Source organism: Halomonas korlensis (assembly GCF_900116705.1).
Classification (GTDB): domain Bacteria; phylum Pseudomonadota; class Gammaproteobacteria; order Pseudomonadales; family Halomonadaceae; genus Halomonas; species Halomonas korlensis.
On record NZ_FPBP01000002.1, the window covers coordinates 348279 to 405949 of the forward strand.

Sequence of the window (57671 nt, forward strand, 5' to 3'; positions counted from 1 at the left end):
CTCTGGTGGCAGGCTTCATGCGTTTCTCGGGCAGTGATCATCCCAATGAATCGACGACTTCGGCGATGACAGCGATGGTATCGCCCATATTGACCTGCGCCGGGAAACGACGTGCCGCGAGCAGGCCACTGCGCTGCGCGCGATATTCCACCGGCGGCGTGCCGCTGCGGGTCATGTCGTAGATCCGAGCGATGACCTCGCCCTTCTCCACAGGCTCGCCCAGCGCCAGCGTCAGCTCCAGCAGGCCGGTATGCTCGCTCTGCACATAGCAACTGGCGTCGGGCATGTCGAGGTAGACCTGCGGCTCGGTGGGCATTGTCACCTCACCTCGGGTGAGGCCGAACTGGATCAGGAAATTGCGGATGCCGCGCTCGGTGATCGCCAGGCTCTGTGGCGTGGAGGTGCCGCCGCCGCCGAGCTCGGTGGCGACGAACACCTTGCCCTGGGATTCCACCACGGTATCGAAAAGCGCTGCGGCGTCGAGCTCGAACATCATCATGGCGTAAGGGGCGCCGAAGGCCTTGGCGCCCTCCAGGGCTTGGCGCTGCTGGTCAGCGTTGTCGAGCACGTGGGAGGCGCCGAAGGGGATGATGTCCAGGGTGCGTCCGCCGGAGTGAAGATCGAGCACCACATCGCACAGCGGCACCATTACCCGCGTGAAGTAATCGGCGATCTTCTGAGTCACCGTGCCATCGGGGTTGCCGGGGAAGCTGCGATTGAGGTTGCCGCCATCCATGGGTGAGGTGCGCTTGCCGGCCATCGCCGCGGGGACGTTCATCATCGGCACGATGATCACCCGACCGGTCACGTCCTCGGCCTTGAGGTCGCTGGCGAGTTTCATCAGCGCGGTAATGCCTTCGTACTCGTCGCCATGGTTGCCACCGGTCAGCAGCGCCGTGGGCCCGGGGCCATTCTTGACCATGGTAACCGGGATCATCACCGCGCCCCAGGCCGACTCATCGACGGAGATGGGCAGCTTGAGAAAGCCGTGCTGGACGCCATCCGCGTCGAAGTCCACGGTGGCGCTGATCGGGCTGGGCCGCATTGGGCCGGATCGGTTGGTCATGACAGATTCCTTCTTGGCAAACCGCTTGAGTGCGCTAACACGGGCAAGTGAGCGTTACTTCACGAACAGCTGGCGTGGGAAGTCGGCCAGGGTCTCGCATCCCGTCTCGGTGATCAGGATGCTCTCGGTGATCTCAAGGCCCCAATCGTCTTCCCACAGGCCGGGCATGAAATGAAAGGTCATGCCCGGTTGCAGGATCGTCTCATCCGAGGGACGCAGACTCATGGTGCGCTCGCCCCAGTCCGGGGGATAGCTGATACCGATAGGATAGCCGCAACGCGCACCTCCCCGGTCGAAGCCGTACTTGTCCATCGCCGCCCCCAGGGCCATGGCGATATCGGCGGTACGATTGCCGGGCTTGGCCACCGCCAGGCCGTTCTCGATACCCTCGAGCAGCGCCGATTCGGCGCGCACGAACTCGGCCGGCGGCCGGCCCAGGAACACCGTGCGCGACATCGGTGCATGGTAGCGCTTGAACACCCCGGCGATCTCGAAGAAGGTCCCCTCGCCCTTGCGAAAGGGGGTGTCGTCCCAGGTCAGGTGGGGGGCGGCAGCGTCCTTGCCGGTGGGCAGCATCGGCACGATGGCCGGATAGTCGCCGCCATGCACCTTGCCGTTGTCGTCGACCCAGCCCTCGATCCCCACCCGGTAGATCTCGGACACAAGCTTGCTCTTGGGCAGACCTGGCTCGATGACCTCGAGGATACGCGTATGCATGCCTTCGACGATCCTGGCCGCCACCCGCATGTAGGCGACCTCCTGAGGCGACTTGATGGCGCGACACCAGTTAACCAGGGCGTTGGCATCCATGAAGCGCGCATGCGGCAGTTCACGCTGCAGGCTCAGGTAGGCCTTGGCCGAAAAATAGTAGTTATCCATTTCCATGCCCACCATGCCCTGATGCCAGCCGCGGTCGGGCATGATCGACTGGGCCAGGTAATCCATGGGGTGCATATCCGGATTCTGCACATAATAATCCGGGTAATAGGTAATGTTGTCAGGATGGATCCAGCAGGTACGCAGCGCCCCGTTGGCGTCCATGCGCCGGCCGTACCAGACAGGCTCGCCCTCCAGCCCCACCAGGACGCACTGGTGCACATAGAACGACCAGCCATCGTAGCCGGTCAGCCAGGCCATGTTGGAAGGATCGCTGATGATCAGCACGTCGATGCCACGACTGGCCATCTCGGCGCGTACCTTCCACAGTCGACCGGCATACTCCTCACGCGTGAAAGGCAGGGAAACCTCAGTCATGGCACCACTCACCGTCGCATCATCAAGAAAACCGGCCTTCTCCCTGGCGAGAAGGCCGGACCGGGGTGTCATGGCGTTGCTCAATTAGCACCCGCATCAGAGGGGAGGTTAATCCCTAGGTACGGTAGCCGGTCAAGCATTTCCTTTCCACCGTCGCGCCTTGCAGCCACGCCGCGCGACTCCCATCATGACAGGGAGTTACCAGGAGGAGACTTCATGAAGGTTATGGTGCATATCGATGATGCCGATCAGTGGCGCCACGCCCTGGCCGAGCGCCTGCCCGAGGCCGAGATCATCACCAGCGGGGCACCGGTTGCCGAGCGACGCGACGTCGACTACCTGGCGGTGTGGAAACCCTCCGAGGCGATGCTGCGCGAGCCGACCCGCCTCAAGGGCATCGTCAACCTCGGCGCCGGGGTCGACGCCCTGCTGAGCAACCCCGGGCTCCCCGCGGATGTGCCGATCGTCAAGCTGCGCGACGCCGGCATGGCCGAGCTGATCGGCGACTACGTGCGCTACGGCGTGCTGCACTTTCAGCGCGACTTCGACCGCTACGCGCGCCAGCAGGCCCGCGGCGAATGGCACGAGCATGCCGTGGTCGACAAGGCCGACTGGGCGGTGGGCGTCCTCGGGCTCGGTGCCATCGGCGCCAAGGTGGCTCGCATGGTCGCCGACGACGGTTTTACTGTGCATGGCTGGAGCCGCTCGCCAAAGTCGCTCGAGGGCATCACCTGCCATCACGGCGACGACGGTCTCGCCGACCTGCTCGGCCGGGTATCGACGCTGGTGCTGCTGTTGCCCGACACCCCGGCGACGCGCCATATCATCAATGCCGAGACGCTCTCGGCGCTGCCGCCGGGCGCCAGCCTGATCAATCCGGGCCGTGGCACGCTGATCGACGAAGCCGCCCTGCTCGATGCCTTGGGGGATGGAGCGACAGAGGGCCGGCTGCGTGGCACCATCCTCGACGCCTTTCCCCGCGAACCACTGCCCGCCGACAGCCCCTTGTGGACGCACCCGCGTGTCTGGGTCACCCCCCATATGGCCGGCCCCACCCCCCTCAAGGCGGCGCTGGATCAGGTAGCTGACGCCCTGCGTGCCTTCGAAGCGGGCAAGGCGCTTGACACCGTCGACCGCGACGCCGGCTATTGAATCGCCCTACACTTCGGTCCGGTCAGGTCCTAGGTTGAAAAGGTCTGAGGCTGAACAGGGCTTATGCTGAACAGGGCTTATGCTGAAAGTGTCGATGGTTGTGACGACACCCAACGACCATCAAGGAGGGACGTAATGGCGATGAAAGTGGACTACACCCCCCGCGACGCCCTGCTGGTCGTGGACATGCAGAACGACTTCTGTGAGGGCGGCGCCCTGGCGGTGCAAGGCGGCAGCGCGCTGGTGCCGGCTATCAACGCCCAGATCCGGGCAGCCCATGCCGCCGGAGCGCTGATCGTCGCCTCCCGCGACTGGCATCCTATCGATCACGTCAGCTTCACTCACCGTGGAGGCCCCTGGCCGGTGCACTGCGTGCAGGACACCGTCGGTGCTGCCTATCATCCCGACCTGGCGCTTCCCGACAGCGCCATTCGACTCAGCAAGGCCACGGCCTTCGATGCCGACGCCTATTCCGCCTTCGACGGCACCGGGCTTGGCGGCTACTTGCACAAGAAGGGCATCGAGCGGGTAATTGTCTGCGGCCTGGCACTCGATGTCTGCGTCAGGGCCACAGTGCTGGAAGCGCGGCGAGAGGGCTTCGAGACGCGATTGCTGGAGGAGCTCAGTGCGGCAGTGGACCCCGCGGCCGTGGCCGAGTGCCGTCGCGAGTTCATGGACGCCGGTGCCGAGGTCCTTACATGAACACGCCCATACCCGTACAGGTAGCGGATGCGGACCTGGCCCTGCTCACCGACCTCTACCAACTGACCATGATCCAGGCCTACTGGAAGGAGGCGATGCATGAGCGGGCCACCTTCAGCCTGTACTTTCGCCGGCTGCCGCCCTCGCGCCGCTTCATGCTCGCCTGCGGCCAGCAGCACGCCGCTGAGCTGGCCAGTCGGCTGCACTTTACCCCGTCGCACCTGGCAAGCCTGGCCGACACGGGACTGTTCGAGGACGGCTTTCTCGAATGGCTGGCAGACTGGCGTTTCGAGGGTGATATCTGGACCCTTCGCGAAGGCACGCCGGTATTCGCCAACGAGCCGCTGCTCGAGGTGGACGCCCCCATCGCCCAGGCCCAACTGCTCGAGAGCCTGATCATGAACCTGGTGCAGCTGGAAACCGTGCTGGCCTCCAAGGCCGTGCGTATTGTCATGGCGGCACGCGGGCGACCGGTGATCGACTTTGGCATGCGCCGCATGCATGGCGTGGACGCCGCGGTGCGCGGGGTGCGAGCCTACCGTACCGCGGGGCTGGCCGGCACCAGCAACGTGCTCGGCGGGCTGCGACATGACCTGGCGATCAACGGCACCATGGCCCACAGCTATATCCTTGCCCACGACAACGAGCGGGACGCCTTCCGTGCCTTCGCCCGCCACTACCCCGGCACTACCCTGCTGGTGGATACCCACGACACCCTGGAAGGGGTCCGCAAGGTCATCGAGATCATGCGCGAGGAACCCGGGGTCGGCGTGAAGGCGATCCGACTCGACTCCGGCGACCTGGGCGAACTGGCGAAGGGCGCACGACGCCTGCTCGACGATGCCGGGCATGGCGACATCAAGATCGTCGCCAGCAGTGGCCTCGATGAGCACAAGATCGACGCCCTGCTCACCGACGGTGCCCCTATCGACGCCTTCGGTGTCGGTACCGAGATGGGCGCGCCGTCAGATGCCCCGGTGATCGACCTGTCCTACAAGCTGGTGGAATACGCCGGCACGCCACGCGTCAAGCACTCGCCGAACAAGATCAACCTGCCCTGCCGCAAGCAGCTCTTCCGACGCCTGGATGACCAGGGCCGCTACGCCGGTGACCTCATCGCGCTGCGTGACGAGCCGATCGCCGAGGGCGAGCCGCTGTTGCGACCGCTCGTCCGGGCCGGTCGAGTCGACGAGACGGAGATGGCCGAGGCCGATCGCGCCCGGGAGCGCGTGCAGGACGCCCTGACGCGGCTTCCGGACGAACTGCACTCGCTGACGCACGGCACATCCGACTATGCGGTCGAGCTGAGCCCCGATCTCAAGCGTCACCAATCGCATAGCTGACTCCCCGCCTAGACACGACACCGCCGCGACCATTGTCCGGTCGCGGCGGTGTCATCGAGCGGCTGCCTGGTTAGAGGGGCTGCTTGGTCGGGCGAATGATCAGTTCGTTGACGTCAACGTCCGCCGGCTGCTCGATAGCGAAGGCAATCGCTCGGGCAATCGCATCGGCGTCGATAGCCATCTCGTAGAGCTCACCCACGCCCTTGGCGGTTTCAGGATCGCTGATGGTGGTCGTCAGCTCGGTTGCCACGGCGCCCGGTGAGATATTGGTGGAACGAATTTCCTCGCCGCCTTCCTGACGAATGCCCTCGGACAGCGCCTTGACCGCATATTTGGTGGCGCAGTAGACGGCGGCGGACGGAAAGACCACATGCCCGGCCACCGACGACAGGTTGATGATGTGGCCGGCATGCTGCTCGCGCATGGTCGGCAGCACTGCGGCGAGGCCGTAGAGCACGCCCTTGATGTTGACGTCGACCATCTTCTCCCACTCGTCGACCTTGAGCTGATCGAGCGGCGACAGCGGCATCAGGCCAGCGTTGTTGATCAGCACGTCGATGCGGCCATAGGCCTCCTTCGCGGCCTGGGCCAGCGCCTCGACCTGACTGCGGTCGGTGACGTCGGTCACCCGGTAGATGGCCTCACCGCCCTGCTCGACGATGGCGTCACGCAGTGCCTTGAGACGATCCTCACGGCGAGCGCCAAGTACCAGCTTGGCCCCGCCCTTGGCCAGACGGTGGGCGGTGGCTTCGCCGAGGCCACTGCTGGCACCGGTAATGATGACGACCTTGCCATTGATTTCTGACATCGATGCTTCTCCTGTGGACGTGAATCGGGGTGTTGCGATTCAGAGATATTGCGAATGGGGCGAAAGCGCCCCGACCAACGGCCGGGGCGGGAAAGCCGGATGTTACGCCGGCTGTTCGGCGAGACTCGGATAATCGATGTAGCCGCGCTCATCGCCGCCGTAGAAGGTGCTGTCATCCCACTCGTTGAGCGACGCGTCCCGGCGAAAGCGCTCCGAAAGGTCGGGATTGGCGATGAAGGGACGGCCGAAGGTCACAAGATCCGTCTTGCCGGCGGCAATACGTTCGCATGCCTCCTCGGCAGTGTAGGCACCGTTGCCGATGTAGGCACGCGTAAACGCTTTCTGGATGGCCTCGATTACCGTATCCGGGCGACCCGTGGCATGGTTGCCCTGGAAGGAATCCTCGACCACTTCGATAAAGGCGATACCCAGGGCGTCGAGCCTGCCGGCGAAGGCACCGAAGGTCGCGACCGGATCGGCATCTTCCATGGCATTGAAGCTACCGGTGGGGCTGACCCGCACGCCAACGCGATCCGCGCCCCACACGTCCACCACCGCCTCGACCACCTCCAGCGGCAGGCGCAGGCGATTATCCAGCGAGCCGCCATAGGCGTCATCACGATGATTGCTGCCACTCTTCAGGAACTGGTCCAGCAGGTAACCGTTGGCCGCGTGAACCTCGACCCCATCGAAGCCAGCGCGCTTGGCGTTCGCAGCACCTTCGCGGAACTGCGCGACGATGTCGGGCATCTCCTCGAGCGCCAGCGCCCTGGGCGTCGGGATTTCGACCATGCCGGAGTCGGCGCTGATGTAGGTCTTGGCACCTTCCGGCTTGATGGCCGAGGGCGCCACCGGCGCATTGCCGTTGGGCTGCAGCTCGGGGTGCGAGATGCGCCCGACGTGCCACAGTTGCAGGATGATGCGGCCGCCTTCCTCGTGCACCGCATCGGTCACGCGGCGCCAACCCTCGATCTGCGCCTCGGAATGGATGCCGGGGGTGAAGGCGTACCCCTTGCCCTGGGGCGAGACCTGAGTCGCCTCGGCGATGATCAGTCCGGCGCCGGCACGCTGGCGGTAGTATTCCACGTTCATGTCATTGGGCACGTCGCCGGGCTGAGTTGCTCGCGAGCGGGTCAGCGGGGACATCAATACCCGGTTGGGGAGCTTCATGTCGCCGAGAAAGAAAGGGTCGAACAGGATGTCGGTATGCCGTGTCATGGGAGTCTCCTTGACGATTGGTAATGGCTTGACGATCGATAGAGCGACGAACTGACGCTGCGATGAAGCATAAGCGGCGCTTTAGTCTAGACCAGTCTACTAATATCCATTGACAGTTTTATCCCTGTCGATAGGTGGGCTCGGGTAGCTGGGGGTGGCGACCTCAGGGGGTAGACAATGCCTGGGGCGCCAACACTCGACTGAAGAGAATATCTTCGAAACACTCCATCGGCTGGAGCGACTTGACGGTCTTGGCGCGCAGTATGGCACCTTCCCATCCCGCCATGATGAAGCTCGCCTGGGCATGTGAATCGAGAATGGCGTCGATTTCACCATCTTCGCGTGCCTCGTCAAGGCAACCAACGAGACGACACTCCCAGGCGCGGAAGACCTGATCCAGACGTGCCCGGAACACCTCGCTCTGCGCCGAGAGTTCCTGGCCCAGGTTGCCGATCAGGCAACCTCGCGCATGGTCACAGGACAGCATGTCCTGCTTGCCCACCGCAAAATAGCGACGCAACCTGCCCAGTGGCGAGGTGCGTGTATCGGTAAAGATTGCCGCCAATCTTGCATCGTATTCCTCGGCGAAGGCATCGATCACGGCCAGGCCAAAATCTTCCTTGCTCGAGAAATAGTGATAGAAGGACCCCTTGGGCACTTCGGCGCGTTTCAATACCGCATTGATGCCGGTAGCATTGAAGCCATGTTCGGCGATCAATTCGGCACCGACGCTGATCAACTTGTCACGGGTAGCTTGCGTCTTCATGCCCTATAAATTAGACCAGTCGTCTAGTTTCGTCAAGCGATGCCCGGTGTGCCATGCCCGCAGGGCCGCTCGGCGTTCGACCAACCGACCCTACCAGGCACTCATTCGAGCAGCGCGTTGAACTGTTTGAGCCATTCCGGGTGGGCCGGCCACGCCGGGGCGGACACCATCTTGCCGGAGGTGATGGCCTGGTCGACGCCGATCGCCGCGAAGTCGCCGCCGGCCAGCCGCACGTCCGGCTCACAGGCGGGATAGGCCGACACTCGCCACCCTTCCAGCGACACTGCTGCAGCCAGCAGTTGGGCGCCATGGCAGATGACGGCGATCGGTTTCTCGTGATCGACGAAGTGGCGCACCATGTCCAGCACTCGCTCGTCGAGGCGCAGATACTCGGGCGCGCGACCGCCGGGAATTACCAGGCCGTCATAGTCGGCGGGATCGGTTTCGGAAAACGTCGCATTCAGGGTGAAATGGTGCCCCGGTTTTTCCGTATAGGTCTGGTCGCCCTCGAAGTCATGGATGGCCGTCTTGACGCTGTCGCCCTCGCGCTTCTCGGGGCATACCGCATCGACGCCATGCCCCAAGGCCTGTAGAGCCTGGTAGGGCACCATGATCTCGTAATCCTCGACAAAATCACCGGCAATCAAGAGCAATCTGGCCATGGGAATCTCCTCGTAGGGCTGACGGGAAGCCGGCACGACAAGCGCGTCGCGCCAGGCACTCGGAAGCCTAGCTGAGATCGCTGATAGCGCAACTGTTAGCACAACGGGTAGCGTAAAACAGGGTGCACTCTGGAACCTGACGGCGGCTGGGCGTTCTCACCCCTGTCGCTCCCGCAACCAATGGATCACCATGCTCGGATTTTCCTGGCGCCAGCTCGTCGCCCTTGTACTGGCCATGCTCGTCTCGAGCATCGCTGCCGGCGATGTCGGACCCACACGCCCATTCATCGCCCATTACCAACTCAGCGTCAGCGGCTGGCCCGACGCCACCATCGAGCACCACCTGAGCCGCGAAGGCGACACCTGGCAGAGCCGGATGCAGACCAGCATCGCCGTGGCCACGGGCAGCGAGCGCAGCCGCTTCATCGTTGAGCCCGACGGCATCCGCGCGATGGACTACGCCAGCGACTATACGCTGCTGGGTATCGGCAAGGAGTATCGACTCGGTTCCGATGAACTGGCCACACTGCCGGATCGACAAGCGGCACTCTTCGAGCTCTCGCGGCAGGCCGTCCGGGGCGATTGCCAGCCACACTGTCGTCTGCGCTACCAGAATCACCAGGGCGAGGAGGAAACGCTGCGGGTGCGTCATCTCGGCCCTCGGCAAGTGGCCCTGCCTGCCGGTGACTTCGAGGCGATAGCCGTAGAGGTCACCGAGCCCGACGAACCCGACCGCCGCTTGGTCTTTGGCTTTCATCCAACATTTCCTGGGCTGCTGCTGACCATGGAGTATCATCGCGACGGCGAGCGGCGCAGCCGGTTGTCGTTGTCTTCGCTGAGCCAGCCTGAATCGCCATGAACTTGCCTGAACAGCCGTAAACCAGCCTAGTGCTCGACGCCGCCAAGCGCTTGTGCCGCTGCCTCTCTACGACGCATGCCATCGCCCGCACCATTCCGTCTGGATCATGAGTGGGCTAGAGTGAGCCGCTTTTTCCGCCCAGGGAGGCGGTTCGTCCAGCGAGGCACAGGCGGGGAAGAACATGCTGTCCGGTTTGTTGATTGTGTTATTGCCCCTGATGCTGGGGTATCTGGTGCCGGTGGCAAGTCCCGGGCTGATGGCCCTGATCAATCGCGGGGTAAATGCCTCGGTCTATCTGATCCTGCTGCTGATGGGTGTCAGCCTGGCCGGACTCGAGAACCTGGGTACGGAGCTGGCGCGCATGGGCGGCCAGGCGCTGATTCTCTTAACGGTGATCTCGACGCTCAACCTCGCCGGTCTCTGGTGGCTATCCAGGCGACTCGCGCTACGCGGCGGCATCTCGCGGGTGGTCGAGGGAGCACCCACCAGCAAGCTTGCCGCCATGGCCGGGTCGCTGTCGCTGGTCGGCGTCGTGGTGGCCGGGGTGCTGGTCGGTCTCGGTGCGAATGCCTTGCTGGCGGGCTATCTCTCCTCTGCCGATACCCTGTTTACGCTAGCCGATAGCCTGGCCGAAGGGATTCTATATACCCTGCTGGCCCTGATCGGCTGCCAGCTGCGTAATTCCGGCATGCCGCTGAGGCAGATCCTGCTCAACCGCCACGGGCTTGCCATCGCCACAATGCTGGCCGCTACCTCACTCGTCGGCGGTCTGCTTGCCGCCCCATGGCTGGGGCTCGCCTGGAACGAGGGCCTGGCCATGGCTGCCGGCTTCGGCTGGTACTCGCTTTCCGGCATCCTTATCGGCGACCAGCTCGGTCCCTTGCTGGGCGGCATTGCCTTCTTCAACGACCTGGCCCGCGAACTGATCGCCTTCGTGTTGATCCCTCTGGTAATCCATCGTCATGCGGCCCTGGCCATCGGCTATGGCGGAGCCACATCGATGGATTTCACCCTGCCGGTCATCCAGCAGCATGGTGGCGTGGCCTGCGTGCCCGTGGCGGTAGTCAGCGGCTTCATTCTCTCGCTGCTGTCGCCGCCGTTGATCCTGTTGTTTCTATCGTTCTAGCCCAGCAACCCCTTGGACCTGATAGTCCGCGGGGCCAGAGCCGCTTGCACGCTGCTTGCACACTTCATGCGCAATAATGGCATGGCCTCCCGCTATGCTCGGCCGACGTCCCATGCCAATCCCGCCCTACCCGGTGACCGGCGTGATCCCGCTCAGGAGCCCTTGATGCACCCTCGCCTGCCTCGCCTTGCCCTGTCTCGTCTGGGCGTCAAATTGTTCGTGATCATCCTGGCAGTGAATGTGGCCATTTCGGGCCTGGTGTTTCTCGCCGTGTCGCGCAGCCTCGACAGCGGTTTCGTCGACTACCTGGATACCACCCAGACGCAACGTGCCGAGACCCTGGCCGAGGGGCTCGGTGAAGAATGGGCGCAGCGTGGCGACTGGCAGTGGCTGCGTGACTCGCCCGACGACTGGGAACGCGTGGTTCGTCGCCAGCTCTGGCCCGGCGACACATCGCCACCACCGGGCATCGAGCGACGGCTGGGCCGTGCCCAGGACTTCGTGCTGCACGACGCCAACGGCATGCCAGTGATTGGCCTGCCGCCGGCCCCGGCGGACGAGGAGCAGGACCCGCCCGAGCTGCGCTGGCTGTCCATCGACTACGCCGGCGAGTCGGTGGGCACGCTGGGCTATCGGCCGCCCGAGCAGCTGATGGCGCGCATGGACCACATCTTCCTGGCCCGCCAGCAACGTAACCTGACGATCATAGTCAGCTCGCTGGGCGTTGCCTCGCTGCTGCTGGCTGGCGGCCTGTCCTGGTGGCTGGGCCGACGCACGCGCAGCATGGCGCTTGCCACTCGGCGTCTCACCGAGGGCGACTACAGCATCCGCCTGCATGAAAAGGGCCGCGATGAGCTGTCGCGCCTCGCCCAGGACTTCAATGTGCTGGCCGCCACCCTGGAAGCCAGCCGCGCGGCCCGCTCGCGCTGGGTGTCCGACATCGCCCACGAGCTGCGCACCCCGCTGGCTGTGCTGCGTGGTGAGATCGAGGCAATGCAGGACGGCATCCGCCACCTCAACCAGGACAATCTGCATTCGCTGGCCCAGGAAGTCGGCCAGCTGGAACGGCTGGTCGCTGACCTGCGGTTGCTCTCCCAGAGCGACGCCGGGGCGCTCGATGTGCAGCTCGCACCGTTGAACCTGGCGGACAGCCTGACCGCTCGCCTGGAAGAAGCCTGCGGCTGGCTCGCCGACAGTGGCATCACGCTCGACACCCAGATCGCGGGCGACGCCTGGATTCGCGGCGACCTTCAGCGTCTGCGCCAGCTGTGGAGCAACCTGATCGACAATACCTGCGCCTATACCCAGCCTCCGGGGCGACTGCGCGTGAGCCTGGCGCACCGTGGCGATTACGTCGAAGTCGTCTGGGAAGACAGCGCGCCGGGCGTCCCCGACGAGCAACTACCGCGGCTGACCGATCGGCTCTACCGGGTCGAGGGCTCGCGCAATCGTGCCAGCGGGGGCAGCGGCCTGGGTTTGTCGATCGCCACGGCGCTGGTCAAGGCTCATGGCGGCCGGATGACCGCCTCGGCTTCCTCCATCGGTGGGTTATGCTGGACACTGCGTTTTCCCACTCTCACGGCTACCGGCACCCTGGAGGGACCTGCATGACACGCCAAGACCGCATTCTCATCGTCGAGGACGAGCCCAAGATCGCTCGCCTGGTGGCCGACTATCTGGAAGGCAGCCGCTTCGCCAGCCACCACCTTGGCCATGGTGACGAGGTGCTGCCCTGGTTAGCCGAGGCCGACGAAGGCACCATGCCCGACCTGGTGCTCCTCGATCTGATGCTGCCCGGTACCGACGGTCTGACGCTGTGCCGGGAAATCCGTCAGCGCTGGCCGCGGGTTCCCATCATCATGCTCACCGCACGCGTGGAAGAAGTGGACCGTCTGCTGGGCCTCGAGCTCGGGGCCGATGATTACATCTGCAAGCCCTTCAGCCCGCGGGAAGTCGTCGCCCGCGTCAAGGCGGTGCTGCGGCGCAGTCGCGCGGCCCAGGAGCCCAGTGTCGCCGCCAGCGACCTGATCCTCGACGACGACGGCTGGCGAGCGCTGGCCGACGGCCAGGATCTCGGGCTTACCGCGGTGGAATTTCAGCTGCTGCGCGTGATGATGCACGCCCCGGGGCGGATATTCTCGCGGGATCAACTGATGGATCACATGTACCGCGACCATCGCATTGTTTCCGAACGCACGGTAGACAGTCATATCAAGAAGCTGCGCCGCAAGGTCGCCGATATCTGGCCCGACCGCGAGATCATCCGTTCGGTCTACGGCGTGGGTTACAAATACCAGCCCGAGGAATAACGACCCGCCGATCCAACCGGTGAGGTAATCAAGACGCCTGCATTGGCTTTACACAGTTACTGCATGACGTGTGCACGGCTGGCGACGACACTAACAAGGTCAACCCGAGGCCTGGCCGACCCATGGCCAGCCTCGCATCCCTCCCTCACACAGGAACGCCGTCATGACGATACCTTTTTCTCGTAAGCTGCTGATGCCCGCCCTGCTGGCTGTCGCGATTGCTCCCATGTCCCTGGCTGCCCTTGCCGGTCAGCAAGGTGAGAGCAGCAACAAGGACGAGAACCACGCCCGCCCTCATGCCCACCATCAGCAAGTGCGCCAGGCGCTCTATGAACGTGCCGGTATCGATGAGGCTACCCGCGAGGCGCTCAATCAGGCCCAGCAGGAACACTACCAGGCCCTGAAAGACCTGCAACGCGAGCATCGCGAGCGCATGGACGAGCTACTCGATGACGAACAGCGTGCGGCACTTGAAGCGGCACGTCGCGACATGCGTAACGAATGGCGTGAAGAACGCCGTGCAGCCATGCAAGAGCGTTTCGAGTCCATCGTCGATGGCTGGGACCTCAGCGAAGAAGATCGCGAGGCCCTGCGCAAGACTCGCGAAGCGCTCTACGCCGACATGCAGGCCCTGCGCGAGCAGGATTTCGAGTCCCGCGAGGAGCGTCGCGAGGCCTGGCAGACCGTGCGCAACTCACACTATGAAGCGCTTTCCGAACTACTGACCGACGAACAGATCGCCGAGCTGAAACAGGCCGCTCGCCCCGATGGTGGCAACTGGCACGGCCACGGCCACCGGGGGGATAAAAAGTCGGGGAAGCAGGGAAAACAGGGAAAGCAACACGGCCAAGACCAGGACCGCAACGATGCGCGTGGCGACACTGAATAGGCGTCCTGCCTGCCACGATAGGGTCCTCTGATATCCGCTGCTTCATAAGGCCCGGCCTTCGTGTCGGGCCTTCCCGTGTGATGCTCCGTCAGTTGTACAGCACCCCCGGCAGCCAGAACACGATGCCCGGCACTATGTAGAGAATGAACATGGCCACGAAGACCAGCAGCAGGAAGGGCATGATCCCCAGAAAGATATCGCCCAGCTCTATTCCCTTGGGCGCGATTCCCTTGAGATAAAAGGCCGACATCGCCATGGGTGGCGTGAGGAAGGAAGTCTGGATGTTGAGTGCCACCAGCACGCCGAAGAACAGCGGATCGATGCCGAACATATGCAACAGCGGCAGGAAGATCGGCACGAAGATGATGATGATCTCGGTCCACTCCAGCGGCCAGCCGAGAATGAAGATCATCAGCTGGGCCAGCAGCAGGAACTGCAAGGGGCTCAGCGAGAGCCCACTGATCCAGTGCTCGATCAACGAATGGCCATCCAGCAGCGAGAACACCGAAGAGAAGATCCAGGAGCCGACAAACAGCCAGCACACCATGGCGCTGGTCCGCGCGGTGAGGAACACGGCCTCGCGCAGCCGGACGAAGGTCAGCTGCCGATACGCCGCTGCCAGCAGAATAGCGCCGAGTGCCCCGATGCCGGCCGCCTCGTGAGGGGTGGCCAGGCCGAACAGGATCGCGCCGAGCACCGACATGATTAGCACGAACAGCGGCACGAAGGAGGTCAACAACCCCCAGTAGACCTGCCCCAGGGGGACGTCGAGCCGCTCTGCCGAGAGCTTTGGTGCCAGCTTGGGATTGATGATGGCGCGACCCATGACATAGAGAATATAGAGCCCCGCCAGCAGCAGCCCGGGCAGCAGGGCCGCCGCATACAGGCGCACCACCGAGACACCGGCCATGGCTCCATAGAGGATCAACATGATGCTGGGCGGTATCAGGATACCCAGACATCCCCCGGCACAGATCACCCCGCTCGACAGACGCTTGTCGTAGCCGGCATTGAGCATGGCCGGCAGGGCCAGCAGGCCCATCAGGGTCACCACCGCACCGACGATGCCGGTGGCGGTGGCGAACAGCGCGCAGGTGATCAGGCTGGCCACCGCCAGGGAGGCCGGCATACCCCGCGCCGCCAGTTGCAGGCTCGAGAACAACCGGTCAAGGATACTTGCGCGCTCGACCATGTAGCCCATGAAGAGGAAAAGCGGCACGGCGATCAGCACATCATTGGACATGACTCCGTAGGCGCGTTGCACCAGCAGCGAGAAGATGATGTCGCCGATGGCAAAGTAGCCGAAGGCGACCCCCATGGCGATCAGGGTGAAGGCGATGGGAAAGCCGAGCATGATCAGGAAGACCAGCATGCCCAGCATCATGATGCCGATCTGCGGTTCGGTCATTGAGGCCTCTCCCCTGAATCGGTTTCGGCGGCCTCGATCTCGTCCTGCTTGTTCAACGGAATCGCGATCTCCTCGACGTCGCCCAGTCGGCGGGGCCACTGTCCCTGCCGAAGGCAGACCAGACAACGGCCCACCTCGGCAACGCCCTGCACCGCCAGCAGCGCAGCACAGGCGGGAATGACGAACTTGTACGGATAGATAGGCGGCCCTCCGGGAGTGAAGGAGCTGTGCTCGTTCTGGCGAAAGGAAAGCGCAAAGAAGTCCCAGCCAAACCAGACCAGGGCCAGGATCCCGGGATAGAAGAACAAGAGGTAAAGCGCCAGATCCAGGCCGGCCTGGACTCTGGGAGGGAAATAGCGCGATACCACGTCGGCCCGCACATGAGCGTTGTGGGCCAGGGCATAGGCCCCGCTCATCATGAACAGGGTGCCGTAGAGCATGTAGCTGGTGTCGTAGGCCCAGGCCGTCGGGGCGCCCATGACATAGCGCATGAAGACCTCATAGCTGACCACAAAGGTCAATATCAGGATCGCCCAGGCGAAGACCTTGCCCACCCAGGTACTCAGATGGTCGATAAAGAGGATGAAACGCATGGCAAACTCTCATCGGCAGCGGCACCACCTTCCGGAATTCAGGATGCCTACACGAACGGGCCCGATGCCGACCTGGCACCGGGATGGCTGGACACTGCGGGCTCCGCGAGGAGCTAGCGGCGGTTACAGGATGGTAGAGGTATCGGTGGGAGCCTTGCCGTAGAAGTGTCGGTAGGCCGGTTCCTTGGGCGTATTGCCTTCGAGATGCCAGCCCACTACTCGCTCGCAGTAATTGCGCTGGCTGTCGATGACCTTCTTGAAAAAAGCATCGTTGCTGGACTCACGTTCGATGACCGTGTCCCAGGCCTGTAGCTGCTCATCAAGGATCGAGTCCGGGGTGATGTAGGTCTCGACTCCCTGCTCCTCGCGCATGGCTTGCAGGTCCCTGGGGTAGCGCTCCATGGCCTTCCAGTACATCTCCGACGAGGCTGCCTTGGCGGCATACTGCAGGATGGCCTGAAACTCCTCGGGCAGGCTGTCGTGCTTGGACTTGTTGAGGATGATTTCGAAGGATTCGCAATCCTGATGGTAGCTGCGCAACATCCAGGTCTTGCTGACATCGGGGAAGCCCAACAGGCGATCCGAGGAGGGGTTGTTGAACTCGGCGCCATCGAGCAGGCCGCGATCCATGGCCGGGACGATGTCGCCACCGCCCATGATAGTCACCGCCGCACCGAATTCGCGCATCAAATCGGCGGCCAGGCCTACGGTGCGGTACTTGAGATTCTGCATATCCTCGACGCTACGAATCGGCTCCTTGAACCAGCCGAGGGCCTGGGTCGGCATGGGCCCGGTGAGATATCCGACCAGTGGCAGCTCCATGTCCTCGAGCAATTCGTTGTAGAGCTCTCTACCGCCGCTCTGCCAGAACCAGGCGAGGAACTGGTGGGCATCCCAGCCGAAGGGCGGTGGGGTGCCGAACAGCGAGAAGGCCTTGTGCTTGCCGTACCAGTAGGCGGACACACCGTGACCACCATCCAGGGCGCCGGAGATTACGGCATCCTGCATCTGCAGTGCCCCCACCACGGCACCGGCCGGCAGCAGGTTCAGCTGCAGGCGACCGCCGGACATATCATTGACGATACGCACATAGTCAGCCGCGAACTCGTGAAAGATATCCTGGTTGGGCCAGGTACTCTGGAAACGCAGGGTCGTGGTCTGCGCCACGGCGATGCTGGGAAAGCCAACCGCCGCCGCAGCCCCGGCCCCCACGGCAACGGCCGAGCCGGTCAGAAAGCGGCGGCGCGAGGTACTGGCGGGCGCGGCCCCGGTAGATACGGCGGGTGAATCGGCCTGCTGCGTGGCAGGCGTCTTGTAATGAGTCATCAGACACTCCGGCATGCTTCTTTGAGATGTTTCCCGACGGACGCAACGTCCCTCGGGATGCTTGATCCCGAACAATCGCGGTCATCTCTTGCAGCCAATGTACCGGCTTGGTGATCGTCATGTTTCCGGTCGGTTACATTAGGTATAGCTCTGACAAGAGAATACGCAAGTCCGCTTTCCAGCAAGGACAGCGACAACACCCATTTGCGAGACTCCTGCGTGCCGGCGTAACGTAAAGCGCCCTCGCGCCATCGAGAAACCATCATGTCCCGACGACCCGCTCCGCAGCAGACCTATCGCCTCCCCCTGCCCGGCCATGCCCTGATAACCGCCTGGCGAGAGGGATACGGCCTTGCCGAGTTTCGTCGTGACCTGATGGCCGGGCTGACCATCGGTATCGTCGCGGTACCCCTCTCCATGGCCTTGGCCATCGCGACCGGTGTGCCGCCCCAGCACGGTCTGTATACCGCCATCATCGCCGGCGCCATCATCGCCCTGACCGGCGGGTCGCGCTTCAATGTCTCCGGGCCCACCGCTGCCTTCGTGGTGATCCTCTTTCCCATCGTCGCCAGCCACGGCATCGGCGGACTGCTGATCGCCACCCTGATGGCGGGGCTGATTCTGGTCGCCCTGGGACTGGCGCGATTCGGTAGCCTCATCCAGTTCGTGCCCTACCCGGTGGTGCTGGGTTTCACCGCCGGTATCGCGGTGGTGATCGCCCTGCTGCAAATCCCCGACTTCCTGGGGTTGGCCGGGGTCGAACTGGGCGACAGCACCCTGCATAACGTGAGTAAAATCGCACTTGCCCTGCCGACCCTGGCCCCGGCCGAACTCGGCATCGGTCTGACGACCCTGGCCACCTTGATCTTCTGGCCGCGGCTCAAGCTACCCGTGCCGGCACCGCTGGCCGGGCTGGTGGTCGGCACGCTGGTCGCGCTCGCAATCCTGCCGCTGGGCATCGAGGTCGATACCATCGCCTCGCGTTTTCGCTGGGAATTCCAGGGCCAGAGCGGCGACGGTATTCCGCCCTTCGCGCCCGGCCTGGTCGTGCCCTGGCACTTGCCGGGACCCGATGGGGTACCGCTGACGGTGAACTTCGCCCTGATTCGCGAGCTACTGGGACCGGCGCTGGCCATTGCCATGCTGGCCGCCATTGAATCGCTGCTCTGCGCGGTGGTCGCCGATGGCCTGACGCGCACTCGCCACGACCCCAACGCCGAGTTGGTTGGCCAAGGGCTCGGCAACATCGTCGCGCCCTTCTTCGGCGGCATCACCGCCACGGCGGCGCTGGCGCGCACGGCCACCAACATCCGCAGCGGTGCCGCAACGCCGATCGCCGCCGTGGTCCATGCGCTAGTAGTGTTGCTTGCCGTGGTCGCGCTCGCCGGCATCCTGGGGCTGGTGCCCATGGCGGCGCTTGCCGCCCTGCTGTTCGTGATCGCCTGGAACATGAGCGAGGCTCGCCATTTCGTTCATACGCTGAAAAGCGCACCACTCAGCGACGTGGCCATCCTGGTCATCTGCTTTCTGCTCACGGTGATCTTCGACATGGTTCTGGCGGTCGCCGTCGGGATCGGTTTGGCGGCGGCGCTGTTCATTCGCCGCATGGCCGAGCTGACCCACACGCGCCGGCTGGACACCCTCAACGGTGACCTCGCCCACCGGCTGCCACGTGAGGTCGCGCTCTACGCCGTCAATGGCCCGCTGTTCTTCGGGGCAGCCGAGAAGGCGGTCGCGTCGCTACGGGTGGTCGACCCCGAGATCAAGGTGGTGCTGCTTGACATGCATGACGTACCAAGCCTCGATGCCACGGCCATCGTCGCCCTGCAGTCGCTGGTCGAGGAGCTGCGCTCGCAGCAGGTGGGGTTGATCTTCATCGGCATGCCGGCGCGGATGGTGATGAAACTTCGCCGCGCCGGGCTCTATCGCGAGAGCGGCAGGGTCGCCGCTGTGCGCCATCTCGACCACGCCGCCCGGCTGGCCAGGCACTGGCTGGTGGCACGAGGCCATTGAAGGCTATTCGCCGTGCAGGGTGGCCATCAATCGCCGGGTGCCGCCATGGTCGCGATGCTCGCCGAGCCATAAGCCTTGCCAAGTGCCCAGCGCCAGCCCGCCGTCGCGAACCGCCAGGCTCAGCTGGGTACCGAGCAGGCTGGCACAGACGTGCGCCGGCATGTCGTCGGGGCCTTCCAGCGTATGGCGAAAGTAGGGCAAATCACCGGGGATGCGCTCACGCAGGAAAGCGTCCAGGTCATGGCGCACATTCGGGTCGGCATTCTCGTTGACCGTCAACGAGGCCGAGGTGTGGAGAAGCTGCAGATGCAGCAGGCCCGTGGTCACCTCCCGCAGCCAGGGCAGGCCATCAACTACGTCCCTGGTGATCAGATGAAAGCCGCGCGAGCGTGGCGCAAGCGCCAGTTCCTGCTGTTGCCACATGACGTCACTCCTGCAAATTTTCGGATTAGCGAGAATATTACCTTCAGCCAACGACAAGGAAGAAGACGCCGAGCGATCCAGACCGCTCGGCGTCTTTTCGTAGCGCATCCTTGCCTCTCGGCAGGGGTGGCGTGACCAACGCCATCGTGACCAACGCTATCGTCAGTTGCGTGGATCATCGGCGGGATCGATGTACTCGATGCCCCAGGGCCCCTCGCCATGCAGCTGGAAGACGGTCTCGCCCTCGGCGTAGCCGAACATCGGCTCGCCCGGGGCCATGATCGCATACCCCCCTTCCGACAACGCCTGGGTGGCATCTTCGTCGTATTCCTCGCCGTGGGCGAAATGCAGGGTGCCGGAAAGTACCGTAACGCGCTCGTAGGCGGGGTGGATATGCGGCTTGATCTCGTAGCCATCCTCGAGTCTGAGACGCATCGTGAAAGGCGCCTCCTCGCTCAGGTCGCCCTCGATGATGGCCATCTCGGCTCCTTCTCCCATGGAGCCCACCGGTCCCCACGACAGGTCGTCCGGGGAGCCGATCAGGTGGCCCTCGCCGTGATAGGGCTCGGCCTGCAAGCCCGTGGCGGCGGTCAACGCCCCGGCCAGCGTGGCAAACGTCAGAAAGCGTAGCGTGGTATTCATGAGCCGTGTCTCCTCTGTTGTCGTTTCATCACGACACCGAGGTGCCGTGTGCTCCAAGGACGCGGCGCCTGCCAATGTTGTTCCCGCCTTGCGGGCCGCCAGACAAGGGAACCCAAATCGGGGTCGGTGCGTCCTTGCGGACAACACTCGACTCGTCAACGCGACTTGCCAGCACGACTTGCTAGACATCGGCCATCGACCCAAGCTGAAGAGGGACTCATGCCACTCGCTCACCCAGACGTCCAGGCCCCGATGCCGCGACCCGAAATGGCGTATCGGGGCGACTCGGGGGTAGGCATGTCAGATCGCGATATCGAGACTCGCCAGCAATGGTTCGAGCAGCGCCTGGCGCCGTTGCTGGACCGGCTCTACGGTTGCGCCCTGCGCCTGACCCGCGACCCCGACGACGCCGAGGATATCGTCGCCGAGGCGGTGGGCAAGGCCTGGACGCGCCTCGGCGAGCTTCGCGACCCGCAGTGTTTCGACGGCTGGCTGCTGCACATTCTCAACAACGTCTTCATCAGCGAATGGCGGCGCCGCCAATGTCGCCCCCAGCGCCCCACGAGTCGGGATGCCCCGGCACCGGACGAGCTCGACACCAGCACCTTCACCCTCTTCCAGCAGCTGCATCAGCCCTTCCTGCTCTGGTGGGGCAGCCTCGAGGAGCAATTCTTCAACTCGCTGCTCCAGGAGGACATCCAGCGGGCGATCGACGCCCTGCCCGACCCCTTCCGGGTTACGATGGTGCTGGTGGAGGTCCAGGGCTATTCCTACGCCGAAGCCGCCCATCTGCTGGGTATCCCGCTGGGCACCGTGCGTTCGCGGCTGAGCCGGGCACGCGCCCTGCTGCAGAAGACCCTTTGGGAGCAGGCCGGCGACGCCGGCGTCAGGCCCGACGGCGACGGAACCGGGAGACAGCGGCCATGAGCGCACGCCCGCTTGACTGCGAAGAGGTCATCGAGCAGCTCTTCGAGTATCTCGACCGCGAGCTCGATGAACGCCGTGCCGCCGACATCGAGCATCACCTGGCACGATGCCGCGACTGTTTCTCCCGCGCCCAGTTCGAAACGCGGCTACGCTCCCGGGTCGCGGCCGCAGGCACGGTAAAGGCCCCGCCCCGTCTGCACCTACGTATCCGGCAACTGCTCGACCGCTTCGACGACGGCGCGGCGAATACCCACCACTAAAGGTCAGGGAGGCGGTGTGCATGGTCGCCATACTCGGTTACTCACCAAAGCAGATCACCCAGGCCGTTCAAGGCATGTACCGCGCGGTGGCCGACTCGCCCGACGCCGGCTTTCACTTCCCGGTCGGCGTTGAGGTCTGTCGACGCCTCGGCTATCCCCACGAGCGGATCGCTGAGTTGCCGGCGGCGCTGCTGGCATCCTTCGCCGGTGTCGGCTACCCCTTTCGTGCCGACGCCATTCGCGCCGGCGACCGAGTGCTCGATATCGGCGCCGGCGCGGGCGTCGACTCGCTGATTGCCAGCCAGCGCGTCGGCGCGAAGGGACGCGTCATCGCGCTTGACCTGACCGATGCCATGACGCGCAAGTTATACCGCAACGCCCGCCAGGTCGGCGCCGACAATCTCAGTGTCATTCAGGCCTCGGCCGAGCGGCTGCCCCTGGCCGATGCGAGTATCGACAGCATCACCAGCAACGGCGCCCTCAACCTAGTGCCGGACAAGCGACGCGCGGTGAACGAGATGTTTCGCGTCCTGACGCCGGGAGGCCGCCTGCAGCTCGCCGATGTGGTAATCCACCGGCCGGTCTCGGTGGACTGCCACGACGACCCGCGCCTCTGGGTCGAGTGTGTGGTGGGCGCCACCATAAAGGAGAACCTGCTGGCGCTGTTCGCCGATGCAGGTTTTCGCAACATCGAAGTGGTGGGTCAGCACGATTACTTCGCCCTGAGCCCCAGCGCCCAGACCCGCGAGGTCGCCGCCAGCTTCGGCGCCCACGCCATCGAGGTCGCCATGCGGCGCGGCGACAAGGCGCCCTCAACGGCACGCCAGTGGCTGCACCGGCTCGACCCGCGACGCTGGCTGCTTACGTGGCGACGCCGCGGGCTGCTGGGTCTCGTGACGCTCGTCCTGGCATTGCTGAGCTGCTATGGCACCCTGGCGCTGGTCGGCCTGCTGCCGCTGCTGGGCCTAGGGCTTGCGCTGAACGAAGGCGTTTGGGCCATGACCATTGGCGCCTTGGTGATTATGACCTTGGCTATTCTAGCTGCCGGCGTGCGTCGCCATCGGCATGTCGGCCCGACGCTGCTGGCCGCACTGGGCAGCGCCGCCATCCTCTACGCGCTCTTCGTCGATTATCGGCTAGGGTGGGAACTCGGTGGCTTTATCGCGCTCACCGCCGCCGTGCTCTGGGATCTGCGACGACGGCGACGCCGGGAAGCCGACCTGCTCGGGCTGGACTAGGCGCCTGCCGGACTCGGCTCTTCCGCCAGCGCGAACGTCGCCACCTGGGTGGGCTGGCCGAGGTGGGAGTGCATCTCGCCGACACCTGATAAACGCACCCGGTAGCCGTTGCGGCGCGCCACGCCCTGGGCCCAGTCGCGAAAGCGCGCGCGGTCCCATTCGAACTTGTGGTCGGGGTCGCGCAACTCGCCGGGCCCCATGTCGTAGAGGGGGTTGTACTCGCGATTGGGGGTCGTCATGACCAGCAGCGCAGGGCGCAAACCGGCGAAGATCGCGCGCTCGACCTTCGACAGCCCCTCGGGCGGCACATGCTCGATGGTCTCGACCATGGCGGCCGCCTCGAAGCCGACCAGCGAGGGGTGGGGGTCGGCATAGGAGCCGCAGATCAACTCCAGGCGCCCCGCCGTCACGGCGGGCAGGTCCTCCAGGCGCAGCTTGGCCTGGGCCAGCAGCTCCCCGGAGAGTTCGAGCCCGACCACCCGCTCGAAGTGGGGGTCGCGCAGCAGATACTGGAGCAGGCCGCCGGAGCCGCAGCCAAGGTCGAGCACGCGGCTGGCGCCGCCGGCCTTGATCAGCTGCACCACGCGCGTAAGGCGCTGCTGGTGAAGGTCGGGAGCCTCTAGATGCATACGAGCAGCGCTCTACCTAGTGCCGCAGTCGTGTCGAAACCGCGTATCGAGCGCAACGGTTCAGGGTTGGTCCAACACGACCAGGTGATTGGGCAGCTCGTTGCGCTCGTGCGTCGCCGGCACATGCTGCTTGAGGTGCTCGCCGCAGGACTCGATGCAATGCAGAAACCCTTGCAGCGTCTGCCCCGCCTTCACCTCGCGGGTGAAGTTCGCCACGATCGACTCCCAGGTGTCATCGGCCAGGCGGCGGGAGATGCCGCGGTCGACGAGAATCTCCACGTAGCGCTCGGCCTCGGAGACGAAGATCAGCATCCCCGTGCCGCCGTCGGTATGGTGCAGGTTCTGCTCCAGGAACTGCCGCCGGGCGAGGTTGGAGGCCCGCCAATGGCGCACCGAGCGTGGAATCAGCCGGGTGGTGATGCGCGGCAGGCGGAACACCAGTCCCAGTACGATGAAGGTGGCCCACTGCGCCAGGGTCAGTTCGTAGGCATTCAGCCAGCCGGGGAAATAATTCACCGCACCGGGCACCACCAGGGCCAGCAGGCCGGCCCAGAGCAGGGGAATGTAGGCGTAATTGTCCGCCTGGGGGGCAAGCACGGTGACCAGCTCGGCATCGGTTTCCCGCTCGACCCGATGGATCGCCTCCGATACCTGCCGTTGCTCGCTGTCGCTCAATAATGCCATGGGGTTCGTGTGCTCCGAAGCCTGATTGTCGTACCCGCGGTGCGTTCACCGCCGGGAAGGACGAGGGGTTACCAGCCGCCCGACGCGCCGCCGCCGCCGAAGCCGCCGCCGCCACCGCCGAAACCACCGCCGCCGCCGAAGCCGCCGCCCGAACCGCCGCGGCCGAGGCCGGCCCCCAGCAGCGCACCGGCCAGCAGACCACCGCGACCGCCCCTGCCGCCGCGCACCAGGGTCATGACGATGATGAACAGCACGAAGAAGATGATCGATGCCGGCCCCTGCGGCTTGTCCTGCTGAGCCGTCGTGGTCGGCGTGGTCTCGGCCAGCGGGTCGCCACCCAGTACCTGGATCATCGCCTCCACGCCCTGGCTGATCCCCTGGGCATAGTTGCCTTCGCGGAAGGCCGGCGTGATGACCTGGTTGATGATCGCCGAGGACTGGGCATCGGTCAGGCGACCCTCGAGCCCGTAGCCGACCTCGATTCGCACTTCGCGCTCGTTCGGCGCGACGATCAGCAGTGCCCCGTTATCTTCACCTTCCTGGCCGATCCCCCAGTGGCGGCCCAGCTGATAGCCGTACTCCTCGATGGCGTTACCCTGCAGGTCCGGCACCGTCACCACGACGACCTGCTCGGTGGTGGCTTCTTCGTGAGCCTCGAGCATCCCGCTCAGACGCGTCTCGACGGATGCCTCGAGCAACTCGGCCTGATCCACCACGCGCCCCGTCAGTTCGGGAAATTCGGGCGCCTGGGCCTGAACGTTGAACGCGGCTAACAGCAGCAGCGCCAGCAGCGAAAGGCGTAAATGGCTGATCATTCGAACTCCACCTGCGGGGCCTGGTCAGCGTTCTCGGTGGTGGCCTCGAAGTTCTCGCGCACCGGCATGTCGCTGTAGAGAATGCTGTGCCACAACCGTCCGGGGAAGGTGCGAATCTCGGTGTTGTAGCGCTCGACCGCGGTAATGAAATCGCGTCGCGCCACGGCGATCCGGTTCTCGGTGCCTTCCAGCTGCGACTGCAGGGTCAGGAAATTCTGGTTCGACTTCAGGTCGGGATAGCGCTCAGACACCGCCATCAGGCGGCTCAGCGCCCCCGTCAGCTGCTGCTGGGCCTGCTCGAACTGCTGCATCTTCTCCGGGTCGTCCAGCGACTCGGCATCGATCTGGATGGAGGTGGCCCTGGCTCGCGCTTCCACGACCTCGGTCAGCGTTTCCTGTTCCTGCCGGGCGAAGCCCTTGACCGTTTCCACCAGATTGGGGACCAGATCGGCGCGCCGCTGGTACTGGTTTTCCACCTGCGACCACGCGGCCTTCACCTGCTCGTCATAGGTGGGAATGTTATTGACGCCACAGCCGGTCAACAGCGTGACCACGAACAGCGCGAAAGCCAACCGCCAGACGTGACGGTCGGAAAACAAGGTCGGTCTCGTCAGCATGGGGGAACTCATTCCTGTCGTTACGCGTTCGATGAAAGGTCTCGAGGCCGCTGTCGATCAGCCAGCCCGAGGATGGACCAAGGTACAGGCCCCGCTCTCCCAAGGGAAGCGATGCCCGGGCTCAGCGGCGTGACAGCAGGTCGCTGTAGCTTCTTTCTCACAAGCACCAGAGGACCGACGATCGACCGGACCTCTGACGCTCATGCCTGGGGCGATCACGCGTAGACGCTCAGCCGCCCCCGATGCCTTCGATCACGTAACCGGTGCCGCCGCACTCAGGGCATGCCTCGCCTTCCACGCGGCCACTGCCCTTGCAGTTACGGCAGATATCCTCACCGGTGCCCGGCGTGCCGGGTGGCGCATCGTCTCCGGGCTGTTCCGGCCGGGTATCGTCGTTGTCAGGGGTCATGTTCACCTCCTATGTGAGTCGATGGCCCGCCTGGAATTGTCAGGCGGCCCTTGCATCATCCTTGCCCATTAAAATTAAGCAGCCCCGGGGGAATCTGGCAAGCCGGGAATGACCTGGCTTTAGGAAAGGCCTCGATCCAGGCGCTTGTCCCAGGCGCCTGGTTCAGGCCCTGTCCCAGTCAGGCGAGCTCAACACGGCTGCAGTATGACCGCCGCCAGCCCCGGCAGGGTCAGCGACAGGCTGGCGGACTGGCCGTGCAGCGGCGCGTCGCGCGTCGTCAGTTCACCCGGATTGCCGATGTTGGCCCCACCATAACGCTCGGCGTCGCTGTTGAAGACCTCCTGCCAGGTACCCGGCAAGGGGACGCCAACGCCATAGTCGTAACGAGTGATCGGCGTCATGTTGGCCATGACCAGCAAGGGCGCGCCCTCGGCGCTCCAGCGCAGCCAGGCAAAGACACTGTTGGCCTTGTCATCGCCTACCACCCAGGTGAATCCGCTACTGTCGGTATCACGCTCGTGCAGGGCCGGCAGCTCGCAATACAACCGGTTGAGATCGCGCACCAGATCGTGAAGGCCGGCATGGCGAGGCTCGCCAAGCAGCGACCAGTCGAGTTCGCGGTCGTGGCTCCACTCGCGCCACTGGCCGAACTCGCAGCCCATGAACAACAGCTTCTTGCCGGGCTGGGTCCACATGACCGAGAGATACGCCCGCAGGTTGGCGAAACGCTGCCACTCGTCGCCGGGCATCTTGTTGATTAATGAGCCCTTGCCGTGCACGACTTCGTCGTGAGAAATCGGCAGCACGAAGCGCTCGGAAAAGGCGTAGACGAGCGGAAAGGTCATGTTGTGATGATCATAGGAGCGGTAAAGCGGGTCCGTGGCGATGTACTGCAGGGTGTCGTGCATCCACCCCATGTTCCACTTGTAGGCAAAGCCCAGCCCGCCCTCCGCGGTGGGCTGGGTGACGCCGGGCCAGGCGGTGGACTCCTCGGCGATCACTACCGCCCCGGGCACCTCCTCGGCGACCACGTCATTCAAGTGACGCAGGAAGTCGATCGCCTCGAGGTTCTCCTGGCCGCCGTACTGGTTGGGAATCCATTCACCTTCGTTGCGCGAGTAGTTGCGGTAGAGCATCGAGGCCACGGCATCGACCCGCAACGCATCGACATGGAAATGACGCAACCAGTGCAGCGCCGAGGCCAGCATGAAACCATGCACCTCGCGGCGTCCCAGGTTGTAGATATAGGTGTCCCAGTCCTGATGGAAGCCCTCGAAGGGGTGCTCGTATTCATAAAGCGCCGTGCCATCGAAGCGTGCCAGGCCATGCGCGTCGGTGGGAAAATGCGCCGGCACCCAGTCGAGGATCACCCCGAGCCCTGCCAGGTGGCAGGCATCGACGAAGGCGGCAAAATCCTCGGGATTGCCGAAGCGTCCGCTCGGCGCAAACTGGCTCAGTGGCTGGTAGCCCCAGGAACCACCGAAGGGGTGCTCCATGATCGGCAGCAGCTCGACATGCGTGAAACCCATCTCGACCACATAGGGGATCAGGTGCTCGATCAGGTCGTGCCAGTGATAGAGCTCGCCGTGATCCCCGCCGTGCTTGCGCCACGAGGCGGCATGCACTTCGTACACCGTCATCGGCCGGGTCGGCTCGTGCAACTCGCCACGCCGGGCGAGCCAGTCGTCGTCATGCCAGCTGAACGGCGTGGGGTCGGCCACCACCGAGGCGGTATGCGGCGGCATCTGGGTGGCCAGGGCGACCGGGTCGGCCTTGAGCGCCAGCGCCCCGTGGGCATCGAGAATCTCGTACTTGTAGGCCTCCCCCGGGCCGAGTCGCGGCACGAACAGCTCCCATACGCCGGCCGGATGGCGCAGGCGCATGAGATGGCGTCGCCCATCCCAGCCGTTGAAGTATCCCACCACCGAGACGCGCCGGGCATTGGGTGCCCACACCGCGAAGCGCACCCCGCTGATCCCATCGATCTCCATCGCCTGGGCGCCCAGGCAGTGCCCCAGCTGGCGGTGGTTACCCTCCCCGATCAAGTAGAGATCCATCTCCCCAAGCAGCAGCCCGAAGCTGTAAGGGTCCTCGGTGTCCTGCTCGCCGCTCGGCCAGCGGATGTGCAGGCGATAAGGCGCGGTATGCGGCAGCCGTGCGGCAAACAGGCCCGGGATCTGAATCGGCGACAGATGACAGCGCAACGTGCCGCTATCGCGTTCCACCACATCGACGCCCAACGCGCCCGGCAGGTAGACACGCAGCAGGCTGCCGTCATCGAAGTCATGAATGCCGAGCAGCGCGAAGGGGTCGGCATGCGTCCCTCTCGCCAGCGCTTCGGCATCGTCAGCGGAGACCCACAAGGCGCGGTCAACCACGTGTTTGGCGATCCGTTCAGTCATGCGATCCTCCCGCGTTCAATTGATCGACGATGGCCGCCAGGTAACGCAACGGCACCCCCAGCCAGGCAGGTCGATTGGCGGCCTCGTAGGCAATTTCGTAGGCGGTCTTCTCCAATACGAAAAGATCCACCGCTGCGGCCGGTCCACTCACCGCCTTCCACTGATGCGCCATGTCGTCGGTGGCCAGCCAGTAGGCATTAAGGAACGCCTCGCGCCCCCGGGTCAGAAAGTGTTCGGCGACGTTGTGTCCGGTGGCGAGATTGGCCTCGTCGGTCTCCCTGCCGGGGCGGGCCTCCTCGACCTTGGCACAGGCATAATCGAAGGAGCGCAGCATGCCGGCGACGTCGCGCAACGGGCTGTCCTTGGCACGACGCTCCTCGAGGGGCCGGGCCGGTTCACCCTCGAAGTCGATGATGTAGGCGTCATCATGCGCGACGAGGACCTGACCGAGATGCAGGTCGCCATGAATCCGCGTCAAGAGACTGCCCTCGGCGAGTTGTGCCAGGGAGCCGGCGGCCTCCAGGAGGGTGTCGCGTGCGGCGAGAACGCGCTCGGCGAGCTGCTGCTCGGCATCGCTGGCCGCGCCCTTGTGCCGTTCGAGCAGCACCAGGGCCTCCTCGATGCGCTCGCGTACACGCTGGGTCCATAGCGTCACATGGTCACCACCCGCCAGCCCTGGGGCGAAGGCCGGGTCATCGCTTGGCGAGGCCAGCACCCCATGCAACTCGCCCACCCGGCGTCCAAGGGTGGTGGCGAAGGCGACCAGCTCATCCAGCGCACCATAGCCGCCGTCTTCGCGGCCAGGTTCAAGCTCGCTGTCACTGACTGCCTCGCGAATCGCCCGCTCCAGGGTATTGCGCGTCCATGACCAGGCATCCCCCTGGTTGTCGATGAAGCCCTGCAGGATCATCAGCGTCTGCGGCATGCCCTGTTCATCAAAGCGCGTTACCTCGCCGTGCAATGGCGCGACATGGCTAAAGCCCCGCTCGCTGAGGTAGCGGCCGATCTCGGCCTCGGGATGCAGGCCCGGCTCGAGCCGGCGGAACAGCTTGAGCACCAGTTGCTGGTCGATGATGATCGAGCTGTTGGACTGCTCGGCCGACTGCTGCACCACCTCGGGCTGTTCGGGCAGCTCCATCTCGGCCAGGGCAGCGGTGGGGTCGAAGCGTATCTCACCGGAAGACGACTGCAGCGTGGCCCTTTCGCGCAGCGCCTTGAGCACCGCGATGGCAAAGGTGTCCAGGGTCGAGGCATCGGTGAGCAGCCCCACCTCGCGCCCGCGGCGCACGCGGGCCATGGCCAGCTGGAGCGGCAAGGCACGGGGCGACTCGTCCTCACCGAGGAAGGCCAGCGGCAACTGATAGCGCTCGGTCCCGTGGGTGTGCTGCACTTCCAGCTCGCTGAGCAGCAGCGCATGGTTAGCAGCATCCAGACGCGTCACATACAACAGACTGACACGGGCAATCTGCGCCTGCTTGCCCGCGAACCAGCGCCGCTTGGGGAGGTAGCTGGGCAGCGTCTCGCTTTCCAGCAATTGCCGCGGTCGCGCCTCGCCGATCTCCTCCAAGCGACGCTTGATGATCAGCGTAACGTAGTCGGGCATCGGCTCGGGCACCGGCACATGCCATTCCGGCATCGCGGTAGCCGGTGCCAGCATGAACCAGTAGAAGCCGTAGGGAGGCAGCGTCAGCTGGTAAGGCAATTGCCCTACAGGCGGAAAGGCGCTGCCGCCAACCATCTCCACCGGCACCTTGCCCGCGAACGCCGACAGCTCGAGTTCCACCGCCTGGGCGGTGCGGGCGACATTGGCCACGCAAAGCAGCACCTCGGTCTCGTCGTTGTTAAGCGTCATTTCCCGCAGGTAGGCCAGTATGTGGCGATTGGCCGGGTAAAGAAGACGCATAGCGCCACGGCTGAAGGCACGATGCTGGCTGCGCACCGCCAGCAGCCGGCGCATGCTGTTGAGCAGCGAATGCGGGTCGCGTACCTGCGACTCGACGTTGATCGCCTGGTAGCCGTAGAGCGGGTCCATGATCGGTGGCAACACCAGGCTCGCCGGATCGGCCCGCGAAAACCCGCCGTTGCGATCGACCGACCACTGCATCGGCGTGCGCACGCCGTCACGGTCGCCGAGATAGATGTTGTCGCCCATGCCGATCTCGTCGCCGTAGTAGAGCACCGGCGTGCCCGGCATCGACAGCAGCAGGCTGTTGAGCAATTCGACCCGCCTACGATCGCGCTCCAGCAGCGGCGCCAGGCGACGCCGGATGCCCAGATTGATACGCGCGCGACGATCGGCGGCATAATGGTTCCAGAGGTAGTCACGCTCCTTGTCGGTCACCATCTCGAGGGTGAGTTCGTCGTGGTTGCGAAGGAAGATCGCCCACTGACAGACGGACGGTATCTCCGGGGTCTGGCGCAGAATATCGGTGATCGGAAAGCGGTCCTCCTGAGCCAGCGCCATGTACATGCGCGGCATCAGCGGGAAATGAAACGCCATGTGGCACTCGTCGCCGTCCCCGAAGTAGGGCCGGGTATCCTCCGGCCACTGGTTGGCCTCGGCCAGCAGCATGCGGTCGGGGTAGCGCTCGTCGATCACCGCGCGAATCTTCTTGAGCACCACGTGGGTCTCGGGCAGGTTCTCGTTATTGGTGCCCTCCCGCTCGACCAGATACGGGATCGCATCGAGGCGCAGACCGTCCACCCCCAGGTCCAGCCAGTACTCCATGACCCGGATGACCTCGTCGAGCACCTGCGGGTTGTCGAAGTTGAGATCCGGCTGATGGGAATAGAACCGGTGCCAGAAGAACGCCTCCGCCACCGGGTCCCAGGTCCAGTTGGACGTTTCGGTATCAATGAAGATGATGCGCGTTTCCGGATACTTCTGATTGTTGTCCGACCACACGTAGAAGTCGCGCTCGGCCGAGCCTGGCGGTGCGCGGCGCGCCCGCTGGAACCATTCGTGTTGATCGGAGGTGTGGTTGATGACCAGCTCCGTCAGCACGCGCAGGCCGCGGCGGTGGGCCTCGGCGATAAACCGCCGGACATCCTCGAGCGTGCCGTAGTCGGGGCTGACATTGCAGTATTCCCCGATGTCGTAGCCGTCGTCGCGCCGGGGAGATGGGTAGAACGGCAGTATCCACAGCGTGTTGACACCCAGACTGACGATATAGTCCAGCTTCTCGATCAGGCCGTTGAAATCGCCGATGCCGTCATCGTTGGCGTCGAAGAATGACTTGACGTGCACCTGATAGATCACCGCGTCCTTGTACCATAGCGGATCATCGAGGAAATCCTGACTCTCGATGGCTTGCGTCTCGCTACTGGCCTCCATCATTGGGTTTCCCTCCCTGCAATATATTCAGCGCACCGGATGGATACGCCAGATGGCAAACGGCAAATGCCAGGGCTCAAGCCGCACCGACTGCCACTTGCCCTGCCATGTCCAGCGCTGTCCGGTCATTAGATCCTCGACGTGCAGCACCCCATCGTCAGGCAACTCAAGCTCCCAGAGTGGCAATTCGAAATCCCCCGCCTGCGCCTCGAACGGGTCGAGACACACGACCACCAGAACGAAGTTGTCGCGCGCCTCGGTACGCTTGCCGAACAGCAGCAACCGCTCGTTATGAATGGGGTAGAAGGCAATGCCCAGATGCGTCTGCAGGGCTGGGTTCTCGCGTCGGATGCGGTTGAGCTGGGCAATCTCGTAGCGGATATTGCCGGGAGCGGTGTAGTCCCGCGGGCGGATCTCATACTTTTCCGAATCGAGATACTCCTCCTTGCCCGGCACCGGCGCGCCCTCGCAGAGCTCGAAGCCGGAATACATGCCCCAAAGCCCCGAGCCCATCGTTGCCAGCGCCGCGCGCAGCAAAAAGCCCGGCCGGCCGCACGACTGCAGAAAGTAGGGATTGATATCCGGCGTATTGACGAAGAAGTTGGGGCGAAAGCCCTCGCGTAGCGGTGAGGCATTCAGCTGGGTGAAATAGGTCGTCAATTCCTGCTTGGTGTGGCGCCAGGTGAAGTAGGTATAACCCTGGTTGAAGCCCAGCTTGCCCAGACGTGACATCATCGCCGGGCGGGTGAAGGCTTCGGCGAGGAACAGCACCGACGGGTCACGCCCGCGGATATCGGCGATCAGCCACTCCCAGAACGGCAGTGGTTTGGTGTGCGGGTTGTCGACGCGAAAGGTCTTGACGCCCTCGTCGACCCAGCCCTGCACTATATCGCGCAGCTCGATCCACAGCGAAGGGATCGCGTCCTCGGCATAGAAATCGACGTTGACGATGTCCTGATATTTCTTGGGCGGATTCTCCGCGTAGCGGATAGACCCGTCGGGACGCCACGAGAACCAGCCGGGGTGTTCCTTGAGCCAGGGGTGGTCCGGTGAGCACTGAATGGCGAAATCCAAGGCGATTTCCAGGCCGTGCTCGGCAGCAGCGCGCACCAGACGGCGAAAATCCTCTCGCGTGCCCAGTTGGGGATGAATCGCTTCATGTCCGCCCTCCTCGCTTCCGATCGCATAGGGGCTGCCGGGATCATCCGGGCCGGCGACGAGGGCGTTGTTGGGTCCCTTGCGGTGCGTCTTGCCGACCGGATGGATGGGGGGAAAGTAGAGTACGTCGAAGCCCATGTCGCGGATCATCGGCAGCCGCTTGTGTACGTCGTTGAAGGTGCCGTGCCGGTTGGGGTCGTTGGTTTCCGAGCGGGGAAAGAGCTCGTACCAGCTGGCAAACTGCGCCTCGAGCCGCTCCACTTCCACGGGATAGCGCGCATCGCTGCGGGTCAGGTGGGGGCGCGTATCCGCCTCGTGCATCAGCTGCGCCGTCTCGCTCGACAGCAGCACGGCGACACGCTCGGCCTCCTGCTCAGCCTGGCTGAGTCGCGCAAGGACAGCCCCCAGCCCCTTGGCGAGCGCGCCTTCGCTGTTTTCGGCGGCCCGTTCCACCAGCCGGCGGCCCTCCTCGAGTTCGAGCGTGACCGACACGCCGGCCTGATGCTTCTTGGTCAGTTCGGAGCGGTAGGTGGCGTAGAGATCCCACCAGGCCTCGATGATGAAGGCATGACGCCCGACTCGGCGCGGGGTGAAACGCGTCTCCCAGATATCCAGGCCCAGCGGGCGAATCAGCTGCATCGCCTCGCGCTGCATATTGCCTTGATCATCGAACCAACAGACGGCGGCGGCCAGCACGTCATGCCCGTCGGCAAAGATCACTGCCCTGACGATCACCGGCTCGTCGACGATGGCCTTGGTGGCGAAACGCCCGTGATCGAGTGAAGGCTGCACGGATTCGATGGCGATACGTGGCGCCTTGACGGCGGCCAGCACATCGTCCGGGCCAGGCGCCTGTGTCACGACGCTGTCGATATCGGTATCGGTCGCGGGTTGCGGCGAGTAACTCATCGGCATGCTCCTCTTGCTCCCGCATTTCTTCCTGAAAGGCGGGCAGGTGAACGACCAGCCTGGGTCAACGCGTCGGGGTGACGGCCCCCGGGATGTCCTGTACCAGCTCCAGCAGGGTCAGCGAACGCCCCTCCATGTCATGCACGTCGCCAAAGGATCGATAGACGGGCGCCTCGTCCTGCGCATGGCTGGTGTCGAGACGGCACAGCCAATGGCTGCCGCGAGCGACCGCCGGCAGTGAGAACGTCACGCCTTCGTGATGGGCGTTGAACAGCAGCAGCAGCGTGACGTCATCGCCGGCGCGGCGGATGCCGGAGGGTTGTGCCCGCCCGTCGAGCAGCAGGCCGAGCGTACGCGCCTCGGGGTCTTCCCAGCGCTCGACGTCCATTTCCTCGCCATCGGGCGCCAGCCAGGTCACTTCTCGCAAGCCCATCTGCTCGTTGTATTCCCCGCTCAGAAAACGCCCGCGGCGCAGGATCGGGTAGCTCAGTCGCAGCGCAATCACCTGGCGCACATAATCGATCATCGCGTGGGCATCGGCGCCGAGGTTCCAGTCGACCCAGCTGATCTCGTTGTCCTGGCAATAGGCATTGTTGTTGCCCTGCTGTGTGCGCAACAGTTCATCGCCTGCGAGCAGCATCGGCGTGCCCTGGGAGAACAGGATGGTGGCGAAAAAGTTGCGGATCTGGCGCAGTCGCAGCGCCTGGATCTCGGGGTCATCGGTGGGACCTTCCACGCCATGGTTCCACGACAGGTTATTGTCGTGGCCGTCATTGTTGTCTTCTCCGTTGGCCTCGTTGTGCTTCTCCTCGTAGACCACCAGATCATGCAGCGTATAGCCGTCATGCGCGGTCACGAAATTGACCGACGCGAAAGGCCGCCGTCCACGCCGGTCGAAGAAGTCTGCCGAGGCCATCAGCCGCGTGGCGAGCTCGGGCAGTTGTCCTTCATCGCCTTTCCAGAACGAGCGAACGGTATCGCGGTAACGGTCGTTCCATTCCGCCCAGCCCGGTGGGAATCCGCCGACCTGATAGCCGCCGGGCCCGCAGTCCCAGGGCTCGGCGATCAATTTGACCTGGCTCAGAACGGGGTCCTGGCGGCAGGAATCGAGAAAGCCGCCACCCTCGTCAAAACCGTGCGGCTCGCGGCCCAGGATGGTCGCCAGGTCGAAACGAAAACCGTCGACACGCATCTCGGTGGCCCAGTAGCGCAGCGAGTCGGTAACCATCTGCAAGACTCGCGGGTGGCTCATGTTGAGCGTATTCCCGGTGCCGGTATCGTCGATGTAGTAGCGGTTCTCGTGGGGCATCAAGCGGTAGTAGGAGGCATTGTCGATCCCCTTGAGCGACAGGGTGGGCCCCAGCTCATTGCCCTCCGCGGTGTGGTTGTAAACCACATCCAGGATGACCTCGAGATTGGCCGCGTGGTAGCGCGCCACCATTTGCTTGACTTCGTTGATGCTCGCGCCGGAAAGATAACGCGAATGCGGCGCGAAGAACCCCAGGGTGTTATAGCCCCAGTAGTTGCGCAGCCCCTGCTCCAGCAGGTGTTGATCGTCGACGAAGGCATGAATCGGCAACAGCTCAACTGACGACACCCCCAGCGAGCAGATATAGTCCACCACCTCGTTGACCATCAGGCCGGAAAATGTCCCTCGCAGCGCCGCGGGCACCGAGGGATGGCGCATGGTGTAACCCCGCACATGAGTCTCGTAGATGATAGTGCGATCCCATGGCAGTTGAACATCCCGCGACCGCCCCCAGGTGAAGGCCGGATCGACCACCCGGCAGCGCGGCATGAAGGGGGCGCTGTCGCGTTCATCGAAGCTCAGGTCGCCCTCGGGGTCGCCGATGGTGTAGCCAAACAGCGCCTCATCCCACTGCAGTTCACCGACGATCTGCTTGGCATAAGGATCGAGCAGCAGCTTGTTGGGATTGAAACGGTGGCCATCTGTCGGGGCATAGGGGCCGTAGACCCGGTACCCATAGAGCTGGCCGGGTCGCGCATCCGGCAGGTAGCCATGCCAGATCTCGTCGGTATACTCGGGAAGTTCGATGCGTTCCAGTTCCTGCTGCCCCTCGTCATCGAACAGGCACAGCTCGACCCGCGTCGCATGGGCCGAGAAGAGAGCAAAATTAACACCCAGCCCATCCCAGGTGGCTCCCAATGGAAACGGCCAGCCCTCTCGCACCCGTGAGCGATTGAGGACTCCCGGCGATTCATCCGTCGTGACGCTCGCCTCACTGTCACCTAACGCATCCTGTTTGGTCATTCATCTCGTCCTTGATCGATCCTGATGTGCCCTACCCCATACCGGCCCCGACGGAACCCGCCGGGGTCACCAAGGTCCCGGCGCCACGTCACTCTTCTCCGGGCTTGTCCTCGGGCTTGGGCGTCTTGTCACGTGGTGAGGACCGCGTGCGCTTCTTGCTGGCCTCGGTCTTCATCGTCTCCGACTTGCTGGCCTTCTGCGCGGCTGGGCTCTTGCGCGTCGAGGCTCCGGCCTTGCTGGTGGCTGTTTTTGCCCCCGTTTTGGGCGCTGTCTTTGGCGCGGCCTTGGCGGGTGCCCGAGAAGATGCCTTGGTGGCACGCGCCTTCCTGGGGGCCGTGGGACTGGGCGTTGGGGGCGTGTCCGGCACCGATGAGGGGGTGTCCGATCCACGATCATGAACCGGGACCTCATCTGCCGGCGCGTCGGCCGCGAGATCGTCGCGGTACGGCCTCTCCTCGAGACCGGGCTCGCCATCGGGGTCATCGAGCGGCAGACGGTTCTCCTGAATGCCGACCTCATCCTCTTCCAGCGGCAGATCCTCCTCGAGGATGGGCGCCTCGTCATGGGGGACATCCAGTGCGTCGAGCTCGGCCTCATTCCCCGCGGCCCGCTCGGCGGCCACGATCTTCCAGGCCATGTCCCAATGGCGCTGGGCCTGATCGTCGGGGCGCCCCTCGGATTCCCAGATGCGATACGCAAGCTGGCGTACCCGCTGTTCGTCATCAGCCATGCTCATGCCCTCCTTGATGATCGGATACCACGTCCTCGCCTTTCTCTTCCGGCCGCTGGTCTGCGCCATGCACCCAGACCCCGACGGGGAAGTCCGCCAGCAGCTCGGCGGGTGACAACGCCTCTTCGGCAAGTGACAGCGAAACGTCGGTGAGCACCTCCCGCCACTGACCCTGCAGGGCTGGCGTCAGATGGATTCGCGTATTCTCCCAGCACGCCGGCGGAATCACCGGATGCGGCGCGCCTGCAAGCCACCGGCTGACCAGGCGAGGCACCACGACCAGCACCGCCTGGTCGCCATGTCGACGAACGAAGGCGACCACCTGGGTGGCTCGGGCGCCGTCAATGACCAGCGGTTGATAGTCGCCGGCCTCGAAGAGACGCGGCTGCGCCTGGCGCAACGCCATCAAGCGCACCAGCACGGCCTGCTTTACCTGGCCGTCCTGCCAATGCGCCAAGGCATCGACCGGCGCCTCATCCGCCTGCAGGGTGGCGCTGCGCACCGCGTAATCGACCTCTCGGCGGTTGTCCGGATCCACCAGGCTATAGTCCCAGTAGTCGCAGCCCTGGTAGAGATCCGGCACGCCCGGCACCGTCATGCGCAGCACCACCTGCACCAGGCCGTTGATCGCCCCGGGCACATCGAGACGCCTGGCCGCCTCGGCAAGCTCGGCCCGCCACGTCGGGTCGCCAAGCAGCCTTTGCAGATACGCCTGGCAGGCCGACTCATAGGCCTCATCGGGCCACAGCCAGTGGCTGCGCAGCTTGGCCTCGCGCAAGGCCTTGACCTGCCATTGGCCAAGCCGCTGCTCGAACCCTTCCATGCCCTCGTCGTCGTCAGCGGACAGCGTGGGTGGCCAGGCGCCCAGCAGCAGCTGATAGAGCATGAGTTCATCGGCCGGCGACGGTGCCGGCCCCGATGGCAGCAACTGGCGCCAGGCCGCGGCCTCGATTCGCCAGCGCCGCATGCGCTCGGCGATGTCCTGCGCCTGCTCGCTGATGACCGCAAGCCTCGCCCGTACGTCTTCGCCGCGCTTGTGGTCATGCGTTGCGGTGGCCAATAACGTGGCGGGGAAGCGTTCGCGCCGCTGCCGGCAGGCCTTGTGAAAGTCGGCGGGGCTGTGGCTGAAATGCTCGGGGTCGAAGCCGACATCGTTGCGCGAGATCAGCACCGCGCTGCGATAGCCCGCGGTGTCCTCGACCGCCTTGGCGGCCACCGGGGAGGTCAGTTGCTGAAAACGCACAATGGCGCGACGACGCAGCTCGCGCTCCTGGTCATCGTCGCAGTCAGCCGGCGCCTCGCCGCCCAGCCAGCGCTCCAGTTGTTCGAGCACGGCGACCTCGGGAGGCCGTACCTCGCCGCGCGCACCGTTGAGCGCCTGCTGGAAGAAACCTTCATCCTGGGCGGGACGCCCGCCGTCGTCGGCATAGGTGCGATAGACCGGGAAATGCACGATGAGCGCCCGCAAGGTTCGCTGGATGGCACCCAGGGTGATGTCGCGGCTAGAAAGCGAATAGCGCGCCACGTCATGCAGCGCCTGGGCGCAAGCCGCAAATTCGCTGGCCAGCGCCGTCTCGAGTATCTCGCCGCGGGCCAGGCGCACCTCGACCAGGAAGTCGTCGTCCCGGCCGGTCTCCTCGCGCCACAACGTCCGCAGCGGTGCCGCGCCCTCGGGGTCGTGCTGCAGTCCCGACACCTGGTTCATGAATTCGTAGCCGGTGGTGCCGTCCACGCCCCAGTCATCGTGCAATGGCTCGTCGGCGGCGAGGATCTTTTCCACATACAGCGCGACGCGGCGCGGCACCTCGGGCGGACGCCTGGCCTCGAGGGCGTCGAGACGCGCACGCAGGCGCCGGCAGTACCCGGCGGGGTCGGCCAGGCCATCGACATGATCGACACGCAGCCCATCGATCCAGCCTGCCTCGACCAGCCCGAAAACCAGGGCATGGGTGGCCTCGAAGACCTCGGGAAGCTCGACCCTCAGGCCACCAAGTTCGGTGATGTCGAAAAACCGCCGCCAGTTGATCTCGTCGCTTCCCGTGCGCCACCACGCCAGCCGGTAGGACTGCTTCTCCAGCAGGTCATGCAGCCGCCGTGCACCCAGCGGGTCGCGGCCATCGAACCGGCGCATGGCATGCTCGAGCGAGTCGCGCGCGGCCGGGTCCGCGGCGAGTTCGCGCAGCGCCTCGCGCAACGGCTCGACGGCGGTATAGGCATCCTCTCGCGTGGCGAGCTCGTCGAACCGCCGGGCCATGTCACGCAGCGCTCCGTGCTCAACATGACGCAGCAGCTCGCCATAATGGCGCGGGTCGAGCGGAAAGCGGTGCTCGTGATACTCGAGATGAAAACTGGCGGACGACGGCGCATAGCGCAGCATCAGCTGGCCGGATTGCAGGACGTCGGCGTAGGGCTCGCCCAGAAAAGGCACGAGCAGCTTGCCGTACAGCAGCGGGTCGGGCGATGCCCAGTCGATATCGAAGAAGGCGGCAAACGGGCTCTGCTGTCCCCAGGCCATCACGTCCTGCCACCAGCGATTCTCGGAGCCCCCCACGGCGACATGGTTGGGCACGATATCCAGGATCAGCCCCATCCCCTTGGCGCGCAGGCGCTGGACCAACCGCTCGAGGGCGGCCTCGCCGCCCAGTTCGGGGTCGAGGCGGGTCGGGTCTATGCCATCGTAGCCGTGCGGCGAGCCGGCCCGCGACGTCTGCAGTGGCGAGGCATAGAGGTGGCTGACGCCGAGGGCGGCGTAGTCATCGACCCATTCGGCGGCATCGTCGAGAGTAAAGCCGCGATGAAACTGCAGGCGCAGGGTGGCGCGAATGGGATTCATGAGCCGCCCCTTGTCTCGCGGGTATTCTTGGCGACCTTCTCGCCGACATTCTGGCGAGCCAGGCCGCGAGCCATGGCCAGCGCCGCGAGGCGCTCAGCCACTTCGGGCGATTCCAGCAGCTCCTCTGTCGAGGCAGTCCACCGCCGCCGCCAGTTGGGATGCTCATCCAGGGTGGCCGGCAGGTTGGCCTGCTCCTCGAGCCCCAGCGCATCCTCGACCGGCAGCAGCATCAACGGTGCCGGGGTTCGCCCCAGATGGCGCACGCAGGTATCGAGTACCCGCGAGATGGGAAAGTCCGCCGCCTCCAGCGTGGACGGGCCGCGTTGCGGATGCGTCAGGCCGATAGCCGCCGATAGGTTGGCACGGGCTTCGCGGCGAGCCTGAGACTCGCTTTCGGCATTCTGATCGACCGCGAGCAGCCCCAGCCGGCTGCGCCATTCGATGTCCCGCCCCGCCCACCAGCCGGCGATGGTCGGCAGGTCGTGGGTCGAGGAGGTCGCCATGGCGTCGTCGGTCCACGCCGAGGCATCCAGAAAGTCGCCCTGCTCGTCCTGTTCGAACCACAGCACCTGCATGCCGAGAATGTGCCGCGAGGCCAGCGCCTCGCGAAACCCCGAGGCTACCGTGCCCAGGTCCTCGCCGATGACGATGCCGCGATGGCGCCAGGACTCCAGCGCGACCAGCCGCAGCATGTCCTTGAACGGGAAGCGCAGGTAGGCGCCCTGGGTCGGGGGGGCGCCATGGGGCACCAGCCACAGGCGCAGCAGTCCCAGCGCATGGTCGATGCGCAGGCCGCCGGCGTGAGAGAACCCGACACGCAGCATGTCGATGAAGCTGCGAAAGCCCGAGTGGATCAGGCCATGCGGCGAGAACGACGCCAACCCCCAGTCCTGGCCATGCACGTTGAAGGTGTCGGGCGGCGCCCCGATCGAGACTCCCTGGAGCATTTCCTCCTGTCGGCTCCACGTCTGACTGCCGGCGCCGTCGGCGCCGACCGCCAGGTCGGCGATCAGGCCAATCGCCATGCCGGCCTCGCGGGCGGTCGATTGAGCACCCGACAGGCCCTCGGCCACCAGCCATTGCAGGAAGGCGTGAAAATCCACCTCGTGGGCATTGTCGGCGGCGAAGCGTGCCACCTCGGGGCTGTCGGGACGGCGCAGCGCCTCGGGCCAGTCGTGCCAGCTTTCTTGCGGCCGACTGGCCTGCAGGGCCTCGAAACGACAATGGTCCTCGAGATGTGCGCCGCCCTGCTGGCGGAACTGCGCCCACTGGCGTTTGAGCAGCTGCGCGGGCTCGTCGTCGCGAGCGATGAAGTCATCGAACAGCGCACGCAGCCAGGTCAGCTTGTGCCGTCCTGCCGTGGGCCAGTCGATCAGGTCTTCGGTTTCCAGCCGCTGCAGCGCGGCCTCCAGGCCGCAGCGCCGGATCGCCTCCTTGACCGGCGCGTCGCCGAATTGCATTTCCGGGGCGGCATACAGGGCATTGCGTACCAGGCGACTCGACGGTGCGTAAGGGCTGTAGCGGTCCGGCCAGGCGCTGAACATGGCATGCGTGGGACTGATGGCGATCGCCTGCGCCCCTTTTTTCGCCGCATGCCGCGCCAGGGTCTGCAGGGCCTGCAGATCACCAATGCCGCCATCGCCCTCGCGGCGCAGGGCATAGAGCTGGGTCGCCAGCCCCCAGACGCGTGGCGTGGGTTTCTCAGCGGCATCGGCGACCGAGAAGCATTGCCGGGGGGCGACGGCCAGCGTCAGCTCGACACCGCAGACAGCGAGCCGGTGATAGCCCGTCTGGGCGACCGCGGGCAGGCAGCCATGCGCATCGACCTGACCCTCATGTGCGCCGCCCTCCTCCAACTGCAAGTGGTACGGCGTGCCCGGCGCCACCGAGGACGGCAGGGTCACGACAGTATCGGACTCGGCGGTGATCAATGGCGGCCACTGCGCGGGCTCCTGGGGGTGACGCAGGCGTTGCGCCCGGTCCAGGCTCGCGCGCAGCGTCGGCTCGTCGTCGGCGGGAAAGCCCAGCAGGTCGAGCATCGTACGTTGAATGTCGGTCGACAGGCGGCAAGGCTCGCCGTCGCTGTCTTCCCACTCCAAGATCAGGCCGACGGTTTCGGCGAGAAGGGTCAGATCCTTCATTTCCTTCATACGCTTACCTCTTCATCGCCGGGGTTGGCGCGACGCCAGGCCACGGCGGTCCGTGCGGGCAACCGCCCGCTCTCGGCCTCCACCGCGGCGTTGTGGCGAGTCTCATACAGGCAATGCCCGACGCCGAAGCCCGATGTCGCCACCGGCGTATCGCCCAGATTCAGCGCTATCACCAGATGGCTGGCATCGTTCATTCGCCAGCGCGCCACGACCGCCTTTTCGCCCAGCACCTCAGCACCCAGCGCCTTGGCACCCTTGCCCTTCAGGCGAGGCACGATCTCGTGACGGCGCAAGGTCAGCAGCGCACGATAATGTGCCAGCCAGGCCGCATGGGCTGGCGTCTCGCGGGCATCGAAGTCGGGGATCGAGTCCGTGAAGGTCTGCGGCGCGTTGGGGTCGGGAATCGTCTCGCGCACCGCTTCGTCACGAAAGGCGCTGAAATCGGCGAATTCGGCACGTCGGCCCTGTCGCACCGCCTCGGCCAGCGCGTCACGATGATCGGTGAAGAACAGGAAGGGGCGCGTCGAGCCCCACTCTTCGCCCATGAACAGCAAAGGCACCATCGGCGACAACAACAGCACGACCGTTGCGGCACAAAGCGCCTCATGATCGGCCAACAGGGTCAGCCGCTCGCCGAGGGCGCGGTTGCCGGTCTGGTCGTGGTTCTGCAGGAACGCCACGAAGGCGGTGGGCGGCAGGTGCGCGCTGGGCTCGCCACGCGACTGGCCGTGGCGTGACCGCTGGCCCTGATAGATGAAGCCCTCCCCCAGGCACCTCGCCAGCTTCTGCGTGGCGTTATCGACGAAATCACGGTAATAGCCTTCCTGCTCGCCGGTGAGCAGCACATGCATGACATTGTGCCAGTCGTCGTTCCACTGGGCGTTGAACCCTCGCGGCCCGAGCAGGCTCGCGGTGTTGCCTTCGTTTTCCAGCACCAGATGCACACGGCGCGGCGCACCGATCGCGTCGTGAATCTCGTGGGCCATCTCGACCAGGAAGTCCTTTTCGCTGATCGCGTGGACGGCATCGAAACGCAGCCCGTCGAGCCGGTATTCCTCGAGCCACATCCGCGCATTGTCGATGAAGAAGCGCCGCACCGCCGGAACGCGGAAATCAATGGAAGGCCCCCACGGCGTGATCAGGTCGTCGCGAAAGAACGACCCGGCATAGTGGGCGAGATAGTTGCCGTCCGGCCCGAAATGGTTGTAGACCACGTCGAGAAACACCATCAGACCCAGGCCGTGCGCCTCGTCGATCAACGCCTTCATGTCGTCGGGGCTGCCATAGGAGGCCTCGACCGCATAAGGCAGCACGCCGTCGTAGCCCCAGTTGCGTGCGCCGGGAAACTCGGCAACCGGCATCAACTCGATTGCCGTGACACCCAGCGACGCCAGGTAGGGCAGGTAGCGTCGCACCCCGTCGAAGCCGCCCAGCGCCCCCACATGCAATTCATAGAGCACGGTTTCGTGCCATGGCCGCCCCTGCCAGCCGCTGTGCCGCCAGGCATAGCGCTTCGGGTCGATCACCAGGCTCGGTGCGTCGATGTCCCCCGCCTGGGCACGCGATGCCGGGTCGGGGACCAGTGTGCCGCTGTCGTCATCATCAGAGAACACGCGGTAGCGATAGCGGGCGCCATGCCCGACGGGCGCCTCGATCATGAAATGTCCCTCATCGCCCGCCTGCATCATCATGCTCGGTTGGCCCTCGATCTCGACCGCGACGCCCGCTGCCGTAGGCGCCCAGAGGACGAAGCGCGTGGTCGCCTCATCGATCACCTGTGCCCCATAGGTCGGCACCGCCATACGAGGCGCTTGGATTGACGGGTTCATGTGGGCCAGTCTCCCTGACGTAACAGCAGGGTCGTAAGGGCCGGCAGCGTCAGCTCCAGTGAGGCGGGATAGCCGTGACTGGGCGAGAGCTGGGCACCAACACCGATGCCATTACCGACGTTTTCACCGGCATAGAAGACGCTATCGGTATTGAGAATCTCGCGCCAGGTCCCCAGGGCAGGCACCCCCAGGCGGTAATGATGCAGCTGCGAAGGACCAAAATTGGTTACGACCAGCAGCGGCGCGGTGCCCTCGGCACCGTAGCGCATGAACGCAACGACGCTGTTGGTCGAGTCGTCACCGACCACCCAGGCGAAGCTGTCGGGCTCGCCGTCGCGGTAATGCAACGACGGTTCATTGCCATAGATGCGATTGAGGTCGGCGACCAGACGCAGGATCCCGGCATGACCGGACTGGTCGAGTAGCGTCCAGTCGAGCTCACCGCCTTGCTGCCACACATGGTCATTGGCAAACTCGACCCCCATGCTGAGCAATTTCTTGCCGGGATGGGCCCACATGAAGCCCAGGCAGGCACGCAGTGACGCCAGACGCTGTTCGGGCGTGCCCGGCATGCAGCCGAACCAGGTCGTATCGACGGCCCATGCCTCGTCGACCAGCGGCAGGATGAAGTGGGAATCGAACGCGGCGGCCATGACGCCGGTCAGGGTATCGTGATGCGCCCCTCGCGCCTCCGGTGGGTGACTCAGGTAGTCAAGGAGTGCCCGCGTCCAATGGGTATTCCAGAGCAGCAGACGCGAGGCAGAAGGATCGGTTATTGGCGGTGACCAACGGTATTCGCAGAACAGCACCACATCGGGGATTCGAGCGGTAATCGTGGTCATGACCTTGCCGAGCAGCGCGACGCTGTCGGCATCTTCCTGTGGCGAAAGCGGCATCAGGCGCAGCCCATCGAGATGAAAGCGCTCCAGCCATTCCAGCGCCTGGGCGGTAACCTCCGCTTCCGCCATCAGCACGGGAGGAACAGCCAATAGCCACTCCACGATGACCCCGATCCCGCCGTCGTGACAGGCATCGACGAAACGCGCGAACCCGATGTTGGCCTCCGCCTCGTCCAGCCCCCTGAGTTCGATATGAGTAAACCCCAGATCGGCCACATAGGGCACCAACGCGGCCGCCAAGACTGGCCAATCCAGTGGCTTGCCCTGGGCATCGCGGCGCCAGGCGCGGGGCTGCAACCGATAGATCGAAAGCGGCGAGGTCCGCGGTTCATCGCGCAAGCGCTGCTGCATCCAGGTGGCATCCTGCCAGCGGTGAAGTAGCACCTCGTCTCGCGAGTCTCGCCTGTCAGCCGCGCCACCGGTCTCGTCGTTGCCTGCTCTCACGTTGACGATGCTTACCTTTCCTAGCTTGGGCTTTCCGAACCCTCCTGCCTCGCTCTCTGTACCCCTGCTCTCCGACACCTGCCCTGTCACGACATCACGCAGCCTCAGCGGAGCGGGAATCCTCGCCATGGCATCATCGGATCTGCACCTCGTGGAAAAGTGGCGAGTCATCGTTACCGTCCTTGGTCATCCTTGCTTTCCCCACCAGCCGATCGAGCACCGACCCGCTGCCCCTGATCTGACCTCGCCATTCACTATCTCGCATACCTGACGCTTTCACGGTGTGCCTGTCATGGCGTCGCACGCATCACCTTGCCGACATTCGAATCCACGTCGTCATGAATCGCTTCATTTACTACCTGCTCACTGAGTACCTGCTCACTGAGCACCTGACGATACAGCTGCGTATACGGCTCGATCGACTGTCGCCAGTGATAGCGGCCAGCCATGGCGGCCCGGCGCATGGCATAGAACAGATCCGTCGCCTGGAAGACGGTTAAGGCCCGCTGTATGGCGTGCATATAGCTGGAAAGGGTCATGTCATCGAACAGAAACCCCGTCACGCCATCCTCGATGGTATCGGCCAGCCCCCCGGTGCGATGGGCGATCGGTAGCGAGCCGAAACGCTGGGCATACATCTGGCTGAGCCCGCAGGGCTCGAACCGAGAGGGCATCAGCAGGAAGTCGCTGCCGGCGTACATGCAGCGGGCCTCGCCTTCATCGAATCCGATGTTGACGCCAATCGAGCCGGGAAAGCGCGCCGCCAGATTGCACAGGGCGTTCTCGACGGGAAGCTCGCCACGGCCAATGAAGACGATCTGGCCACCGGCACGGACAATCGACTCCGCCACGCCGATGGTCATGTCCAGCCCCTTCTGATGCACCAGGCGTGACACCACAGCAAACAAGGGGCCGTTGTTGACTGCCAGGCCGAAGATCTTGCGCACGTAGTCGGCATTGGCGCGCTTGCCTCGCCAGTCGTTGGTGGCAAATGCCTGGGCCAGGTGGGTATCGGTACGCGGATCCCAGGAGTCATCGATGCCGTTGGGAATGCCTACCAAGCGGCCTTCTTCCGCCTTGCTGGCAAGCAGGCCCTCGAGACCACAGCCGAACTCGGGGGTGGTGATTTCACGAGCGTAAGTGGCACTGACGGTCGTGATGCGCGATGAATAGACGATTCCGGCCTTCAAGAACGAAAGATTGCCGTGGAACTCCAGCCCATCGATGGTTAAGGCCTCTTCGGGAATCCCCAATGCCTGGCGACGCGACGGATCATAGGTGCCCTGGTAGGCCAGATTGTGAATGGTGAATACGCAGGGGGTCGGTTCATCGCGCCAGTGCAGGTAACCCGCCGCCAGCGCCGTCGGCCAGTCGTTGAGATGCAGCAACTGCGGTCGCCAGTCGATCCCGGCATGGCCCGAGGCGATCTCCGCGGCAGCCAGGGCCAGCCGACCGAAGCGGATATCGTTGTCATCCCAGCCGATGCCCATGTCGTCGCAATAGGGGTTGCCTTCGCGCTCGTACAGCTCGGGGCACAGCAGCACGTAGATGATGAGACCATCATGACAGGTGATCTCACCTATCTCGCAGGCAGGCAGACCGGCAAAGCCGGGCAGAGTGCCGACGGGCTTGATCTCATGGTCAGAGGCGATCATCTCGCGATAGGCGGGCACCAGCACACGGATATCGTGGTGCGCGGCCAGCGCCCGGGGCAAGGCGGACGACACGTCGCCGAGCCCGCCGACCTTGACGAAATCGGCAATCTCGGAGGTGACAAAGAGAATCTGCAAGGGCGACTCGCGCCCTTTACCGCCGCCGCCCGCCGGCCGATGTTGGCGAACGACTCTCGCTTCTTCGGGTATCAGACCAAGGCTGTCGCTCAGCAGTCGGGTCACATCTCCTAGCGCTACGCTACCCATGAGCGGCCTCCCTGCTCGATTCCCATTGATAAATGCTCATTCGGGACCATCCTGCTCCGACCCTGACGTGACATCAGGCACGAAGCCATTGCTCAGAAACGATAGGCAAGGGAAACCGATGCTTCATGCTGGCCCCCTTGCAAGAACAAACCGCCGCTCGTCGGACCGGGCGACGGTTTGGACCACTCTAGACAGCCAACATCCGTATCAGCGCTTGGAAGGCAAATCATCCGATTCATCGCGAGCCAGGAAGGCGCGCGTCACGGCAGGCAGATTGTCTTCCAGCCACTTGGCCATCGCCTCTTCTTCCTTGAGAATCTTCTCGCAAACCCGCATGATTTCAGTTTCGCCGCAGTGTTCAGCCGTCAATATCAAGGCACGATAGTTGGCGATCTCGAAGTGCTCGAAGGTATAACTGGCCACGCCGCCCTTGACCACTTCATCGGAAGCGAACATGCCACCGAGCGACTGCCCAACGGCAGTGAACTTGGCACCCATGTCTTTGACAGCCGACGTACTCATGTTCGCCTGGTCGATCACCCCTTCCAGCAAATCGATTTGCCCTTGGGTTTCCTGGATATGCTGTTCGATACGGGCCTTGAGTTCGGGATAGTGCTCCAGCCGACTCGCCTGGCCGCGCAGCATCTGGTCCGCTTGTTTCTCCATGGCATGGGCATCGCGCAACCAGTCCTGTAGATGCTCTCGTGCTTTCTCGTTCATCGTTCCGCTCCTTGGTGAGACCGAGTGAGTAAGTGACTAAAAAAACGTTGAAAGGTCGCGAATCCGCTCATCGCTCCGGGCGTCCATCGCCGAAAAGCAATACTGCATCGCCACGCGGATTCCGCCTATCCACGCCGCCTATCGCCTGTTGAAGCAACATGGCGAATTGCGGGTCGGGCTTGTCTACCCTGACGGGATATTGGAGATTCGCTGAATGGTGAAACATCGGCATCCTCCTTGAATTACCGCTTCCGTTGTCCGTCTCCGCTCCCTTTAGCCTCTCGGCTTACGGATTACATTCGCGTCATTTAAATCAGGGAAATTAAATGAAGAACCAGTTAATCAACTTCCTTGCTTCGCTCCGTCTCCCCTACTGGCTTCTGTCTTGACTGTTTTGTCTAGGCTAGCAGTTCGTCTGAATTTTGCTAATGCATTTCATACTTCAGGGACTTTTCTTTATTAGCATGAAGGCACCCGCTGATTAACCAACTTTCTGCGCTCGCTTAGCCTGTCTAGCGCACCCTCATGAAAAGAGATGGAGGTCGAAAGCTGTCTTTTTGATTTTAGAGCAAGACACCCCCTCGCCACTTACACTTATGTTTAGTTGCTTCGTTACCAGTGGCTTTTTTGGTGACTTACGTAAACAGGGACGCTTCGTGCGTATATAAGGATATTGCCACGATGAACCATCATAAATTACTGGACTGCCTAGTTGTGGGAGCCGGCCCCGCTGGCCTGACCGCCGGCATCATTCTGAAACGCTTCTTTCGCGAGGTGAGCATTGTCGATGCCGGGCGCAGCCGCGCGTCGCTGATCCCCCTTTCGCATAACTATCCAGGGTTTCCTGAGGGAATCAGTGGCAACGACCTGTTGGCCCGGCTCAGGGAGCAGCTCGACATCAATGGGGGAAGCGTGGTTGAAGGCGCGGTACGCCGACTTGAACGCGACCATGACGGCCACTTTATCGCCGAGACCGATGACGCCAGGCTGTACGCCAGGACCGTTCTGCTCGCGACAGGCGTGGTGGATATCGAGCCGGAACTGGAGGGCTTTGAAGCGATCCGTGACAAGGGCCTGATACGCTATTGCCCGATCTGCGACGGCGCCGAGTTTACCAACGAACGTATCGGGATTATCGCCCAAGGGGAACACGGTGTCAGCGAGTGCCTGTTCATCAAGCGCTTCAGCGCCAATCTCACCATGATCAGCCCTGATGGCGATTGCCAGCTCGACCCCGTCCAGCGCGAACGGCTCGCGCGCGAAAAAGTCGACCTGATAGAAGAACAGGCAAGACGACTCTATCTCGATGATGATCAAGTGGTTCATCTGGAAATGGCGACGGGCGAGGACCATGAGTTCGATGTGCTCTATTGCGCGCTCGGCACTCGAGTTCGCAGTACCCTGGGCAAGGAACTGGGGGCGCGACACACGCCGAATGGCAACCTGATCGTCAACAAGCATATGCAGACCGGCATCGAAGGGCTCTACGCCACGGGCGACATGACCAACCACTTGAGCCAGATTGCCGTGGCGACCGGGCAGGGCGCCATTGCCGCCACGGCCATTCACAACCGCTTGCTGCTTGCCGACTCGAACGAATGATTGTTACCGCTCGTGGCTGAGCATGAAGCCGAGCACGAAAAAGGCGGCCTTACGGCCGCCAGGGGAGCATTTTTCGTGTAGCGGTACCGATCGGGCTGTGACGCAACGCCACTACCGTCGCGTCACGCCACCCGTCGAGCGCGTCTCAGAAAAAGCCCATCGGACTGATGTCATAGCTGACCAGCAGGTTCTTGGTCTGCTGATAGTGCTCGAGGGCCATCTTGTGATTCTCACGGCCGATGCCGGATTTCTTGTAGCCACCGAAGGCGGCGTGCGCCGGATAGTGATGATAGCAGTTGGTCCAGACGCGCCCGGCCTGGATGCCACGGCCCATGCGGAAGGCCACGTTCATGTCGCGCGTCCACAGGCCGGCGCCGAGGCCAAACTCGGTATCGTTGGCGATCGCCAGCGCCTCTTCCTGGTCCTTGAATGTCGTCACCGCGACCACCGGGCCGAAGATCTCCTCCTGGAAGACGCGCATCTTGTTGTGACCCTTGAGCAGCGTCGGCTGGATATAGAAGCCACGGTTGAGTGAGTCGTCCATGGTTTCCTTGTTGCCACCGGTCAGGAACTCGGCGCCCTCCTCTCGGGCAATCTCCATGTAGGACATGATCTTGTCGAACTGCTCCTGAGAGGCCTGAGCGCCGACCTGGACGTCAGTATCCAATGGATTGCCACGCTTGATCGACAGGGTGCGCTCCATGACCTTGGCCATGAACGCCTCGTACATGCTCTCCTGGATCAGCGCCCGCGACGGGCAGGTGCAGACCTCGCCTTGATTGAAGAACGCCAGCACCAGCCCTTCCGCGGCCTTGTCGATGAACTCCGGCTCGGCATTCATAATGTCGGCGAAATAGATGTTCGGCGACTTACCGCCCAGCTCCACCGTGGAGGGTATGATGTTCTCGGCCGCGCACTTGAGCACATGCCCGCCTACCGGGGTCGAGCCGGTGAAGGCGATCTTGGCAATGCGCTTGCTGGTGGCCAGTGCCTGACCGGCCTCGGCGCCATAACCGTTGACGATATTGACCACGCCCGGCGGCAGCAGATCGCCGACCAGCTTCATGAGTTCCAGGATCGAGGCCGGGGTCTGCTCGGCGGGCTTGAGCACTACGCAGTTGCCGGCCGCGAGCGCCGGGGCGAGCTTCCAGACCGCCATCAGGATCGGGAAGTTCCAGGGAATGATCTGGCCGACCACCCCCAACGGCTCATGGAAATGGTAGGCCACGGTGTTGTTGTCGATGGCGCTGGAGGTATCCTCCTGGGCGCGGATACAGCCGGCGAAGTAGCGGAAATGATCCACCGCCAGCGGCAGGTCGGCGTTGATCGTCTCGCGCACGGCCTTGCCGTTATCCCAGGTTTCGGCTACGGCGAGCATCTCGATGTTCTGCTCGATGCGATCGGCGATCTTGAGCAGGATATTGGAGCGCTCGGTGGTCGAGGTCCTGCCCCAGGCCGGTGCGGCCTGGTGGGCGGCGTCCAGCGCCAGCTCGATGTCCTCGGCGGTGGAGCGGGGAATCTCGCAGAACACCTCGCCGTTGACCGGGCTGACGTTGTCAAAGTACTGGCCCCTGACCGGGTCGACGAACTCGCCTCCGATATAGTTGCCGTAGCGCTTCTGGTAGGACACAACGGAACCGGGTTGGCCGGGGTTGGCATAGATCATGGCGTGACTCCTGAAACGTTATTGTGATGGGCGTGTCGCTTGATGCACTCCATTCACCAGTCTTGGTCAGGTCGGCATTGTGCGACATACTCCACTGGCAGGAGATGGCCTCCTCCTTCGGTAGGAGGCCGAGACGGTTCCACGAGGGATTGCCCATGCACACCCTGATGATTGCCGATGATCATCCGCTGTTTCGTGACGCCATCGCCGCGGTCATCGATGCGGGCCTGCCCGGCAGCCAGTTGCTGCAGGCGGACAGCCTGGCCGGGGCGCTGCGCCAGGCAGAGGGCTGCGAGGCACTCGACCTGTTGCTGCTGGACCTGGGCCTGCCCGACGCCGAAGGGCTCTCGGGGCTTCAGGCGCTGCGCGAGGCGCTGCCCTGGCTGCCGGTGGCCATCGTCTCGGCGGAGCAGGAGCGCCACACCGTCCTCGAGGCCATCGACCTGGGCGCCGTGGGCTACATACCCAAATCGACGCCGCGCGAGGCCCTGCTCGCGGCACTTGCCGGCATCCTCGAGGGCCGCATCTACCTGCCGCCGGATATCATGCGACGCCCGCCGGTCACACGCCGCGCCCCACCGCCCGCTGAGCTATCGCCGCACCTGGCGACCCTGACCGCCAAGCAACTCGAGGTACTGGCGCGTCTGAGCCGCGGGGCCTCCAACAAGCTCATCGCCCGCGAACTCGATATCGCCGAAACTACGGTGAAGACCCATGTCTCGGCGATCCTGCGCAAGCTCGGCGTGACCAGCCGGGTGCAGGCGATTCTCGTCGCCGACCAGGCCGACCTGGCGACTCGCCTGGCGCAACACCGCCAGGACCGCCTGGGCGCCTGACCCTGACTTACCTACCCCTTATCCTTGCCCTTAGCCTTGCGGGGCCACCAGCGACAGGAGCTGCATCCGCAGCCGCAGCGGCTTGAGGGGTTTGAGCAGGCAGCTGTAGCCCAGCGCGCGGCTGCGCGCCTTGATCGCCGCTTCGTGGTTGGCGGTAATCACCACCACCGCCAGCCCGGGATGGCGCTCGCGCAGGCGTGCGGCGACCTCGAGCCCATCGCCATCGGCCTCGCCAAGGTGATAGTCGACCAGCAGCACCTCGGCGGCCTGCGTCCCGGCCGCTGCCTCCAGGCGTGCCAGCGACGTCGCCGTCTGCACCCAACATCCCCAGCTCGAGAGCAGCGCCGCCATGCCCTCGCAGATGCCCGTGTCGTTGTCGATCACCCAGACCCGCGTCCCCGCGAGCCGGTCGCCGACACCGGCGGGGGCCGCCGCCAGTGCCGGCCCCGCAGAGGCCGACGCCAGCTGGCCGTAAGGCACCAGCACCGAGAAGCTGGCCCCCTGACCGAGGCGCGAGACCAGCCGCAAGGGATGGCCGAGCATGCCGGTGATGCGATCGACAATGGCAAGCCCCAGGCCCAGGCCACGATCCTGGCTATTGCGTGATCCGCCCAGGCGCTGGAACTCCTGGAAGATCGCCTCGTGCTGGGCCTCGGGAATGCCCGGACCGGTATCGCCAACCACGATCTCCAGCCCCTCGGGACGCCGCCGGCAGCCCAGCAGTATCCGGCCGCGCTCGGTATAGCGGATGGCATTGGTCAGAAAGTTACGCACGACCCGCGCCAGCAGCGCCAGGTCCGACTCGATCACCGCACCGCTCGGCACGTAATGCAGCGTGAGCCCCCGAGCCGCGGCCATCTGGCGATACTCCTCGGCCAGCACGTCGAGCAGCTGCCCGGCGCGAAAGGGTGCCACATCCGGCGCCAGTACCCCGGCATCCAGGCGCGAGATATCCACCAGGGTGCCGAGCAGCGACTCCACGTCCTTGAGCGAGCGGCCGATATGCCCCACCAGGCGGTGCGACGGCTCGGGCAGCGCGTGCTCCTCCAGGGCACTGGCGAACAGCCGTGCGGCGTTGAGCGGTTGTAGAAGGTCGTGGCTGACGGCGGCCAGGAACCGGGTCTTGGAGACATTGGCCGCCTCGGCCTCGGCCTTGGCGGCATGCAGTTCGGCCAGGGTCTGTTGCAGGGTCTCGGTACGCTCGCGCACCTGCTCGGCGAGCAGTACCGTGTGTTCGAAGGCGCTGTAGGGGGCGCCGCCGGCCATGCCCGCCGACTCCACCCGCTCCATCAGTGCCGCGCAGATGCGCCGCAGCCTGGCGTTCTCAACCGCCAGTTCTGCCGGCGACACCTTGTTGGGCGCGTCGCTAGCGCGGGTGAAATCCAATGGCGACCCCAGTGCAAGCGGGGTTGATGTGCCTGCCATGATGCTGCTCCCCATAGCTAGTGAAGCCGATTACCCGCGAGCGGGCCAGCAGCCGGAAGGCCCTGCCGTCAGTGATTCTTGACGCGCTGGATCCGCCAGGCCAACAGCCCGATGATCCCCAACCCCAGCGGCCCCAGCACGGCGGCGGCGACGCTCGGCTCGATCGCCACGCCCAGGGCGTCGAGGCTCTGCAGACCGAGCTTGAACAGGCTGAAGAGGTAGTAGCTGATGACAATGATCGACAGCCCCTCGACGGCCTTCTGGATCTTCAACTGGCTGCTGGTGCGCTCGTTGAGGCTCTGTAGAATCTCGGAGTTCTGCGCCTCGATCTCCACCTGGGCGCGGGTCCGCAGCAGGTCGTTGAGCCGCGCCACGCTCTCCGCCAGGCTATCCTGGCGCTGGTCGATCGCAGCACAGAAGTGCACCGTCGGCCGGAAGCGGCGCAGGATGAAGGTCCCCAGCCGGGGGCGGTCGCCGAGGCGCTCCTCGCGCAGTTCCTCAATGCGATTGAAGACGATCCGTGCGTAGGCCTCGGTAGCGCTGAAGCGCTGGCGTGAGCGGGCGCCAGAGCGTTCAAGCCGCGCCGAGAGCGCAGAGATGGCCGCCAGTAATGGCCGGGAGCTCTCCTCCTCGTCCTCGGTATTGCGCTCCGAGAGCTCGCCGAGCTCGAGCTCGTGGTCGCGCAGCTCGAGGCTCATCTCCTTGGCCACCGGCAGCGCCAGCGAGGCCATCATGCGGTAGGTCTCGATCTCCAGCAGCCGCCGGGTCATGCGCCCCAGGCGAAAGGCGTTGAGGCCACAGTTGACCAGCAGCAGGCGATTGACGCCGGCCGCCGTGAGCCGAAAGTCGCTCCACACGGTGGCGTCGCCATCGCCCACGCTGGAACCGGCGGGGTCGCGAAAGCCGTAGGCCTCGGCGTCGCCGCCCCAGGAAGCCTCTGTTTCCACCAGGATCAGGCTGGCATTGATCAGCGCCCGGCTGTGTTCGGCGGCAATCTCCGCCAGCAGCGGCGGGGGCGACGGCCAGGGCTCGCCATTCGCGGGCTTCGGCACCAGCAGCGTCAGGGTGAAGAACTCGGTGTGGCGCTCCCATTTCAGGGTCTGGTCGCCGAGATCGAGGATCTCCTGCGCCGCCTCGATGTCAGGCGTACTGCCGACCACCTCGGCGAGCCGCCCGAGGATGTCGGCGGCGATGCCGTCGCCGTCGAGGAAGGCGTAGTGGTGGAGGTGCGCCGGCTCCTCAAAGTAGATCGAGGGCCGGGCGTGGAGTTCGTTGTGCAGTCGGGCGCGTTGTGGGTGCATGTCGGGGCCAGGCAAGGGGGAAAGTCTCCCGAGACTAGAGGCTGGCCTCGCCCGGGCCAAGTGCGCCCTGTCAACGTGGCGCTACGGCGGCCAGGAACCGGGGCTTGGAGGCATTAACCGCCTCGGCCTCGGCGGCGTGCAGTCCGGGCCGCGACACGTCGGCGGACGAGTCGCTAGTGCGGGCGAGAGCCAATGGCGACCCCGGTGAAGGTCTGGTTGATGTGCATGCCATGGTGCTGCTCCCCGTAGGTATTGAAGCCAATCACCCGCGAGCGGGCCAGCAGCCGGGAGGCCGTGTCCACCTGGCCCAGCGCTTCGAGCTCCAGCCGACGCAGGAAGCAGTCGCAGCCAATGATCAAGCTCGGCTCGCCAAGGCGCTCGGTGAGCCCGGCGAAGACCGCCTCGAGGTCGGCAAGCAACGGGGCCGGCTGCATGGCCGTCAGCACGATGCCGATTTCCACTGCGCAATAGAAGCTCAGGCTGCCGTCGTCGTTGACGCGCTGGATGGAGCGCAGGTAATGCGCCTCGCCCAGCCGCACCGCCAGCGGGTGGCGGGCGAACACCATCGCGTCCAGTGCGGCCACCGGCACCCCCACCAGGCGGGCATATTCCTCGGCGGCGGGCAGCGCGTTGAGCTCCAGCACTCGACGACGCGCCCGGTCGACACGGGTCACGACCAGCTTCTCCTCGCGGGGGCGAAGATGGTGGGTGGTGAAGACCTCGAAGGGCAACGGCGTATTGATCATCACCACTACCGCGGCCTGGCCATGGAAGCGACCCTCGGCATGTACGTGGGTGTGGGCCAGGCGATTGTCGTCCCCGGCCGAGCCGCCAAAGCTGGGAATGCGTCCCAGGGCCGCATCGAGCGTCGCAAGCACCTGCTCCTCGCTGCTGGACAGGCCATCGAGCAGGGTCAGCGCGAAGCTGTGCTCGGCCAGCGGGGCCACCGCCCTGTCGCGGCATTCATCGAGCAGGCCGTCGACCAGACGCTGGGCGCGGAGCAGATCGAACCCTTCGAGGTCCTCGACCAACGCGCAGGACACGGCAAAATCGCGACGATCCAGGCCAATGGCCACGATGCAGCCCCGCCCGTAGCCTTGCGGGGTGATCTCGCCGGCGGTGGTGCAGCCCGCCACGGGCACTTCAGCAAACGCAGCATTGAGCGCCGATGACAGCGCCGGCAGCGCATACTCGGCGCTACAGAAGAACAGCACGAAGCCGAGTGTGTCGTGATGCAGCGCCGCGGCGAGCTCCTCGGCAGCCGCCCGGGGATCGCGCTGCCGGCTTACCGCGGTGCGAAGCAGAGACGCCTCGGCAGACCACGAAGGCGACTCCGTCACGGCAGCAAGCGAATCAAGCATGGCGGTCAACCTGTCATGAGGGCCCAGCCAGTGTAAGCCGCCTGTCGGCGTGATCACAACGCCGCCGACGAGCCAGCGATTGGGTCTCGCCGCGCAGGCATGAGTCGAACTGGTACTTTTGAATACTCCGCTCGGAACAGCAAAGAGAACTTAACCTTTATCAACGCTATGAGGTGGGTAAGGCGCTACGTTGTGAGGCCAGAATAAAGCAGGCCGTACCACACAGGAGGATTGCTCGTGCCACCAAGGATGAATGCTCCCAATACCGTTCGCGCTTATCCCACGGATGAACAGCTGACGTTCGCCCATGACCTCGAGCGTCGCGAGATGCAGCGCTATCGCGGCCTGGCGCTGAGTTTCCTGCCGACTCGGCCGCATATCAGCCACCTGATGGCCGCACTCGGCATCCAATGCGAACAGCGTCTTAACGCCCTGGAATCTCTCGCCGAGCGCCTGAACCTGCGTGACTGCCTGCCCGGTGGGCGACCTCCCTGGCCGCAATTGCGCTTCCGGCTTTCCCAGGCCCAGCCGTTGTATCGTTTCATTACCGACGAGGCCATGGCCTGCCACACCCTGGCCTATGCTCTGGCCGCCGCCGAACATTCGCGTCAATTAAGCGAACTGCTGGCCCAGTCTTGCGGCACGGCAGATGTTGATACCCTGTTCGGGGACTTCATCGAACAGAAGCAAAGCGAATGCCATTTGCTGGAAGAGACCCAGGACAAGGCCTACAGGGCCATGGCCTAAGAATGGCCATGGCCCAGAAAGCCTTACTCTTACCACCACCTCACCCCCTTAGCGGATGACGCCGGCGTCCCCAGGATGTAGCGCTGTCATATCGAGAGGCGTGTCTCCACGGCCTTCAGGAAGCCCTGCATGTCGACCACCGTCTCCGCATCCGGGTTGGTGGTCTTGCCCTTGAGGTCGCCGGTGATCACACCATCGTCGACGGTATCGATCAGCGCCGTCTTGAGTCGCTGCGAGTAGTCGATCAGGGCCTCGTTGCTCTCGCGCTCGCCGAGCGTCTCCAGGGCATTCGCCACGGCATAGATCAGCGCCGAGGAGTTGAAGTGCGCCTCCTGGCCGTCGCTCTCCAGATACTTCAGGTAAAGATCATGGGCGGTGCCGTGGGGCGCCTCGAAGAGCATGGTGCCGCTCTTGCTCTCGATGATCGAGCTGGCGGTGGCCAGGCTGCCGCCGAGTGCCGCGGAGATGTCCGAGAAGATGTCGCCGTCGAGATTCTGCGCCGGGTAGAGGGCGTTGCGCGGCGGGTCGGTGATCATCTTGATGAGCTGGCTGGAGGGCCGCATGATCATGAACGACGGGGGCGGGGTGTCGGCCTGGGCCAGCTCGCGGCGCACGTCGGTGATCACGGTACTGAATACCTCGTCGTAATCCATGTACTCGCGCTTGAGGCCGAAGTAGACCTCCTTCTGCTTGCGCGAGGCGTCGCGGAACACCTGGGTGACCCAGTCCTTGATGGCCTCGTGGTCGTTGGACATCAACAAGATGGGGTCGCCCTGCTTGACGTGGCGGGCGTGCTTCTCGTCGCCGTCGACGATCACCTTGAGGATGCCGTCCTCCGCAGCGGGGGCGTTGTAGCTGCCGTACTGGTCGCCGCCGCCAGCACTCATCCGCGACAGCGAGACGTGTGACTTGCGCGTGGGAATGCCGTGCACCTTGAGCTGCTCGACCAGCTTGTAGAGCTTGCGGCCGGTGGTGTTGTCCGGCACGCCCCACAGC

At 64.4% G+C, this 57671-nt stretch carries 48 protein-coding genes (1 of these 48 only partly in view); 15 read left to right on the top strand and 33 right to left on the bottom strand.

Annotated elements, in window-relative coordinates; translation table 11 throughout:
* Positions 1-37: 37 nt before the first annotated feature.
* Together doeB and doeA are read right to left on the bottom strand one after the other, a co-directional pair.
* On the bottom strand, positions 38-1066 hold the full coding sequence (gene doeB, locus BM341_RS04355; protein ID WP_089793262.1) for a N(2)-acetyl-L-2,4-diaminobutanoate deacetylase DoeB: 1029 nt from the start codon (positions 1064-1066) through the stop codon (positions 38-40).
* Positions 1067-1120: 54 nt separating this feature from the next.
* On the bottom strand, positions 1121-2320 hold the full coding sequence (doeA, locus tag BM341_RS04360; RefSeq protein WP_089793453.1) for an ectoine hydrolase DoeA: 1200 nt from the start codon (positions 2318-2320) through the stop codon (positions 1121-1123).
* Between the two features lie 216 nt (positions 2321-2536).
* Between doeA and BM341_RS04365 the strand changes: the two genes are divergently transcribed.
* From BM341_RS04365 to BM341_RS04375, 3 genes are all read left to right on the top strand, one after another.
* Positions 2537-3472, top strand: a complete 936-nt coding sequence (locus tag BM341_RS04365) for a 2-hydroxyacid dehydrogenase (RefSeq protein ID WP_089793264.1) — start codon at positions 2537-2539, stop codon at positions 3470-3472.
* 135 nt (positions 3473-3607) lie between these two features.
* Positions 3608-4174: a nicotinamidase gene (locus BM341_RS04370; protein ID WP_217646170.1), complete on the top strand. Its 567-nt coding sequence runs from the start codon at positions 3608-3610 to the stop codon at positions 4172-4174.
* Complete coding sequence (locus tag BM341_RS04375) at positions 4171-5517, top strand: nicotinate phosphoribosyltransferase (protein ID WP_089793266.1); 1347 nt, start codon at positions 4171-4173, stop codon at positions 5515-5517. The genes BM341_RS04370 and BM341_RS04375 overlap by 4 nt, the downstream gene beginning before the upstream one ends.
* A 70-nt stretch (positions 5518-5587) precedes the next feature.
* Here the strand turns inward: BM341_RS04375 and BM341_RS04380 are convergent, their stop codons facing one another.
* The 4 genes from BM341_RS04380 to BM341_RS04395 all read right to left on the bottom strand — a co-directional run bounded on the left by BM341_RS04380 (position 5588) and on the right by BM341_RS04395 (position 8971).
* A complete protein-coding gene (locus tag BM341_RS04380; RefSeq protein ID WP_089793268.1) occupies positions 5588-6325 on the bottom strand; it encodes an SDR family oxidoreductase in 738 nt (245 codons plus the stop codon).
* A 102-nt stretch (positions 6326-6427) separates the two neighbouring features.
* A complete protein-coding gene (locus tag BM341_RS04385) occupies positions 6428-7543 on the bottom strand; it encodes an alkene reductase (RefSeq protein ID WP_089793270.1) in 1116 nt (371 codons plus the stop codon).
* Positions 7544-7706: 163 nt separating this feature from the next.
* Entirely contained in the window at positions 7707-8309 is a 603-nt protein-coding gene (locus tag BM341_RS04390) for a TetR/AcrR family transcriptional regulator (protein WP_089793272.1), read from the bottom strand.
* Between the two features lie 101 nt (positions 8310-8410).
* A complete protein-coding gene (locus tag BM341_RS04395; RefSeq protein WP_089793274.1) occupies positions 8411-8971 on the bottom strand; it encodes a DJ-1/PfpI family protein in 561 nt (186 codons plus the stop codon).
* A 190-nt stretch (positions 8972-9161) separates the two neighbouring features.
* Between BM341_RS04395 and BM341_RS04400 the strand changes: the two genes are divergently transcribed.
* From BM341_RS04400 to BM341_RS04420, 5 genes are all read left to right on the top strand, one after another.
* Positions 9162-9830 (top strand): hypothetical protein, encoded by a 669-nt coding sequence (locus tag BM341_RS04400; protein WP_089793276.1) that lies wholly within the window; start codon positions 9162-9164, stop codon positions 9828-9830.
* Positions 9831-10011: 181 nt separating this feature from the next.
* On the top strand, positions 10012-10956 hold the full coding sequence (locus tag BM341_RS04405; RefSeq protein ID WP_089793278.1) for a LysO family transporter: 945 nt from the start codon (positions 10012-10014) through the stop codon (positions 10954-10956).
* A 165-nt stretch (positions 10957-11121) separates the two neighbouring features.
* Positions 11122-12567 carry an ATP-binding protein gene (locus BM341_RS04410; RefSeq protein WP_089793280.1) on the top strand — a complete coding sequence of 482 codons (1446 nt, stop codon included), beginning with the start codon at positions 11122-11124 and terminating at the stop codon, positions 12565-12567.
* A complete protein-coding gene (locus BM341_RS04415) occupies positions 12564-13265 on the top strand; it encodes a response regulator (RefSeq protein WP_089793282.1) in 702 nt (233 codons plus the stop codon). The genes BM341_RS04410 and BM341_RS04415 overlap by 4 nt, the downstream gene beginning before the upstream one ends.
* Before the next feature lie 163 nt (positions 13266-13428).
* Positions 13429-14154, top strand: a complete 726-nt coding sequence (locus BM341_RS04420; RefSeq protein WP_089793284.1) for a hypothetical protein — start codon at positions 13429-13431, stop codon at positions 14152-14154.
* Positions 14155-14242: 88 nt separating this feature from the next.
* On the opposite strand, the gene BM341_RS04425 is transcribed toward BM341_RS04420, so the two are convergent.
* The 3 genes from BM341_RS04425 to BM341_RS04435 form a co-directional block, all read right to left on the bottom strand.
* Positions 14243-15562 carry a TRAP transporter large permease gene (locus BM341_RS04425; RefSeq protein ID WP_089793286.1) on the bottom strand — a complete coding sequence of 440 codons (1320 nt, stop codon included), beginning with the start codon at positions 15560-15562 and terminating at the stop codon, positions 14243-14245.
* Entirely contained in the window at positions 15559-16155 is a 597-nt protein-coding gene (locus BM341_RS04430) for a TRAP transporter small permease subunit (RefSeq protein WP_089793288.1), read from the bottom strand. Before BM341_RS04430 ends, BM341_RS04425 begins: the two co-directional genes overlap by 4 nt.
* A gap of 123 nt (positions 16156-16278) precedes the next feature.
* Positions 16279-17481, bottom strand: a complete 1203-nt coding sequence (locus BM341_RS04435; protein WP_089793290.1) for a TRAP transporter substrate-binding protein — start codon at positions 17479-17481, stop codon at positions 16279-16281.
* Between the two features lie 264 nt (positions 17482-17745).
* Here BM341_RS04435 and dauA point away from each other — a divergent pair, with 264 nt between their 5' ends.
* Entirely contained in the window at positions 17746-19494 is a 1749-nt protein-coding gene (gene dauA, locus BM341_RS04440; protein WP_089793292.1) for a C4-dicarboxylic acid transporter DauA, read from the top strand.
* A 3-nt stretch (positions 19495-19497) separates the two neighbouring features.
* Here dauA and BM341_RS04445 read toward each other — a convergent pair whose 3' ends face one another.
* The gene (locus BM341_RS04445) at positions 19498-19917 is read right to left on the bottom strand and encodes a secondary thiamine-phosphate synthase enzyme YjbQ (protein WP_089793294.1); all 420 of its coding nucleotides are present in this window, start codon (positions 19915-19917) and stop codon (positions 19498-19500) included.
* A gap of 162 nt (positions 19918-20079) precedes the next feature.
* Positions 20080-20559 carry a cupin domain-containing protein gene (locus tag BM341_RS04450; protein ID WP_089793296.1) on the bottom strand — a complete coding sequence of 160 codons (480 nt, stop codon included), beginning with the start codon at positions 20557-20559 and terminating at the stop codon, positions 20080-20082.
* 219 nt (positions 20560-20778) lie between these two features.
* Between BM341_RS04450 and BM341_RS04455 the strand changes: the two genes are divergently transcribed.
* The 3 genes from BM341_RS04455 to BM341_RS04465 are packed head-to-tail and all read left to right on the top strand — an operon-like array spanning position 20779 to position 22984.
* Positions 20779-21486 carry an RNA polymerase sigma factor gene (locus BM341_RS04455; RefSeq protein ID WP_217646171.1) on the top strand — a complete coding sequence of 236 codons (708 nt, stop codon included), beginning with the start codon at positions 20779-20781 and terminating at the stop codon, positions 21484-21486.
* Positions 21483-21746 (top strand): anti-sigma factor family protein, encoded by a 264-nt coding sequence (locus BM341_RS04460; RefSeq protein ID WP_089793298.1) that lies wholly within the window; start codon positions 21483-21485, stop codon positions 21744-21746. The genes BM341_RS04455 and BM341_RS04460 overlap by 4 nt, the downstream gene beginning before the upstream one ends.
* A gap of 20 nt (positions 21747-21766) precedes the next feature.
* Positions 21767-22984 carry a MerC family mercury resistance protein gene (locus tag BM341_RS04465; RefSeq protein WP_089793300.1) on the top strand — a complete coding sequence of 406 codons (1218 nt, stop codon included), beginning with the start codon at positions 21767-21769 and terminating at the stop codon, positions 22982-22984.
* Here the strand turns inward: BM341_RS04465 and BM341_RS04470 are convergent.
* The 17 genes from BM341_RS04470 to BM341_RS04550 all read right to left on the bottom strand — a co-directional run bounded on the left by BM341_RS04470 (position 22981) and on the right by BM341_RS04550 (position 47969).
* Complete coding sequence (locus BM341_RS04470; RefSeq protein WP_089793302.1) at positions 22981-23613, bottom strand: methyltransferase domain-containing protein; 633 nt, start codon at positions 23611-23613, stop codon at positions 22981-22983. The genes BM341_RS04465 and BM341_RS04470 overlap by 4 nt on opposite strands.
* Before the next feature lie 60 nt (positions 23614-23673).
* On the bottom strand, positions 23674-24297 hold the full coding sequence (locus BM341_RS04475; protein ID WP_089793304.1) for a TPM domain-containing protein: 624 nt from the start codon (positions 24295-24297) through the stop codon (positions 23674-23676).
* Positions 24298-24365: 68 nt separating this feature from the next.
* Positions 24366-25112: a TPM domain-containing protein gene (locus BM341_RS04480; protein ID WP_089793306.1), complete on the bottom strand. Its 747-nt coding sequence runs from the start codon at positions 25110-25112 to the stop codon at positions 24366-24368.
* Complete coding sequence (locus BM341_RS04485) at positions 25109-25729, bottom strand: LemA family protein (protein WP_089793308.1); 621 nt, start codon at positions 25727-25729, stop codon at positions 25109-25111. The genes BM341_RS04480 and BM341_RS04485 overlap by 4 nt, the downstream gene beginning before the upstream one ends.
* A gap of 229 nt (positions 25730-25958) precedes the next feature.
* Positions 25959-26138, bottom strand: a complete 180-nt coding sequence (locus tag BM341_RS04490; protein ID WP_089793310.1) for a hypothetical protein — start codon at positions 26136-26138, stop codon at positions 25959-25961.
* Positions 26139-26326: 188 nt separating this feature from the next.
* Positions 26327-28540, bottom strand: a complete 2214-nt coding sequence (glgB, locus tag BM341_RS04495) for a 1,4-alpha-glucan branching protein GlgB (protein ID WP_089793313.1) — start codon at positions 28538-28540, stop codon at positions 26327-26329.
* Positions 28533-31877 carry a maltose alpha-D-glucosyltransferase gene (treS, locus tag BM341_RS04500; protein ID WP_089793315.1) on the bottom strand — a complete coding sequence of 1115 codons (3345 nt, stop codon included), beginning with the start codon at positions 31875-31877 and terminating at the stop codon, positions 28533-28535. The genes glgB and treS overlap by 8 nt, the downstream gene beginning before the upstream one ends.
* Before the next feature lie 24 nt (positions 31878-31901).
* Entirely contained in the window at positions 31902-33941 is a 2040-nt protein-coding gene (locus BM341_RS04505; RefSeq protein ID WP_089793317.1) for an alpha-1,4-glucan--maltose-1-phosphate maltosyltransferase, read from the bottom strand.
* A gap of 64 nt (positions 33942-34005) precedes the next feature.
* On the bottom strand, positions 34006-36213 hold the full coding sequence (glgX, locus tag BM341_RS04510) for a glycogen debranching protein GlgX (RefSeq protein ID WP_089793319.1): 2208 nt from the start codon (positions 36211-36213) through the stop codon (positions 34006-34008).
* Between the two features lie 88 nt (positions 36214-36301).
* A complete protein-coding gene (locus BM341_RS04515; RefSeq protein ID WP_089793322.1) occupies positions 36302-36943 on the bottom strand; it encodes a DUF2934 domain-containing protein in 642 nt (213 codons plus the stop codon).
* Positions 36936-39776, bottom strand: a complete 2841-nt coding sequence (gene treY, locus BM341_RS04520; protein ID WP_089793324.1) for a malto-oligosyltrehalose synthase — start codon at positions 39774-39776, stop codon at positions 36936-36938. Before treY ends, BM341_RS04515 begins: the two co-directional genes overlap by 8 nt.
* Positions 39773-41926, bottom strand: a complete 2154-nt coding sequence (malQ, locus tag BM341_RS04525) for a 4-alpha-glucanotransferase (RefSeq protein WP_245784158.1) — start codon at positions 41924-41926, stop codon at positions 39773-39775. The genes treY and malQ overlap by 4 nt, the downstream gene beginning before the upstream one ends.
* Positions 41923-43755: a malto-oligosyltrehalose trehalohydrolase gene (gene treZ, locus BM341_RS04530; RefSeq protein WP_175507795.1), complete on the bottom strand. Its 1833-nt coding sequence runs from the start codon at positions 43753-43755 to the stop codon at positions 41923-41925. The genes malQ and treZ overlap by 4 nt, the downstream gene beginning before the upstream one ends.
* Positions 43752-45098: an alpha amylase C-terminal domain-containing protein gene (locus BM341_RS04535; protein ID WP_175507796.1), complete on the bottom strand. Its 1347-nt coding sequence runs from the start codon at positions 45096-45098 to the stop codon at positions 43752-43754. Before BM341_RS04535 ends, treZ begins: the two co-directional genes overlap by 4 nt.
* Before the next feature lie 290 nt (positions 45099-45388).
* Positions 45389-47017, bottom strand: coding sequence for a glycogen synthase GlgA (glgA, locus tag BM341_RS04540; protein WP_089793330.1), 1629 nt, complete (start codon positions 47015-47017; stop codon positions 45389-45391).
* 207 nt (positions 47018-47224) lie between these two features.
* Entirely contained in the window at positions 47225-47737 is a 513-nt protein-coding gene (locus BM341_RS04545) for a ferritin-like domain-containing protein (RefSeq protein ID WP_089793332.1), read from the bottom strand.
* Positions 47738-47804: 67 nt separating this feature from the next.
* A complete protein-coding gene (locus BM341_RS04550; RefSeq protein WP_342713863.1) occupies positions 47805-47969 on the bottom strand; it encodes a manganese catalase family protein in 165 nt (54 codons plus the stop codon).
* A 449-nt stretch (positions 47970-48418) separates the two neighbouring features.
* On the opposite strand from BM341_RS04550, the gene BM341_RS04555 reads away from it, so the two are divergent.
* The gene (locus tag BM341_RS04555; RefSeq protein ID WP_089793334.1) at positions 48419-49339 is read left to right on the top strand and encodes an NAD(P)/FAD-dependent oxidoreductase; all 921 of its coding nucleotides are present in this window, start codon (positions 48419-48421) and stop codon (positions 49337-49339) included.
* A gap of 145 nt (positions 49340-49484) precedes the next feature.
* Here the strand turns inward: BM341_RS04555 and exaC are convergent, their stop codons facing one another.
* Positions 49485-51005: an acetaldehyde dehydrogenase ExaC gene (exaC, locus tag BM341_RS04560; protein ID WP_089793336.1), complete on the bottom strand. Its 1521-nt coding sequence runs from the start codon at positions 51003-51005 to the stop codon at positions 49485-49487.
* 155 nt (positions 51006-51160) lie between these two features.
* On the opposite strand from exaC, the gene BM341_RS04565 reads away from it, so the two are divergent.
* Entirely contained in the window at positions 51161-51841 is a 681-nt protein-coding gene (locus tag BM341_RS04565) for a LuxR C-terminal-related transcriptional regulator (RefSeq protein ID WP_089793338.1), read from the top strand.
* Positions 51842-51871: 30 nt separating this feature from the next.
* Here the strand turns inward: BM341_RS04565 and BM341_RS04570 are convergent, their stop codons facing one another.
* The 3 genes from BM341_RS04570 to nosP form a co-directional block, all read right to left on the bottom strand.
* Positions 51872-53266, bottom strand: coding sequence for an ATP-binding response regulator (locus BM341_RS04570; RefSeq protein WP_089793340.1), 1395 nt, complete (start codon positions 53264-53266; stop codon positions 51872-51874).
* Positions 53267-53334: 68 nt separating this feature from the next.
* On the bottom strand, positions 53335-54582 hold the full coding sequence (locus tag BM341_RS04575; RefSeq protein ID WP_245784160.1) for a DUF3422 domain-containing protein: 1248 nt from the start codon (positions 54580-54582) through the stop codon (positions 53335-53337).
* A gap of 158 nt (positions 54583-54740) precedes the next feature.
* Entirely contained in the window at positions 54741-55928 is a 1188-nt protein-coding gene (gene nosP / locus BM341_RS04580; RefSeq protein ID WP_089793345.1) for a nitric oxide-sensing protein NosP, read from the bottom strand.
* Between the two features lie 237 nt (positions 55929-56165).
* Here nosP and BM341_RS04585 point away from each other — a divergent pair, with 237 nt between their 5' ends.
* Positions 56166-56675 carry a hypothetical protein gene (locus BM341_RS04585; protein WP_139232971.1) on the top strand — a complete coding sequence of 170 codons (510 nt, stop codon included), beginning with the start codon at positions 56166-56168 and terminating at the stop codon, positions 56673-56675.
* Positions 56676-56761: 86 nt separating this feature from the next.
* On the opposite strand, the gene BM341_RS04590 is transcribed toward BM341_RS04585, so the two are convergent.
* A protein-coding gene (locus BM341_RS04590; protein WP_089793350.1) for an isocitrate/isopropylmalate family dehydrogenase crosses the window boundary here: on the bottom strand, positions 56762-57671 show its 3' portion. It continues 830 nt past the right edge of the window; 910 of the gene's 1740 nt are visible here — the last part of the coding sequence; its start codon lies off the right edge, out of view; its stop codon occupies positions 56762-56764.

Coding starts and splice junctions, on each gene's coding strand:
- doeB (WP_089793262.1), bottom strand. CDS start 1,066: ATGACCAACCGATCCGGCCCAATGCGGCCCAGCCCGATCAGCGCCACC.
- doeA (WP_089793453.1), bottom strand. CDS start 2,320: ATGACTGAGGTTTCCCTGCCTTTCACGCGTGAGGAGTATGCCGGTCGA.
- BM341_RS04365 (WP_089793264.1), top strand. CDS start 2,537: ATGAAGGTTATGGTGCATATCGATGATGCCGATCAGTGGCGCCACGCC.
- BM341_RS04370 (WP_217646170.1), top strand. CDS start 3,608: ATGGCGATGAAAGTGGACTACACCCCCCGCGACGCCCTGCTGGTCGTG.
- BM341_RS04375 (WP_089793266.1), top strand. CDS start 4,171: ATGAACACGCCCATACCCGTACAGGTAGCGGATGCGGACCTGGCCCTG.
- BM341_RS04380 (WP_089793268.1), bottom strand. CDS start 6,325: ATGTCAGAAATCAATGGCAAGGTCGTCATCATTACCGGTGCCAGCAGT.
- BM341_RS04385 (WP_089793270.1), bottom strand. CDS start 7,543: ATGACACGGCATACCGACATCCTGTTCGACCCTTTCTTTCTCGGCGAC.
- BM341_RS04390 (WP_089793272.1), bottom strand. CDS start 8,309: ATGAAGACGCAAGCTACCCGTGACAAGTTGATCAGCGTCGGTGCCGAA.
- BM341_RS04395 (WP_089793274.1), bottom strand. CDS start 8,971: ATGGCCAGATTGCTCTTGATTGCCGGTGATTTTGTCGAGGATTACGAG.
- BM341_RS04400 (WP_089793276.1), top strand. CDS start 9,162: ATGCTCGGATTTTCCTGGCGCCAGCTCGTCGCCCTTGTACTGGCCATG.
- BM341_RS04405 (WP_089793278.1), top strand. CDS start 10,012: ATGCTGTCCGGTTTGTTGATTGTGTTATTGCCCCTGATGCTGGGGTAT.
- BM341_RS04410 (WP_089793280.1), top strand. CDS start 11,122: ATGCACCCTCGCCTGCCTCGCCTTGCCCTGTCTCGTCTGGGCGTCAAA.
- BM341_RS04415 (WP_089793282.1), top strand. CDS start 12,564: ATGACACGCCAAGACCGCATTCTCATCGTCGAGGACGAGCCCAAGATC.
- BM341_RS04420 (WP_089793284.1), top strand. CDS start 13,429: ATGACGATACCTTTTTCTCGTAAGCTGCTGATGCCCGCCCTGCTGGCT.
- BM341_RS04425 (WP_089793286.1), bottom strand. CDS start 15,562: ATGACCGAACCGCAGATCGGCATCATGATGCTGGGCATGCTGGTCTTC.
- BM341_RS04430 (WP_089793288.1), bottom strand. CDS start 16,155: ATGCGTTTCATCCTCTTTATCGACCATCTGAGTACCTGGGTGGGCAAG.
- BM341_RS04435 (WP_089793290.1), bottom strand. CDS start 17,481: ATGACTCATTACAAGACGCCTGCCACGCAGCAGGCCGATTCACCCGCC.
- dauA (WP_089793292.1), top strand. CDS start 17,746: ATGTCCCGACGACCCGCTCCGCAGCAGACCTATCGCCTCCCCCTGCCC.
- BM341_RS04445 (WP_089793294.1), bottom strand. CDS start 19,917: ATGTGGCAACAGCAGGAACTGGCGCTTGCGCCACGCTCGCGCGGCTTT.
- BM341_RS04450 (WP_089793296.1), bottom strand. CDS start 20,559: ATGAATACCACGCTACGCTTTCTGACGTTTGCCACGCTGGCCGGGGCG.
- BM341_RS04455 (WP_217646171.1), top strand. CDS start 20,779: ATGCCACTCGCTCACCCAGACGTCCAGGCCCCGATGCCGCGACCCGAA.
- BM341_RS04460 (WP_089793298.1), top strand. CDS start 21,483: ATGAGCGCACGCCCGCTTGACTGCGAAGAGGTCATCGAGCAGCTCTTC.
- BM341_RS04465 (WP_089793300.1), top strand. CDS start 21,767: ATGGTCGCCATACTCGGTTACTCACCAAAGCAGATCACCCAGGCCGTT.
- BM341_RS04470 (WP_089793302.1), bottom strand. CDS start 23,613: ATGCATCTAGAGGCTCCCGACCTTCACCAGCAGCGCCTTACGCGCGTG.
- BM341_RS04475 (WP_089793304.1), bottom strand. CDS start 24,297: ATGGCATTATTGAGCGACAGCGAGCAACGGCAGGTATCGGAGGCGATC.
- BM341_RS04480 (WP_089793306.1), bottom strand. CDS start 25,112: ATGATCAGCCATTTACGCCTTTCGCTGCTGGCGCTGCTGCTGTTAGCC.
- BM341_RS04485 (WP_089793308.1), bottom strand. CDS start 25,729: ATGCTGACGAGACCGACCTTGTTTTCCGACCGTCACGTCTGGCGGTTG.
- BM341_RS04490 (WP_089793310.1), bottom strand. CDS start 26,138: ATGACCCCTGACAACGACGATACCCGGCCGGAACAGCCCGGAGACGAT.
- glgB (WP_089793313.1), bottom strand. CDS start 28,540: ATGACTGAACGGATCGCCAAACACGTGGTTGACCGCGCCTTGTGGGTC.
- treS (WP_089793315.1), bottom strand. CDS start 31,877: ATGATGGAGGCCAGTAGCGAGACGCAAGCCATCGAGAGTCAGGATTTC.
- BM341_RS04505 (WP_089793317.1), bottom strand. CDS start 33,941: ATGAGTTACTCGCCGCAACCCGCGACCGATACCGATATCGACAGCGTC.
- glgX (WP_089793319.1), bottom strand. CDS start 36,213: ATGACCAAACAGGATGCGTTAGGTGACAGTGAGGCGAGCGTCACGACG.
- BM341_RS04515 (WP_089793322.1), bottom strand. CDS start 36,943: ATGGCTGATGACGAACAGCGGGTACGCCAGCTTGCGTATCGCATCTGG.
- treY (WP_089793324.1), bottom strand. CDS start 39,776: ATGAATCCCATTCGCGCCACCCTGCGCCTGCAGTTTCATCGCGGCTTT.
- malQ (WP_245784158.1), bottom strand. CDS start 41,926: ATGAAGGAAATGAAGGATCTGACCCTTCTCGCCGAAACCGTCGGCCTG.
- treZ (WP_175507795.1), bottom strand. CDS start 43,755: ATGAACCCGTCAATCCAAGCGCCTCGTATGGCGGTGCCGACCTATGGG.
- glgA (WP_089793330.1), bottom strand. CDS start 47,017: ATGGGTAGCGTAGCGCTAGGAGATGTGACCCGACTGCTGAGCGACAGC.
- BM341_RS04545 (WP_089793332.1), bottom strand. CDS start 47,737: ATGAACGAGAAAGCACGAGAGCATCTACAGGACTGGTTGCGCGATGCC.
- BM341_RS04550 (WP_342713863.1), bottom strand. CDS start 47,969: ATGCCGATGTTTCACCATTCAGCGAATCTCCAATATCCCGTCAGGGTA.
- BM341_RS04555 (WP_089793334.1), top strand. CDS start 48,419: ATGAACCATCATAAATTACTGGACTGCCTAGTTGTGGGAGCCGGCCCC.
- exaC (WP_089793336.1), bottom strand. CDS start 51,005: ATGATCTATGCCAACCCCGGCCAACCCGGTTCCGTTGTGTCCTACCAG.
- BM341_RS04565 (WP_089793338.1), top strand. CDS start 51,161: ATGCACACCCTGATGATTGCCGATGATCATCCGCTGTTTCGTGACGCC.
- BM341_RS04570 (WP_089793340.1), bottom strand. CDS start 53,266: ATGGCAGGCACATCAACCCCGCTTGCACTGGGGTCGCCATTGGATTTC.
- nosP (WP_089793345.1), bottom strand. CDS start 55,928: ATGCTTGATTCGCTTGCTGCCGTGACGGAGTCGCCTTCGTGGTCTGCC.